A 57,535-nucleotide genomic window follows, 5' to 3' on the forward strand; every position below is an offset into this window, starting at 1 on the left:
GGGGCCCCGGGCGTGGTGGGGGGGGGGGGGGCCGGGGCCGCCGGGGGGGCCGGGGGCGGGGGGGCCCCGCGGGCCGGGGGGGGGGGGGCCCCCCCCGGGGGGGGGGGGGCCCCCCCCCCCCGCCGGCCGCCGCTTTTCAGCCGTACGAGCCGCGGTGTCAGTGCTTGAACATGTCCTTGGTCTTCTCCTTGGCCTGGCGTGCGTCGCCCTTGACCTGTTCGGCGCGGCCCTTCGCCGTCAGGCTCTCGTTGCCGACCACCCGGCCGGCCGCCTCCTTGGCCTTGCCCCTGACCTGCTCGGCCTTGGCCTTGGTCTTCTCCTTGCCCGACACGGTCACCACTCCTCAGCTTCCGGAGAACCTCGTGCACCGTGCGTCTGGCCACTTCGCCCCGGCGTAAACCTCCGGCCCATGCCCGGTCGGCACCACCTCCGGCGGCGCGACCGGGCCCGGCGGTGTGCCGCCGCCGCACGGCCGGCCGCCCAGCGCCGCCCGGCCGTGCGGCGCGAGCCAGTCCGAGAGGTCCGGGCCGAGGGGCACGATCCCGGTCGGATCGATGTCGTCGTGCACCGTGAAGTAGTGCCGCTCGATGTGGTCGACCCTCGCGGCCGTCCGCCGTGATCCGGGTGGTCAGGCAGCGCTCGTCACGGGTGCAGGACGCGCCCTTGTGCACGTAGCTCACGTGGCGCGCCTACCCGGCGCACGCGCCGCCGAACGCGCGCGTCAGGCCGAGTGGCGGCCGTGGGCCGGCGCTCCGCCGTTGGTGGGCGGGTACGCGGGGCGGGCCGGGGTCATCGGCTCGGGCGGGCGGACCGGCGGCGCGGGCAGCGGCGGCAGGGCCGGCTCGTACAGCCAGGCCGAGAACAGCTCCTCCACCGGCTCCGTCGCGTAGCGCGCCACATGGCTGAGGAAGGCCATCGTGGTCACCACCCCGTGCCGGTGCACCGTCGTCCAGTCGCGCAGCATGCGGAAGAACGCCGGGTCCCCCAGCGCGCAGCGGATCGCGTGCACGGCGAGGCCGCCGCGCTGGTAGAGCCGGTCGTCGAACATCAGCTTGCGGCCCGGGTCGACCAGGGTCAGGTCCTGCGGCAGCGACGCCAGCAGCCGGTGCGCGGCCGCCGCCAGCGCGTGCGCGGTGCGGCCCCCCGAACGCTCCGACCAGAGCCATTCCGCGTACTTCGCGAAGCCCTCGTTGAGCCAGATGTGCCGCCAGTCGGCGATGGTCACGCTGTTGCCGAACCACTGGTGCGCCAGCTCGTGGGCGACCAGGCGCTCGGAGCCGCGCGCGCCGTCGACGTGGTTGGTGCCGAACAGCGACAGGCCCTGGGCCTCCACCGGCACGTCCAGCTCCTCGTCGGCGACGACCACCGCGTACTCCCCGAAGGGGTAGGGCCCGAACAGGTCCTCGAACAGCTGCATCATGGCGGGCTGCCGGGCGAAGTCGCGGGAGAACTGCGGCAGCAGGTGCGCCGGCACGTGGGCGCTCATGGGTACGCCGCCCAGCCCGGGATCGCCGAGCAGCACCGTCTGGTGCACGCCGATCGACAGGCCCACCAGATAGCTGGACGTCGGCGCCGGCTGCTCGTACACCCACGTGGTGGTGCTGGCCTTCGTCGTCCGGGTCAGCAGCCGGCCGCCGGCGACCACCGTGTACGCGGACGGGGTGTTGACCGAGATCTGGTACGAGGCCTTGTCGGCCGGCCGGTCGTTGCACGGGTACCAGGAGGGCGCACCGACCGGCTGGCTGGCCACCAGCGCGCCGTCGGTCAGCTCCTCCCAGCCGAGGCCGCCCCAGGGACTGCGCACCGGCTTCGGATTGCCCGCCCAGTGCACCTCCACCGTGAAGGCGGCGCCCGCGGGCAGCGGCTTGACCGGCTGGACGCGCAGCTTGCCGCCCCGGTGGGTGTACCGCGGGGCCCGGCCGTTCACCAGTACCCGGCCTATCTTGAACTCCGCCAGGTTCAGGTGGAACTCGGTGAGCGGCGCCCGCCCGGCGATCGCGCTGAGCCGGGCCGTCCCGGCCAGCCGGTTGGGGCCGGGACGGTAGTCCAGGGCGAGCTCGTACCGGTGCACGCGGTAACGGGGATCGCCGTTGGCCGGAAAGTACGGGTCCGACACCGCTGTCCTCTGGCCGCTCATTGCCGCTTCCGCTCCCTGCACAGTGCTCTGCCCGGACCCTCTCAGGTCCGCCACGCCTCGATCGGGTTGCCCAGCCAACGGGTGTCGGCGGGGACGGATTCCCCGGCCATCACCAGCGAGGCGGGACCCAGCGTGCTGTGGGCACCGACCGTACTCCCGGGCAGGACGATTCCGCCCGGGCCCAAGGTGGCGCCCTCACGGAGGACCACAGTATCCGTCCTCAAGATCCGGTCGTGGAAGAGGTGCGTCTGCAACACGCAGCCGCGGTTCACGCTGACCGCGTCGCCCAGCACCACCAGGTCCGTCTCGGGCAGCCAGTAGCTCTCGCACCACACGCCCCGGCCGATCCGGGCGCCGAGCCCGCGCAGCCACAGGTTCAGCAGCGGCGTACCGGGTACGGATCCGGCCAGCCACGGCACGGCCAGCACCTCCACGAACGTGTCGGCGAGCTCGTTGCGCCACACGAAGCCGCTCCACAGCGGGTGCTCGCCCGTGCGGTGCCGGCCCACCAGCAGCCACTTCGCGGTCACGGACACCGCGCACGCGGCCAGCCCGGCGGCCAGCAGCACCGCTCCGGACAGCAGCGCCGCACCCCAGGCCCCCACACCGGTCGCGGCGAGCGCGCACAGCGCCGCCACGGTCAGCACGGCCAGCGCGGCCGAACAGAACACCGGCACCAGCCGGCACAGCTCCACCAGGCCGCGCGCCCACAGCAGCCGCGCGGGCGGGTCGTACGTACGGCTGCTGTCGGCGGCCGCGGCCGACCGCGGCAGCTTCACCGGCGGCAGACCCAGGTACGAGCTGCCCTTCTTGGCCTTCTTCGGGGTCGCCGACAGCACGCCCACCAGCCCGTCGTCCGGCACGCTGCGGCCCGGGGCGGTCATGCCGGAGTTGCCGAGGAACGCCCGGCGGCCGATCTCGGAGTGCCCGATCCGTATCCAGCCGCCGCCCAGCTCGTACGGCGCGGTCAAGGTGTCGTCGGCGAGGAACGCGCCCTCGCCCACCGTGGTCAGGCTCGGCAGCGCGAGCACGGTGGACACCTCCGCCCCCCGGCCGATCTTCATGCCGAGCATGCGCAGCCACACCGGGGTGATCAGCCCGGCGTACAGCGGGAAGAGGGTCGCCCGGGACAGGTCCATCAGCTGGGTGACCGTCCAGGCCTGCCAGCCGGTCCTGCTGTGCGTGGGATGGATGCCCGTGCGCAGGCCGAGGCTGAGCAGCCGTACGGACACCAGCAGCAGCGCCGCGTACGCGAACCCGAAGGCGAGCGCCCCGGGCACCACGGCGAGCAGGGCTCCGCGCAGCGCCTCGCCGAGTCCGGCGCCGGCGGGCACGAAGGCGCTCAGCACCAGCAGGGCGGGCGCGGTGGCGAGCACGGGCAGGGCCGTGAGGCCGAAGCCGGCCGCCCCGTAGGCGGCCCGCCAGAACAGCCCGCGCGGCGGGCGTTCCTTGGGCCAGTTGTGCTTGGCCCGGCCCAGCTTGACCGCGGGCGCGCCGCCCCAGCGCTGGCCGGTGGGGATCTGGCCGACCACGGCGGAGCCGGGGGCCACCTCGGCCCGCTTGCCGACCCGGGCACCGGGGAAGAGCATGCTGCGGGTGCCGACGACCGCGCCCGCACCGACCTTGACCGCGCCGATCTCCAGCCGGTCCCCGTCGAGCCAGTACCCGGACAGGTCCACCTCGGACTCCACGGCGCAGCCGCGGCCGAGCTTGAGCAGGCCCGTCACCGGCGGCATCGCGTGCAGGTCCACCTCGGGGCCGACCTTGGCGCCCAGCGCCCGCGCGTACCGCTCCAGCCAGGAACCGGTCAGGGAGGTCGCGCCGGCGTACTCGGCCAGCCGCTCGGCCGTCCACAGCCTCAGGTGGACGCCGCCGCCGCGCGGGTACCGCCCGGCCTTCACCCCGCGCAGCAGCAGACGGGCGCCGCCCGCCGCGATCGCGAGCCGGCCCGGCGGGCTGTAGAGCAGCGCCGCGGCGGGGGCCACCACCCACCAGGAGGCGGTCGGCGCCCACGGGTACGCCCCGAACCAGCGCAGCGCGTTGCCCAGGGCCAGCAGCGCCACGGCCCAGCGCACGCCCACCAGGGTGAACAGGGGCAGCAGCAGGAGCGACTGCACCACCTTGGCGCGCGTGGGGACCGGCGCGACGACACGGGACGCGTCGTCGTCCTGGACGGACTTCTCCAGGCGGCGGGCCAGCTTGCGCAGGACCGGCTGCTGGTAGATGTCGAGGACGGCCGCGCTCGGGTAGCGGGTGCGCAGGCGGGTGGTCAGCCGGGCGGCGGCCAGGCTGTTGCCGCCGATGGCGAAGAAGTCGTCGGCAGCGCCGGTGACGGCGACACCGAGCGTCTCGCTCCACTGCTCGGCGAGCCAGGCCTCGGTGCCGTAGAGCTGTTCGGCGGGCCCGGTGCTCTCCAGTTCGGGCAGCGGCCAGGGCAGCGCGTCCCGGTCCACCTTGCCGGAGGTGCGGGTCGGCAGCTCCTCGACCGGCGCGAGCAGCGGGACGAGGGCCGCGGGCAGCTCGGCGCGCAGCCGCCGGGTGGCCGCCGCGTGGTCCCAGCCGTCCTGGGTGACCAGGTAGCCGACGAGCAGCTGGTTGCCGCTGCGGGCGGTGCGGACGGCCGCTGCCGCGCCGGCGACGGCCGGCAGGGCCTGGAGGGCGGCGTCGACCTCGCCCAGCTCGATGCGCCGGCCGCCGAGCTTGATCTGCTCGTCGCCGCGGCCGAGGAAGACCAGGCCCTCCGGCTCCGCGCGGACGAGGTCGCCGCTGCGGTAGGCGCGCTCCCAGCCGAGGGACTCCAGCGGGGCGTACTTCTCGGCGTCCTTCGCCGGATCGAGGTAGCGGGCCAGGCCGACGCCGCCGATCACCAGCTGGCCGCTGCCGCCCATCGGGACCGGCTCGCCGGACTCGTCGACCACGACCAGCTCCCAGCCGTTCAGCGGGAGGCCGATCCGGATCGGCTCCTCGCCGGTCAGCAGGGAGGCGCAGGCGACCACGGTGGCCTCGGTGGGGCCGTACGTGTTCCAGACCTCGCGGCCCTCGGTGACCAGGCGCTGGGTCAGCTCGGGCGGGCAGGCCTCGCCGCCGAAGATCAGCAGCCGGACCTCGTCGAGGGTCTCGGGCTCCCACAGCGCGGCCAGGGTCGGGACCGTGGAGACCACGGTGATCTCCTGCTCCACCAGCCAGGGGCCGAGGTCGGCGCCGCTGCGCACCTGGGAGCGGGGGACGGGCACCAGGCAGGCGCCGTAGCGCCAGGCCAGCCACATCTCCTCGCAGGAGGCGTCGAAGGCGACGGACAGGCCCGCCATCACCCGGTCGCCGGGGCCGATGGGCTCCTCGGTGAGGAAGAGCGCGGCCTCGGCGTCCACGAACGCGGCGGCGCTGCGGTGGCTGACGGCGACGCCCTTGGGCTTGCCGGTGGAGCCGGAGGTGAAGATGATCCACGCGTCGTGTTCGGGGCCGGGCCGGGCGGCGGCCACCGTCGCGTCCGCGCGGCCGGCGGCGTCGATGCGCCCGCCGGCGCCGACGACCGCCCGTACCCCGGCCTCCCCGAAGACCAGCTCGGCCCGCTCGTCGGGGTCCTCGGCGTCGACGGGCACATAGGCCGCGCCGGCGGCCAGGACGGCGAGGACGGCGACGTACAGCTCGTTGGTGCCCGACGCCACGCGGACGCCGACCCGGTCGCCGAGACCCACCCCGGCGGCCGCCAGGGCGCGCCGGCGGCGCTCGACCTCGGCGGCCAGCGCCCGGTAGGTCAGCTGCGCGGCGCCGTCGTCGAGGGCGAGCTCGTCGGGGTACGCCCGTACGGAGGCGTCGAGGATGTCGACCAGGGTGCGGGCCGGAGCGGCGGGGCCGGCGGAGAACCGGGCGAACTTCCCGGACTCTTCCGGCTTTTCGGACGCAGAGGACCTTTCGGGCTCCGTGTGCGTGTCCCCGTCGTCGAGCAGGGTCAGATCACCGCGCTCAGGTGTGGCTGCCATCGGCCCTCGCGTCTCGTTCCCGGAAAGTTCCGGGTCGCCGGAGGGAGCCCAGGTTTGCCCGGGTTGTTCCGATTCCAGCGCCGAACAACCTGTCAGTCTAGTACGTCATCAAGAATTTTCTGATTGAAGCCTGGTGGGTGTGGCGTGGAACGTACGGTGTGCGGGAGGGCGATTGCGGTGGTTTGTTCAAGATTGTTCCAAGGGTGGGTCATGCCGGTCCGGCACGCGCCGCCCCGACGCCGGGAGGCTTAGCGTGGTGCCGCATGACGCTCGATGCGCAGGGTCGTGACGGCGGACGGGACGGCGGACGGTACGGGGGACGGGGCGGACCGGGCCCGGGCCGGCGCCGGCTGGTCCGGGGCGCTCTGACGGGCACGGTGGCCCTCGGCGCCGCCCTGGCCTTCGGCGCCTCCGGGGCCGCGCCGCCCGCCCGCCTCGCCGGCCCGCGGGTCCGCCCGGCCACGCCCGGGGCGGCGCTGCGGGAGCTGGAGCGGGGCAACCGGCGCTGGCGCACCCTGCACGAGAAGCATCCCGACGAGACGCTGACCGTCCGCCGGGAGCTGCTCACCGGTCAGCACCCCTTCGCCGTGGTCCTGGGCTGCATCGATTCCCGGGTCCCGCCCGAGCTGGTCTTCGACCAGGGACTCGGCGACCTCATGACGGTGCGCTCGGCGGGCCAGGTGCTGGACCAGGCGGTGCTGGGGAGCGTCGCGTACGGGGTGCTGGAGGTGGGGATCCCGCTGGTCGTGGTGCTGGGCCACCAGTCCTGCGGCGCCGTCGCCGCGGCGGTCCGCGCCGAGGTGGCCGGGGATCCGCTGCCCGGCCCGCTGCGCTACCTCACCGACCAGATCCGCCCCGCGATCGACCACCGGCTGCGGGGGGACGCGCGCAACGACGCGACGGTCACCGCGCACGTACGCCGGGTGCGCTCCCGGCTGGCGGGGGAGCCGGCCTTCGCCGCCCGGATCACGGCGGGCACGCTCGCGGTCGTCGGCGCCCGGTACGAGCTGACCGATCAGCGGGCCCACTGGATCCACTGACCGGCCCGGCCCGCCGGCTCAAGCCAGGAGGGGGTCGGTGACACCGCCGGGGGAGGCGAGGCGCTCGGCGTCCCAGCCCATGAGGCCGGCCGCCGACCGGTACACCGACGCGTAGAAGCCGAGGACGGCCGCGCGGGGGTCCGGGCCCTCCCGGACGTCGTCGTAGTCCAGCACGGCCAGGCGGGCCGGGCCCCGGGAGATCCAGCGCGCCGCCTCGTGGTCCAGCGGCAGCCCGGCCAGGCCCTCGGGCTCCGGCGCGGCGTAGGAGTAGAAGGCGGGCCGGGGGAAGGCGTCGTCGCCGAACCAGAAGCCGCAAGCGACGACCTCGCGCGAGTACGCCTCCCGGGTCACCGGGTCGACCTCCGCCCCGAGCTCGACCCGGCGGTCGGAGAACCGGGTGACGGCGATGTCGTAGGAGTGCCAGAACAGGTGCACCGGGCTGATCTTCCCGCAGAACCCGGCGGAGAACTCCTCCAGCACCAGGGCGACCCGGGTCAGCACCTGCCAGTGGCGGTTGACCCAGAACGGGTCGTACGCGGCGTGCTCGGTGTCCTGCTCGAACGGCCGGTCCGTGTCGGGCAGGCCGTACGGGCGCGGAATCGCGAGGGTCACGGTCACGCCGACCCTGGCCAGCGCGTCGAGGGCCGCCCGGTGGAACGACGCCACGCTGTGCCCGGCGAGCGGGAAGGACGTGGTCCGGCCGTCGAGCACGGACACCACCAGCCGGTGCTCGACGAAATCGAAGTCCACCGTGAAGACCGGCAGGCCGCCGGTGCCGCCCATCGGGCGGCTCGTGATCCCCCGCCCCGTGACATGGAACGCCACGTTCCACCAGTGGTTGCGCCGCGGGCTGTTCGCCAGCCGGATCTTGCCGACGACCTGCGTGAACCGGTGCAGCGTCTCCTTGGTGTCGTGCCACTGCGTCAGTGGAATCGCGGGGAACAGGTCCACGGGGCATCCCTCGGCTCGTCGCGCTGCGCCGCCTCGCGGCCCGGCCCCGCCATCTTCACCCCCGCCCGGCCCGCAACCCCGGTCCGACGTGCCGTCAGATGCCTCCGGGGCCGCGGGCGCGGTCGCGGTCGTGGCGCAGCCGGTGCCACATGGGCATGCCGAACCACAGCCACACGATGCCGCTGAAGACGCACGAGGCGATCAGCGCCGAACTGCCGGGACCCAGCACCATGGTGACGACGAGCAGCAGCGCGCTGCTCATCGCCAGCATCAGCAGGACCAGCCCGATCAGGGCGAGCCGGTTGGAGACGACGATCAGGCGGCCGCGCATTCCGCGCCGGAAGACCACCCGGTGGAAGGGGGCCGGTGCGGTGAGGAAGGCGGCGGCGCCGAACGCGACGACCAGCGTCAGCACGTACTGGTTGCTCTGCAGCGAGGTGAGCGAGGCGAACCGGGGGCTGAAGGCGAAGGTCATCAGGAACCCGAGCAGGATCTGCACGCCCGTCTGGGCGACACGCACCTCCTGGAGCAGCTCGGCGTAGGCCTTGTCCGGATCCTGCGGGGGCTGGGGGTCGGGAACGGCCATCGCGCGCTCCTCCTTCCGGGGTGGGGGCTGGGGCGGGGGTGTCAGCACCGCTTCACCCGCCGGACCCAGAACACCAGCAGCAGGAACGAGGTGAGCGAGACGATCGCCAGCGAGGCGCCGGCGACGGCCGCGCCGTTCGTGCCCCTGCCCGGGGTGCGGGCGGCGGACGCCAGGGAGATCGGAGCGCCCGCACCGGCGCCGGCCTCGGCGGCGGCCTGCGCCGCCCGCGCCGGCTGGGCCCCCTCGCCCGCCGGCGGGGCGGGTGCGGTGCCCGGGTCCGCGGGGAAGTGCACGTCGGCGCAGGAGTAGTAGGTGTCCGGCAGCCGGGTGTTGCGCCAGACGGTCAGGATCAGGTGCCGTCCGGTCCGGCCGGTGGGGAGCTGCCCGGTGAAGGTGTACGTGTTCTCCACCAGGGGCGGGTCGGTGACCGTCAGGAACGGCTGCGGTTCGAGGTCGGACCATTTCAGCGGCTGCCCGGGGTCGTAGCCGCTCCTGGTCACGTACAGCTCGAAGCGGCCCGCGTGCGGGATGGAGGAGCGGTACCGGAAGGTGAACGGGGCGCCGGCGGTCAGCTGGGTGACCGGCCAGTCGTCCCGGGGCAGGTCCAGCCCCCGGAACCGGGCGAGGCCCGCGCTGCACACCTTGCCGTCGGGAACCCGGTCCCGGTCCCGCCCGTCGACGTCCTTGAGCCGGACGTTGTCCCAGTCGGCCAGTGCCCCGCCGGGGCTCGCGGCCAGCGCCGCGTCACAGGCCGGCGAGCCGAGGTAGCGGCCGCTGTCGGGCGTGCAGGCGACGCTGCGGCTGACCGGGGTCCACGCCGCGCCGTGCGCCGCGGCCGGTCCGGCCGTGAGGCCGAGCACGATCAGCGCCGCCGGGCCCACTACCGCCCGGGCCGTTCCGTTCCTCATCGCGCCCCTCCTCCATCACCGGATGTTCACCAGATGTGCACCGGATGTGTAGGGAGGGCACGGAAGTGATCTTTGGTGTGGTTCACGGGCTCCGGGCGCGAGGAGCGGCTTTCGGTCGCGCGCCGCACCGCGCTCGGCGCGCCCCGGCGGGCGTTCCCCCGGTACGGCCGTGACGGAGGTGGACGCCGCTCCTCCCGTCCGCCCGGAGCGGGGCCGGCGCCCGGCCCGCCTGCCGGGAAGCGCGCGGTCGGGTCCCGGTGCAGCTCACGGCGGCTCCGGCGGTCGCCGTGGCCCGCCGCGGGGGCGGCGCGGGGGCCGGGGGAGGGGCCGCGCCGGACGGCCCGCGGCCACCGCCCCGGCGTCCGGCGCGGGCGGCTCCGGGGCGCCGGGGCGCCCGCGATCCTCGGCCGAAACGTATGAGGTGACATGACGAAGCTCGAGCATCCCGCGAGCGGCCGGGCCGCTTCCCGGCCCCGTTCGTGCCCTCCGCGGCTGCGTCCGCGGCCCTGTGTGCGGCCCGGACGCACCGCAGCCCGCCTCGTGGAGGCGGGCTGCGGTACCTGCGAGCGGTGCGATCAGACGAGGTCGAAGCGGTCCAGGTCCATCACCTTGGCCCACGCGGCGACGAAGTCCGTCACGAACTTCTCCTTCGCGTCGTCGCTCGCGTAGACCTCCGCGAGCGCGCGCAGCTCGGAGTTCGAGCCGAAGACCAGGTCGGCACGGGTGCCGGTCCACTTCACGGCGCCCGTGGCGTCGTCGCGGGCCTCGAACTCGTCCTGCGCCGAGGACGTGGACTTCCAGGTCGTGCCCAGGTCGAGCAGGTTGACGAAGAAGTCGTTGGTCAGCGTGCCCGGACGGTCCGTGAGGACACCGTGCTTGGACTGGCCGTGGTTGGCGCCCAGGACGCGCAGGCCGCCGACGAGCACGGTCAGCTCGGGGGCGCTCAGGGTGAGCAGGTTCGCCTTGTCGAGCAGCAGGTACTCGGCCGGCAGGCGGTTGCCCTTGCCGACGTAGTTGCGGAAGCCGTCCGCGGCCGGCTCCAGCGCGGCGAAGGACTCGACGTCCGTCTGGTCCTGCGCGGCGTCCACGCGGCCCGGGGTGAACGGCACCTCGACCTCGAAGCCGCCGTCCTTCGCGGCCTGCTCGACGGCCGCGCCGCCCGCCAGCACGATCAGGTCGGCCAGCGAGACCTGCTTGCCGCCCTGGGCGTTGAACGCCTCCTGGACGCCCTCCAGCGTACGGAGCACCTGCGCCAGCTGGTCGGGGTTGTTGACCTCCCAGCCGCGCTGCGGCTCCAGGCGGACCCGGGCGCCGTTGGCGCCGCCGCGCTTGTCGCTGCCGCGGAAGGACGAGGCCGAGGCCCAGGCCGCCGAGACCAGCTGGGCGACGGTGAGGTCGGTGGCCAGCACCCGCTCCTTGAGCGCGGCGACGTCCGCGGCGTCGAGGAGCTCGCCCTCGCGCGCCGGCAGCGGGTCCTGCCACAGCAGCACCTCGGAGGGGACCTCGGCGCCGAGGTAGCGCACCACCGGGCCCATGTCGCGGTGGGTCAGCTTGTACCAGGCGCGGGCGAAGGCGTCCGCGAACTGGTCGGGGTTCTCGTAGAAGCGGCGCGAGATCTGCTCGTAGACCGGGTCGAAGCGCAGCGACAGGTCGGTGGTGAGCATCATCGGAAGGTGCTTCTTCGACGCGTCGTGCGCGTCGGGGATGGTCGCCTCGGCGTTCTTCGCGACCCACTGGTGGGCGCCGGCCGGGCTCCGCGTGAGCTCGTACTCGTACTCGAAGAGGTTCTTGAAGAACTCGTTGCCCCAGGCTGTCGGGGTGCTGGTCCAGGTGACCTCGAGGCCGCTGGTGATCGCGTCCCCGCCCTTGCCGGTGCCGTACGTGCTGGCCCAGCCCAGGCCCTGCGCCTCGATCGGGGCGGCCTCGGGGTCGGCGCCCACGTGGTCGGCCGGGCCCGCGCCGTGGGTCTTGCCGAAGGTGTGGCCGCCGGCGATCAGGGCGACGGTCTCCTCGTCGTTCATCGCCATCCGGCGGAACGTCTCGCGGATGTCGCGGGCCGCGGCGACCGGGTCCGGGTTGCCGTTCGGGCCCTCCGGGTTGACGTAGATCAGACCCATCTGGACCGCGCCGAGCGGGCTCTCCAGCTCGCGGTCACCGGTGTAGCGCTCGTCGCCGAGCCAGGTGGTCTCCGGGCCCCAGTAGACGTCCTCCTCCGACTCCCAGACGTCCGGGCGGCCGCCGGCGAAGCCGAAGGTCTTGAAGCCCATCGTCTCCAGGGCGACGTTGCCGGTGAGGATCATGAGGTCGGCCCAGGAGATCGCCTGGCCGTACTTCTTCTTGACCGGCCACAGCAGACGGCGGGCCTTGTCCAGGTTGCCGTTGTCCGGCCAGCTGTTCAGCGGGGCGAAGCGCTGCTGACCGGCGCCCGCGCCACCGCGGCCGTCGCTGATGCGGTACGTGCCGGCGCTGTGCCAGGCCATGCGGACCATCAGCGGGCCGTAGTTGCCGAAGTCGGCCGGCCACCAGTCCTGCGAGGTGGTCAGCACCTCGGCTATGTCCCGCTTCACCGCCGCGAGGTCGAGGCCCTTGAAGGCCTCGGCGTAGTCGAACTCCTCGCCGAGGGGATTGGCCACGGCGGGATTCTTGGCGAGGATCTTGAGGTTGAGCCGCTCCGGCCACCACTGGCGGTTTCCGCCGCCCTGCGTCGGGTGTGCGGCGCGCCCGTGCGCGACGGGGCAGCCGCCCCCACCCTCCGCCTTCGCGTCTACGACGTTTGCGTCATGGTTCTCAGACATGGGGAGTCCTGTCCGTCACGTCTTCAGCCTCCTGCGCCACCGCTTGGGCGGTACCGCGCTCGCTGAAGTCTTCCTTGGTCCTTGGCTACCAGCAGAACCGATCCTACGATGGACAGAGTCCAAGTCAAGAAGAACGCCAGACTAGGTGGACCGATATGAGTGACCTGCTGGAGCGGCTGAGGGCGCGTGGCTGGAGGATGACCTCCCAGCGGCGCGTCGTGGCGGAGGTGCTCGACGGCGACCACGTGCACCTCACGGCCGACGAGGTGCACGCCCGGGCCGCGGAGCGGCTGCCGGAGATCTCCCGGGCGACCGTCTACAACGCCCTGGGCGAGCTCGTGCTGCTCGGCGAGGTCGTGGAGCTGTCCACCGACGGCCGCGCCAAGCGCTACGACCCCAACGGGCACCGGCCGCACCATCACCTGGTCTGCTCCGGCTGCGGCACCATCCGGGACGTCCGCACCGCCGGCGACCTGCTCGCCGACCTCCCGGCGGCGGAGCGCTTCGGTTTCACGGTGGCGAAGGCCGAGGTCACCTACCGGGGGCTGTGCCCGGCCTGCCGGTAGCGCGCCGTTCCCGGGTGCCCGCCCCGGCGCCCGCCCCGCGGCGGGTCAGCCGGGGCGGCGGTCCAGTTCCTCGTCGAGGGCCAGGGCGGCGTCGATGAGGGCCAGGTGCGTGAGCGCCTGCGGGAAATTGCCCAGCTGCTCGCCCGAGGGGCCGGTCTCCTCGGCGAAGAGGCCGACGTGGTTGGCGTACGTCAGCATCTTGTCGAACGCGTAGCGCGCCTGCTCCAGCCGCCCGGCGCGGGCCAGCGCCTCGACGTACAGGAAGCTGCACAGGTTGAAGGTGCCCTCGCGGCCGAGCAGGCCGTCCGGCGAGGCCGCGGGGTCGTAGCGGTGGACGAGGCTGTCGCTGACCAGTTCCCGGTCCATCGCGTCGAGCGTGGACAGCCACGCCGGGTCGGTCGGCGCCAGGAACCCCACCTTCGGCATGAGCAGCAGCGAGGCGTCCAGCACGTCGGACCCGTAGTGCTGGACGAAGGCCTGGCGCCGCGGGCTCCAGCCGCGCTCCACGATCTGTGTGAAGACCGCGTCGCGGGCCGCCGTCCAGCGCGCGAGGTCGGCGGGGCGGGAGTGGGTCCGCGCCATCCGGATGCCCCGGTCGAAGGCGACCCACGACATCAGACGGCTGAAGGTGAAGTCCTGGCGGCCGCCGCGGGTCTCCCAGATCCCCTCGTCCGGCTCGTCCCAGTGCTCGGTGAACCAGTCCAGGACGGAGGCGAACGCCTGCCAGCCGTGCAGGGCGCCTCCGCCGCCGCCCGCGGCGAAGGCGTAGACCGCCTCGCCGTAGATGTCCAGCTGGAGCTGGTCGGCCGCCGCGTTGCCGATCCGGACGGGCGCCGACCCCCGGTAGCCCTCCCAGTGGCCGAGGACCTCCTCGGGCAGGTGGGGATCGCCGTCCACCCGGTACATGATCTGCAGCGGCCGGCCGGAGGCGAAGTCGCCCTCTTCGAAGCGGCCGCGGACCCAGTGGCGGAACGCCAGTGCCTCGGGCACGAAGCCGAGGGTGAGCAGTGCGCGCACCGAGAGGGAGGCGTCCCTGATCCAGGTGTAGCGGTAGTCCCAGTTGCGCTCCCCGCCGACGAGCTCGGGCAGCCCGGCCGTCGCCGCGGCGACCGGCGCCCCGGTGGGGGCGTACGTCAGCAGCTTCAGCGTGATCGCGGAGCGGTTGACCATCTGCTGCCACCGGCCCCGGTAGGTGCAGGGGCGCAGCCAGCGGGCCCAGAAGGACCGGCAGTCGTCGAAGGCGGCACGGGCGCTCTCCCGGCTCGGCGGACCGGGGGCCGGGCCGCCGCTCGCGTCGCAGGTCAGGACGACGGTGGCGATCTCGCCCGCCGAGAGCGTGAAGCGCGCCACGGCATCGGCCCCGTCCGCGACGAGGGTGAGGGGCGCGCTCGCCCGTACGAAGAGGTCCGTCCCGCCGCCGCGCAGCAGGGCGGACCGGTCGTCGAGCAGCGTGAGCGTGTGCGGGGCCCGGCCGTAGTCGAAGCGGGGCCGGCACTCCAGGACGAAGGGCAGGCGGCCGCGCACCACCCGTACCGTCCGGTGCAGCCGGTGCCGGTCCGAGGGCTCGCCGGACTCCTCGGGGATCATGAAGTCCCCGACCTCGCCGACCCCGTCCGGAGCCATGAAACGGGTCACCAGCAGGGCGGTGTCCGCCAGGTAGAGCTGCTTGACCGTCACGTCGGTGACCCGGTCGCGGTCGACCGTCAGGCGGCAGTGGCCGCCCCGGGCGTGGTCCAGCAGCGAGCCGAAGACACTGGGCGAGTCGAACCGCGGCGTGCACCACCAGTCCACGGTCCCGTCGCCGGAGACCAGTGCCGCCGTCTGGAGATCGCCCACCAGGCCGTGGTCCGCGATCGGGGGATAGGCGCCGCCTGCGCTCATGGGGCCTCCGTGACCGGCCCGGTGGGGAGCGGAGTGCTCCCGGCTCATTGTCCCATCGGGTGAGCCGCGTCTCACCCGGACGCCGGCGCTTGTCTATGCAACGAGTTGCATAGAAGGATTCCCGGTATGGCGCTCGAACACGCGATCCTCGTCTCGCTGCTGGAGAAGCCGGGCTCCGGCTATGAGCTGGCCCGGCGCTTCGAGCGGTCCATCGGCTACTTCTGGACCGCCACCCACCAGCAGATCTACCGCGTCCTGAAGCGCATGGAGGGCGACGGCCTGCTCGCCGTCCGCGAGGTGGCGCAGCAGGGCCGGCCGGACAAGAAGGAGTACTCCGTCGCCGCCCCCGGCCGCGCCGCCCTCGCGCGGTGGCTGCACGAGCCGATCGAACCCGAGAGCCTGCGGCACGACCTCGCCGTGAAGATCCGCGGAGCGGCCTTCGACGACCCGGCCGCCCTGGTCCGCGAGGTCGAACGGCACCGCCGGGCGCACGGCGACCGCCTCGCCCACTACCTGGCCGGGGAGGACCGCGACTTCACCGGGCCCGGGGCCCCCGCCCCGCTCGACGCCGGCCAGGAACTGCAGCACGTGGTCCTGCGCGGCGGCATCGCCTACGAGCGCATGACCATCGCCTGGCTCGACGACGTCCTCGCCACGCTCCACCGCATCGGCGGATCCTCCGGCTCCGCGCCCCTCAGCTGACCCGCCCCATCCCTCGACCCCTCGGAAGGCACACCTCCATGGCCGACTCCCTGCTCTTCAACCCGCGCACCTACGACCCCGCGCACTTCGACCCCGAGACGCGCCGCCTGCTGCGCGCCACCGTCGACTGGTTCGAGGAGCGCGGCAAGCGCAAGCTGATCGAGGACTACCGCTCCCGTGCCTGGCTGGGCGACTTCCTCGCCTTCTCCGCCAAGGAAGGCCTGTTCGCCACCTTCCTGACCCCCTCGGCCGCCGCCGACGGGCACCCGGACAAGCGCTGGGACACCGCCCGGATCGCCGCCCTGAACGAGATCTTCGGGTTCTACGGCCTCGACTACTGGTACGCCTGGCAGGTGACCATCCTCGGCCTCGGCCCGGTCTGGCAGAGCGACAACGCCGCCGCCCGCGCCCGTGCCGCCGAACTCCTCGCCCAGGGCGAGGTGTTCGCCTTCGGCCTGTCCGAGAAGACGCACGGCGCGGACATCTACTCCACCGACATGCTGCTGGAGCCGGACGGCAACGGCGGCTTCCGGGCCACCGGTTCCAAGTACTACATCGGCAACGGCAACGCCGCCGGCCTCGTCTCCGTCTTCGGCCGCCGTACCGACATCGAGGGCCCGGACGCGTACGTCTTCTTCGCCGCCGACAGCCGCCACCCGGACTACCACCTGGTGAAGAACGTCGTCGACTCCTCCAAGTACGTCAGCGAGTTCCGCCTGGAGGACTACCCCGTCGCCCCCGAGGACGTCCTGCACACCGGCCGCGCCGCCTTCGACGCCGCCCTCAACACGGTCAACGTCGGCAAGTTCAACCTCTGCACCGCCTCCATCGGCATCTGCGAGCACGCGATGTACGAGGCCGTCACCCACGCGAGCAACCGCATCCTCTACGGCCGCCCCGTCACCGCCTTCCCGCACGTCCGCCGCGAGCTGACCGACGCCTACGTCCGCCTCGTCGGCATGAAGCTCTTCAGCGACCGCGCCGTCGACTACTTCCGCACCGCCGGCCCCGACGACCGCCGCTACCTGCTCTTCAACCCGATGACGAAGATGAAGGTGACCACGGAGGGCGAGAAGGTCATCGACCTCATGTGGGACGTCATCGCCGCCAAGGGCTTCGAGAAGGACAACTACTTCGCCCAGGCGGCCGTCGAGATCCGCGGCCTGCCCAAGCTCGAGGGCACGGTCCACGTCAACCTCGCGCTGATCCTCAAGTTCATGCGCAACCACCTGCTGGACCCGGCCGGTTACGAGGCCGTCCCGACCCGCCTCGACGCGGCCGACGACGCGTTCCTCTTCCGGCAGGGCCCGGCCCGCGGCCTGGGCGCCGTCCGCTTCCACGACTGGCGCCCCGCCTTCGACGCGTACGCAGAGGTGGCCAACGTCGCCCGCTTCCGCGAACAGGCCGACGCGCTCTGCGCGTTCGTCACGACCGCCGCGCCCGACGAGGAGCAGAGCCGCGACCTCGACCTCCTCCTCGCCGTCGGCCAGCTCTTCGCGCTCGTCGTCCACGGCCAGCTGATCCTGGAGCAGGCCCGCCTGACCGGCCTCGACCAGGACGTGCTCGACGAGCTGTTCGCCGTCCTCGTCCGCGACTTCTCCGCGCACGCCGTGGAGCTGTACGGCAAGGACTCGGCCACCGCGCAGCAGCAGGACTGGGCGCTGGGCGCGGTCCGCCGCCCGGTCGTGGACGAGGCCCGCTCGGCGCGCGTCTGGCAGCGCGTCGAGGCCCTGTCCGGCGCGTACGAGATGGCCCCGTAACCGAGCGCCCCGGCCGACCCGGCCACCCCGCCCGGCCGACCCGGCCACCCCGCCCGGCCCACCGTGCGCACACCGCACGGTGGGCCGGCCGCGTCCGTAGCGTCCGCCGTCAGCCCAGCCGGGTCGGGGACGAGGCCCCCGGCGTCAGGACCCTGGGGGTACCCGTGCCGTCCGCCGGGACCGTCCACAGGTCGGTGGTGTCCACCGCCCCCTCGGCGGGCAGGGCGTAGACGAGGGTGCGGTCGTCGAGCCACAGCGCCTGGTCGTCGACGCTGCGCTTCTCCGCCAGCGGCTGCTCCCGCAGGGTCGCCAGGTCCATGACGTGCTCGCGCCACAGCTGCGCGCCGCGCTGGACGCGCTTCTTGTACGCGATCCGGGTCCCGTCCGGCGACAGGGACGGACACTCGACGTTCTTGGCGAGCGTGGTGACGCTGCGCCCCGCGACCGACCCCTTCACGAGGTAGGTCTGGCCGGCGGTGCCCAGCGTGGCGTAGAAGGTGTCGTCGTCCCCGGCGAAGGTGACGCCCCAGAAGTTCACGTCCCCCGCGCTGTAGGGCCGCCCGTCCAGCACGACGGCGAACTTCTCCAGGTCCGGCTCCAGCGCCCAGGTCCGGGTGTCGACGATCGCGGTACGGGTGGAGAAGAACGCGGTGCCGTACGACTCCCCGGCCACGAAGACCGTCCAGGCGGCGAACCGGCCGCTGGGGGAGACCCGGGCCCGCGAGGGGGTGCCCGCGAGCGGGAAGCTGCGCACGGTGCGCAGCTCGGAGTCCACGATCAGGGCCTTGTTGTCCTGGGCGAGCGCGCCCGGCGAGGAGTTCAGGCACACGCCGGTGCCGGCGGCCGCGTGGAACCGCTGGCAGGTCAGCGCCGAGGCGCTGCGGTCGGCCCGGGGGTCGCGGTCCGGGACGGAAACCACGGCGCCGCGGTGCGGGCCCGGGGCGCCGTTGAGGAAGGCCAGCCCGTCCGTGCGGTCGAGTGCGACCGGGCCCCGGGCGACCGTCGGATCGCCCTCCCGGGTCCGTTCGGCGCGGGCGGCGGAGCGCAGGACCAGCGTGGCGCCGATGCCGCCGAGGACCAGCACGGCCAGGGCGAGGACGAGCAGCCGGCGCGAACGCGTCATCGGGGCCCTCCGGGGGCTCGGGGTGCGGGGGTGGCCCGGTCGCCGTGGGGGCCGGGAACGTCGCCGTCCGGGACGGACGGGCGCAGGACGAAGCCGGCGACGGCCGCGCAGCAGCACAGACCGGCCGCGGCGGCCGCGAGCGCCGGGCCGGAACCCCACAGCGTCCACGCGCCGCCGAAGGCGAGCGAGCAGCCGAAGCGGGCCAGCGCCTGGCCGGTGCCGACGACGGCGATGCCGGTGGCCCGCAGCCTCGCGGGGACGGTCGCGGCGACGGCGGCGGGCAGGACCCCGTCGGTGGCGGCGTAGAACAAGCCGTGCAGGGCGAGGACCACGTAGGGCAGCGCGGGGAAGTCGGGGGCCCACAGCAGCAGCCCGTACCCGGTGAGCAGCAGCGCGTGCCCGGTGAGGAAGACGGTGCGGCGCCCGATCCGGTCGGCGAGGGCGCCGGCCGGCACCGCCAGCAGCAGGAACACGGCGGCGGTGCCCAGCGGGAGCAGCGGGAACCACCGCTCGCCGACGCCGGTCCGCTCCTGGAGCAGCAGGTACAGGAACGCGTCGCTGACGGTGGTCAGGCCCAGCAGGGCGGCGCAGGCCGCCAGGGCGCGCAGCCGGGGCAGCCGCAGCAGCGCCAGCCCCTCCCGCACGCTCACCCCGCCGCCCGCCTTCGCGGCGGCCGGCTCCCGCCTCGGCTCCGGCGTCCCGGATACGCCGGGCGCGCAAGCATCGGGGCCGGAGGGGACGAACAGCATCAGCACCACGACGCCGAGCGCGGCCACGCACGCGCTGACGCCGAAGACCGCGTCGTATCCGTCGACCGTCAGGTTCAGGATCAGGAAGGCGGCCAGCGGTCCGAGCAGCGCTCCGGTGGTGTCCATGGCCCGGTGCACGCCGAAGGCCCGCCCCTGTGACGCGAGGGGCGTGGACAGCGAGATCAGCGCGTCGCGCGGGGCGGTGCGCAGGCCCTTGCCGGTGCGGTCCAGGGCGAGGACCACGCCCACGGCGGTGAGGCTGTGCGCCAGCAGCAGCAACGGCTTGCACAGCGCCGACAGGCCGTAGCCGAGGCCCGCGACCAGCTTGTGGCTGCGGACCCGGTCGGCGAGATGACCGCCGGTCAGCTGCACCAGCGCGCCGACGCCGTTGTAGACCCCGTCGAGAGCGCCGAACCCGAGCGGGCTCAGGCCCAGTCCTGCCACCAGGTACAGCGGCAGGACGGCGGTGACCATCTCCGAGGAGACGTCCGTGATCAGGCTGACCGTGCCGAGGGCGACGACGGCCGACGCGACCGCGGGCGCCCGTGCCGACGCCCCGTCCGGTGCGGCCTGCGCGCCCGCGGGCGCGGAGCGGTCCGCGAGGTACATGCTGGTCGAGCCCCCCGTGCCGACGGTCCACTTCACTGGTGATCACTCGTACGTGCGAAGGGAACCCTAAGGGGTGTACGGGCCACTTGGGCGGCGTTCGGCCCGATTCGGCCACCCCGGACGAGGCGGACGCCCCGCGGCTCAGCCCTGTCGGCTGCTCTCGTCGCGCAGCCAGGTGGAGAAGTCCCCCTGGCGGATCGCCCGCTCGGCCCGGCGCCGCGTGGCGAGGGCCGCCACGACGAACACCACGACCCCGGGCAGCAGCCCCGGCCGCTCCCGCAGCACCGCCCGCAGATCGCCCGTACGCGTGCGCGCGGACGGCGCCTCCGGCTCCGGCGACCCCGACCCGGCCCCCGCGGCCCCGGAGGGCCGCGACACCGCCTGGTGGCGCTCCAGTTCGGCCGACGAGGTCGCCGCCCGCACCTTCCGCCGGATCAGATCGCCCCAGGTGCGCGGCGGGTGCACCACGACCCTGGCCTCCGCGACCACCCGCCGCTCCGCCGGCCCGAAGGCCAGGGACGCGGCCAGGTCGTCGGCCATCAGCGGGGGCAGGGCGGCGATCCGCGCGTGCCCCGCCCCGGACAGCGCGATGACCCCGCGCCCGAACAGCCCCTCGCGCACGGCCGGCAGCTGCTGCCAGACCCGGTAGTACGCCCGGACCGGCCACGCGCAGCCGGCCAGCGGGATGTGGCGGCCGGGGGCCGCGGCGAGGAGCCCCGGATCGTCGGCGAGCGCGCCGGCCAGGGCCCGCACACCGGCCGCCCCGAACTCGACGTCGGCGTCCACGTACAGCCGCGGGAAGCCCCGCGCGTGCTCGTCCCCGACCCGCATCGCCGCGTGTTTGGAGGGGGTCGGTATCTCCACCACCCGTACGCGCGGGCCCCGCGCGCCCGCCACGGCGGCGGTGTCGTCGGTGCAGCCGTTGCACACCACGACGATGTCGGGTCCGGACACGGACGCGGACGAGGATGCGGACGCCGGGGTGTCGGCCAGGAGTGCGTCGAGGAGCCGGCCGATGACCCGGCCCTCGTTGTGGGCCGGGATCACGATGCTGGTCACCCGGGAAGTATGCACGCTCGGACAACGACGCAGGCCGTTTCCCCCAACTCCCCCCAGGGGTAGGCCCGGTGGTCTAGATTGAAGCCGCCGGGCGGACTCGGCGTGCTTCGGCGACGCGCAGTCCGACCGGAGCAGGGCAGTTGGGGCGGGTGCGGTGGCTCGGGGGAACGGGCCGCCCGCCCGTGGCCGGACCGGCGCGAGGGGTGCCGGACGGCCGGGGGGCGTACGTACAGCACGCAAGGCATCGGTCGTGGGGGGCCATCACCGTCGGGCGGGTCAGGCACGGGTCGCGCAGGGCGCCCGGCCCGCCGTCGACGGCACCCCCTTCCTTCGCGCGCCTCCCGGCCATGGGTCGTCGATACGCCCACGGGCGTGCGCGGAAGGAAGGGGAACGCTGTGAAGGACACCGCGAAGGACACCGCGAGGGACACGGGGCGGGACGGCGCGGCCACGGACGCGGGACCGGTGCCACCGTTAGGCGTCGCCGTCGTCGGCGCCGGCTACTGGGGCCCCAACCTCGTCCGCAACTTCCAGTCCAGTCCGCAGTTCCGGCTCCGCTGGCTCTGCGACCTGAACGTCGACCGGGCCCGCCAGGTGCTCGGCGGCTACTCCACCGTCCAGGCGACCGCGGACTACGAGGCCGTCCTCGCCGACCCGGACGTCGACGCGGTCGCCGTGGCCACCCCGGCCGGCACCCACCTCGACGTGGCGCTGGCCGCCCTGCGCGCCGGCAAGCACGTCCTGGTCGAGAAGCCGCTCGCCGCCAGCTACGAGGACGGGTTGCGCCTGGTGACCGAGGCCGAGGAACGCGGCCTGACCCTCATGTGCGACCACACCTACTGCTACACCCCGGCGGTGGCCCGCATCCGCGACATGGTCCGCTCCGGCGAACTCGGCGACATCCAGTTCGTCGACTCCGTCAGGATCAACCTGGGGCTCGTCCAGAAGGACATCGACGTCCTGTGGGACCTGGCCCCCCACGACCTCTCGGTCCTCGACTTCATCCTTCCCGAGCACGTCCGGCCCGTCGCCGTCGCCGCGCACGGCGCCGACCCCATCGGCACCGGCCAGTCCTGCGTGTCGTACCTGACGCTCACGCTGAGCACCGGTGCCATCGCCCACGTGCACGTCAACTGGCTCTCCCCGGTGAAGGTCCGCACCACCATGGTCGGCGGCTCCAAGCGCACCCTGGTGTGGGACGACCTCAACCCCACCCAGCGCGTCGCCGTGTACGACCGGGGCGTGGACCTGACGGCCCCGCAGGAGATCGGCGCGGACGAGCGCCGCGACATGCTCGTCTCGTACCGGACCGGCGACATGGTGGCGCCCGCGCTCGGCGAGAAGGAGGCCCTGCGGACCATGGTCGAGGAGTTCGCCGCCGCCGTCCGGACCGGCCGGCCGCCGCTGACCGACGGCCGGGCGGGCCTGAAGGTCCTCGACATCCTCGAAGCGGCCTCCCGGAGCCTGGAGTTCCGCGGCGCGGTCGTCGGACTGCGCACCGGGCGCTGACCGTCGGCCGTACCGCCGCTCGACCATCGCGCCCGGACGCGTGCACACCCGCCGGGCGCAGCAGCAAGCACCAAGACCGACTCAGTAGGGGCAGGGCGTTGAGCACTGTACGAGGCAAGAGGATTCTGGTCACCGGAGGGGCGGGCACCATCGGCTCGCACCTGGTGGACCTGCTGGTGGACAACGGGGCACGCGAGATCGTCGTGCTCGACAACTTCGTGCGGGGGCGCACCGCCAATCTGGCCCGCGCCCTCCCGAGCGGCGTGGTGGACGTCGTCGAGGGCGACATCCGTGACGCGGCCGCCGTGCGCAAGGCGACCGAGGGCGCCGACCTGGTGTTCCACCTGGCCGCCATCCGCATCACCCAGTGCGCGGAGGAACCGCGACTGGCCAACGAGGTGATGGTCGACGGCACCTTCAACGTGCTGGAGGCCGCGGCCGCCGCCGGCGTGGGCAAGGTGATCGCCTCGTCCTCGGCCTCGGTCTACGGCCTGGCGGACACCTTCCCGACCGCCGAGAGCCACCACCCGTACCACAACGACACCTTCTACGGGGCCGCGAAGGCCTTCAACGAGGGCATGCTGCGCAGCTTCCACTCCATGTACGGGCTGGACTACGTCGCGCTGCGCTACTTCAACGTGTACGGCCCGCGGATGGACATCCACGGCCTGTACACCGAGGTGCTGATCCGCTGGATGGAGCGGATCGCCGCCGGACAGCCGCCGCTGATCCTCGGCGACGGCACCCAGACCATGGACTTCGTCCACGTCCGCGACATCGCCCGCGCCAACCTGCTGGCCGCCGAGTCCGCTCTGACGGACGAGGTGTTCAACGTCGCCAGCGGCACCGAGACCAGCCTGCTGGAGCTGGCGCACGGGCTGCTGGAGGCCATGGGCGCCGACACCCTCGTACCCGAACACGGGCCGGCCCGCGCCGTGAACGGCGTGACCCGCCGTCTCGCGGACACCACGCGCGCCGCCGGGCGGCTCGGCTTCACCGCCGGGATCGACCTGCGCACCGGCCTGCGGGACCTGGTGGACTGGTGGCGCGCCGAACGCGCGGCGGCCGCCGGAGCCGGCACCGCCGGAGCCGGCACCGCCGAAGCCGCCGCGACGTCCAGGGAGGCCGCCCGATGAGCGCCCCGGACACGCCCGCCCGCATCCCCGTCATGATCCCCTGGCTCGGCGAGGAGGAGGCCCGGGCGGCCGCCGGCGCCGTCCTCTCCGGCTGGGTCGCCCAGGGTCCCCGGGTCGCCGAGTTCGAGCGCGCCTTCGCCGAGCGCGTGGGCGCCGAGCACGGCATCGCGGTGAGTTCGTGCACCACCGCCCTGCACCTGGCGCTGATCGCGCTGGAGCTCGGCCCCGGCGACGAGGTGATCGTGCCCTCGCTGTCCTTCATCGCCACGGCCAACGCCGTCCGGTACGTGGGCGCGCACCCGGTGTTCGCGGACGTCGAGGAAGCCACCGGCAACGTGACCGCGGCCACCGTCGACGCCGTCCGCACCCCGCGCACCAAGGCGGTGCTCGCCGTCCACCAGGGCGGCGTCCCCGCGGACGTACCCGCCCTGCGCGCGGCCTGCGCGGACTGGGGCCTCGCCCTGGTCGAGGACGCCGCCTGCGGCATCGGCGCGACCGTCGGCGGCAAGTCGGTCGGCCACGGCGCCCTGCTCGCCGCCTGGTCCTTCCACCCCCGCAAGGTGATCACCACCGGCGAGGGCGGCATGGTCACCACCGACGACGCGCGGTGGGCGGAGCGGCTGCGCCGGCTGCGCGAGCACGGCATGAACATCTCCGCCGCACAGCGCCACGCCAGCACCACCCCGATCGCCGAGAGCTATCTGGAGGTCGGCTACAACTACCGGATGACCGACATCCAGGCCGCGGTCGGCCTGGTGCAACTGGGCAAGCTGGACGCCATCGTGGCCCGCCGCCGGGCGCTCGCGGCCCGCTACGCGCAGCTGCTCGCCCCCGTCCCGGGCGTGCGCCCGGTCACGGACCCCGTGCACGGCGAGGGCAACTTCCAGTCGTACTGGATCCTGCTGACCGAGGGGTTCCCCCTCGGCCGGGACGAGCTGCTCGCCGTCCTCGCCGAGGCCGGGATCTCGGCCCGGCGCGGCATCATGGCCTCGCACCTGGAACCGGCCTACGCCGGGCACGGTGCGGCGCCGCTGCCCGTCACCGAGCGGCTCAGCCGCGACTCGCTGATCCTGCCGCTCTTCCACACCATGACCGAGGAGCAGCAGGACCGCGTCGTGGCCGCCCTGCGCGGACGGGCCGGCGGATGAACGCAGCCCACGACACCGAGGACCTGCTGATCGTCGGCGCGGGCGGTTTCGCCCGCGAGACCGCCCAGGCGGTACGGGACCTGGCCGCCGCCGGCCCGGCGAGCGGCCGCGCCCCGCGCTGGCGGCTCCTGGGGCACCTCGACGACGACCCGGCCCTGCACGGCCGGGACGTCGACGGCGTCCCCGTGCTCGGCGGCAGCGAACGCGTCCACGAGCTGGCGCGGGCCCGCGTGGTGGTCTGCGTCGGCAGTCCGCGCGACTACGCCGTCCGGGCCCGCCTGGTACGGCGGCTCGGGCTGCCCGCGCACCGCTACGCCACCGTGGTCCACCCCACGGCCGCCCTCTCGTCGTCCTCCGTGCTCGGCGTCGGCTCGGTGCTGCTCGCGCACTGCGTGCTGACCGCCGCCGTACGGGTGGGCTCCCACGTGGCCGTGATGCCGCAGGTGGTCCTCACCCACGACGACGCGATCGGCGACTTCGCCACGCTCGCCTCGGGCGTCCGCCTCGGCGGCGGGGTGCGGCTGGGGCGGGGCGCGTACGTGGGCGCGGGCTCGCTGGTCCGCGAGTACACCGCGGTCGGCGCCTGGTCACTGACCGGCATGGGCAGCACGGTGCTCGGCGACGTACCGCCCGGCGAGGTCTGGGCCGGCAGCCCGGCCCGCCGGCTGCGCACGGCCGACGCGCCCGCGCTCGACGAGCTGCGGGCCGATGGGGAGATGACCGGCGGCGGCCGGCAGACACGGATGGGGAGCACAGTCGGATGAACCAGATACCGCTCGTCGACCTGAAGGCGGCGCACGCCGAGGTCGCCGAGGACGTACGCGAGGGCTTCGACCGCGTGCTGGCGGACACCGCCTTCATCGGCGGCGAGGAGGTCCGCGCCTTCGAGCGCGAGTACGCCGCCTTCGCCGGCGTCGGACACTGCGTGGGCGTGGCCAACGGCACCGACGCGCTCGAACTGGCCCTGCGCGCCCGCGGGGTGGGCGCCGGGCACGAGGTGGTGCTGCCCGCCAACACCTTCATCGCCACCGCCGGCGCCGTCGCCCGCACCGGCGCCCGGCCGGTGCTGGTGGACTGCCTCCCCGACACCCTGCTGATGGACCCGCAGGCCGCGCTCGACGCGGTCACCGGCGCCACCCGCGCCGTCGTCCCGGTCCACCTGTACGGACAGTGCGCCGACACCGCGGAGCTCGCCCGCCGGCTGCCCGCCCACACGTACCTCGTCGAGGACGCAGCCCAGAGCCAGGGCGCCACCCGCGAGGGCCGCTCCCCGGGCAGCGGCACCATCGCCGCGACCAGCTTCTACCCGGGCAAGAACCTCGGCGCGTACGGTGACGCCGGCGCCGTGCTCACCGACGACGAGGAGGCGGCCGGGCTGGTCCGGGCGCTGGCCAACCACGGCGGCGTCGCCAAGTACCGGCACGACGTCCCCGGGTTCAACAGCCGGCTGGACGGTCTCCAGGCCGTCGTCCTGCGGGCCAAGCTGGCCCGGCTGGCCGACGGCAACGCCGCCCGCCGCGCCGCCGCCGCCCGCTACGACGCCCTGCTGGCCGGCCTCGCGGCCGCCGGACGCCTGACCCTGCCGGTCACGGCCGGCGGAAACGTCCACGTCTGGCACCTGTACGTCGTCCGCGTCGACGGCGCCGACCGGGACGCGGTCGTCGGCAAGCTCAACGCGGAGGGCATCGGCGCGGGCGTGCACTACCCGGCCCCGGTCCACCTCACCCCGGCCTACCGCCACCTCGGCCACGCACGCGGGGACTTCCCGCACGCCGAGCACGCCTCCGACCGGATGCTCTCCCTCCCGCTCTACCCGCAGATCACCGCCGCTCAACAGCAGCGGGTCGTGGACGCGCTCGCCGACGCCCTGCGCTGACGCCCTGTCGCACAAAAAGAGGTACAGATGAACAGACGGACAAGGCTGCTCCGGTACGGCCTCTTCACCGTGGTCGCGACTCTGATGGCCACGGTCCTACCCCCCTCCTCGGTGGCAGGGGCGGCGGACCCCTGCGGTCCCGGCACGAACGCCATCGTGTGCGAGAACTCCAAGCCGGGCACGCCGATGTCCGACTGGTTCGCGCCCAGCGCCTACGGCGACATCAAGGGCTTCCCCGACCGGACGAGCGTCCAGGCGGGCGAGACCGTGCAGTTCAAGGTCCAGTCGCCGACCCCCTACCGGGTCTCGGTCTACCGGCTGGGCCACTACGGCGGCGACGGGGCCCGCCTGCACTCCACCCCGGCGCAGGCGGCCCAGGTCCACCCGGCCAACTTCGCGCCGGGCGGGAACCCGGCCACCTGCACCACCAAGCCCGCCACGGGCCTGGTCGACTGCGGCAACTGGCCCGTCACCGCGAGCTGGACCGTGCCCTCGGACGCCGTGTCCGGCCTGTACATCGTCAACTTCGACCAGGCCGACGGCAACGGCGTCATGCCGTACCCGTTCGTCGTCCGCAACGACGCCAGCCGCTCCGACATCGTCGTCCAGACCAGCGACCAGACCTGGCAGGCGTACAACAACTACGGCGGCCAGGACCTCTACGACGGCGGCGGCCCCGCGCCCGACGGCCGGGCCTACGAGGTCAGCTACAACCGGCCGATGGACATCGGCGGCGAGAACGGGATCTACGGGTCCGAGTTCCAGATGATCTCCTGGCTGGAACGCAACGGCTACGACCTCAGCTACATCTCCGGCATCGACATGTCGACCCGCGGCGCCGCCCAACTGGGCCGCCACAAGGTCTTCATGTCCTCCGGACACGACGAGTACTGGACCCAGGAGCAGTTCACCAACGCCCTGAACGCCCGCCGCGCCGGGCAGCACCAGACGTACTTCAGCGGCAACGAGATCTTCTGGAAGACCCGGCTCGCGCCGAGCATCGACGGCACGAACACCGCCGACCGGACCCTGGTCTGCTACAAGGAGACCAAGCTGTCCTTCCCGCAGCCGAACGGCATCCCCGACCCGAGCGGGATCTGGACGGGCACCTTCATGGACCCGGCCAGCGCCACGGGCGGACGGCCCTTCCAGCCGCAGAACCAGCTGACCGGCTCGATGTTCAGCGTCAACGGCTACCGCGCCGACGCGATCACCGTGCCCGGCACCTTCGCCAAGCAGCGGCTGTGGCGCAACACCTCCGTCGCCGACCTCACCCCCTCGCAGACCGCCACCTTCCCCACGGGGACGCTCGGCTACGAGTGGGACAGCGACGTGGAGAACGCCAGCCGGCCGCCCGGCCAGATCCGGATGTCCTCCACCACGGTGGACATCGACGACGGCAAGCTCCTCAAGGACTACGGCAACACGTACGGCAACGGCACCGCGACCCACAGCCTGGTGGCCTTCCGCGACCAGACCTCGCGCGCGCTGGTGTTCGGCGCGGGCACGGTGCAGTGGTCCTGGGGCCTGACCAACATGCCCACCAGCAACCCCGACGACACCGTGGTCACCGCGGACAAGCGCATGCAGCAGGCCACGGTCAACGTGTTCGCCGACATGGGCGTCCAGCCCAGGTCCCTGCAGAGCGACCTGATCGCTTCGACCGCGTCCACGGACACCACCGGGCCGGCCGTGACCGTGACCAGCCCCGCGGCGGGCGCCACCGTGCCGGCGCTGCGCCCCGTGACCGTCACGGGCACCGCGGCCGACACCGGCGGCGTGGTGGCCCGGGTGGAGGTGTCCACCGACGGCGGGACGACCTGGAAGGCGACCACGGGCCTGGGGACCTGGAGCTACACCTGGACCCCGACCACCCCGGGCCCGGTGCAGGTCGAGGCGCGAGCCGTCGACGACAGCGTCAACATCGGCGCGGTCACCACGGTCCCGCTGACCGTCGGGCCCCAGCAGTGCCCCTGCACCGTGTGGCCCGCCGCGGCCGTGCCGGGCACCGTCAACGCCGGTGACGGCGGTGCCGTCGAACTCGGCGTGAAGATCCGCTCCTCGGTGGCCGGTTCCATCACCGGCGTCCGGTTCTACAAGTCGCCGGCCAACACCGGGACCCACACCGGCAGCCTGTGGAGCAGCACCGGCCAGCGCCTGGCCACCGGCACCTTCACCAACGAGACGGCGTCCGGCTGGCAGCAGCTGAACTTCTCCAGCCCGGTGCCCATCAAGCCGAACACCACCTACATCGCCTCCTACTTCGCCCCGCACGGCGGTTACTCCTTCGACACCACCTTCGCCGGCTCCGACGCCGGCCTGGCCCCGCTCACAGCGCTCAAGAGCGGCACCGACGGCGGCAACGGCGTCTACCGCTACAGCACCACCGGCGGATTCCCCGCCACCGCCTCGTCGGGCAGCAACTACTGGGTGGACGCGGTCCTGGACACCTCCACCGCGAGCACCACGCCGCCCACCGTCACGGCGACCTCGCCGCAGTCCGCGGCGACCGGGACCCAGATCACGGCGGCGGTGTCGGCCACCTTCAGCACGGCCGTCGACGCGGACACGCTCACGTTCACCGTCAAGGACTCCGGCGGCGCCACCGTCCCGGGCACCAAGGTGCTCGGCGCGTCGAACAGCGCGACCTTCACCCCGTCCTCGGAACTGGCCCTGAACACCACCTACACCGCGTCCGTCCAGGCGTCCGACCTGTGGGGCAACGCCATGACGGCGCCGGTCACGTGGACCTTCACCACCAGCGCCAGCCCGCCGACGGTGAACTGCCCGTGCACCCTGTGGAGCGGCACCGCGACACCGAGCACCGCCAACGTGACCGACGACACCAACTCGGTGGAGCTGGGCACCCGTTTCCAGTCCGCGGTGAACGGCTACATCACCGGTGTCACCTTCTACAAGGGCCCCGGCAACACCGGCACCCACACCGGCAGTCTGTGGTCCGCCTCCGGCACCCTGCTGGCCACCGGCACCTTCGGCAGCGAGACCCTCTCCGGCTGGCAACAGCTGACGTTCGCCGCGCCGGTGCCCATCACGGCGGGCACCACGTACGTGGCCTCCTACCACGCACCGAACGGCAACTACTCGGTGGACGGCGCCTACTTCAGCGGCGCCCACCGCTCCTATCCGCTGGTGGCCCCGGCCGACACGCCCGGGAACCCCAACGGCGTCTACAAGTACGGGACGTCCACGGCGTTCCCGTCGAACACCTTCGGCTCGGTGAACTACTGGGTGGGTCCCGTCTTCACCACGACCCTGCCCAGCGGCGTCCCGTCGGACGGGTCCGCGGAGGTGACCGGCCCATGAGCACCGTCAGCGTGGTGATCCCCTGCTACAAGTACGGCCACTTCCTCGCCGACTGCGTCCGCAGCGTCCTGGACGAGCAGCCGGGCGTCGACGTCCGCGTCCTGATCATCGACGACGCCTCGCCCGACGACTCCGCGGCCGTCGCCCGGGCGCTGGCGGCCGCCGACCCGCGGATCGAGGTCACGGTCCACGAGAGCAACCGGGGCCATATCGCCACCTACAACGAGGGCCTGCTGGAGTGGGCCGACGGGGACTACGTCGCCCTGCTCTCCGCCGACGACCGGCTGGTCCCCGGGGCGCTGGCGCGCGCCGCGACCCTGCTCGACGCCCACCCGGAGGCCGGCTTCGCGTACGGCCGGCCGCTGCGGTTCCAGCACGGCGGGCCGCTGCCCGCCGCCCGCACCCGCAGCACCGGGTCGGTCGTCTACCCGGGGCGGTGGTGGCTGGAGAGGCGCTTCAGGGAGGGCACCGGGTGCATCACCTCGCCCGAGGTGGTCGTCCGTACCAGCCTCCAGCGCAAGGTCGGGGGCTACGACCCGAACCTCCCGCACGCCGGTGACATCGAGATGTGGATGCGGCTCGCGGCGCACGCCGACGTCGGCTACGTCCGCGGGGCCGACCAGGCCTTCTACCGCGTCCACGGCAACAACATGTCCACCACGGACTTCGGCGGACAGCTCGACGACCTGCGCCAGCGCCTCGTCGCCTTCGACTCGGTGCTGGACAAGTGCGCGGGGCTGCTCCCCGAGGCCGACCGGCTGTCGGTGGCGGCCCGCACCCGGCTGGCCCGGTACGCCCTGCGGCGCGCCTACCGCGCGTACGACCGGGGGCGTACCGGGGTGGTGCCGGTCGAGGACCTCGAGGCGTTCGCCGCCGAGTGCCTGCCCGGCTACACCTCGCTGGCCGAGTACCGGGCGCTCCTGCGGCGCCGGCGGGTCGGGGCCCGCGTGATGCCGTACCTCCAGCCGCTGGTGCTCTCGGCCGTCGCCGAGCGGGGGCGCGAGTGGCTGTGGTGGGAGTCCTGGAAGCGCCGAGGGATTTGATGAACCAGCAGCACCACTCGTACCACCCGTACCATCCGCGCGCTCCGCACGACCGCCCCGGCCCCGGGGCGTCGTCGGCGCCCGGTCCGGCCCGGTGGCCCGCTTCCTCAGCGGGCCGCCGCGGCCGCCGGCACCCGGGCGGCGGCTCCGTCGCCGGCCTCGTGGCCGGACTCGCCCGTGCTCCGCGGACCGGTGCCGGCGCCTGCGCGCCGGCGCCGGCTGCGGTGCGTGAGGAGCCGGTCGGTCCACAGCGCGGCGGCCACCCCGCAGACGCCCGCGAGCAGTGCCGTACCGGCCAGCCCGCGGCTCTTGGTCCCGGTCCGCGCGACCGCGGTCGGCGGCACGAGGAGCGTCACGCTCATCCGGGCCGACTCCGGGATCCGCTGCTCGGCCTGCATGTCCGCCACGTGCCGGGTGTAGGCCTCGACGATCTTCCGTACGGCCTGGTCGGCCGCCGCGGCGGCCGCGTGCTCGGCCTGTATCTGGAGCGAGGGGATCAGATAGGCCGGGGTGACGCTGGTGCCGCTGTTGCGGGGCATCAGCCGGTACGTCCCCGTCACCCCCGCGGCCCGCAGCTCGGCCGCCCCGGCCGGCGACTGGAGCTGCTGCACGGCCGCGTAGGAGACCGCGGCCAGCGGCGGCTGCAGATTGGTCAGCTGGTTGGGCTGACCGCCGGTCACCGGCGGCTTGAGCACGACGATCGCGGAGCTGACGTACGTCCGGGTGGGCCGGAGCACCTGGAGGGCTCCGGCGGCCGCGACCACCGCCGCCAGGACCAGGACGTACCAGCGGCGGCGCAGCGCGCGGAACAACTCACCAGGCGACACAGCATTCCTTCCGTCGCGTTCGATCTTTTCAGGACGCAGCCCCCACCGCCATCGGTTCCGGGACCTTGCGGGGGGCGCGCGTGAGCATCGCGGAGATCGGCGCGGTGCTCCGGCGCCGCTGGTACGTCATGGTGCCGCTGGCCGTGCTCGGACTGCTGGCCGGCCTGCACCTGTACCGCTCGGTGCCGGTGTCCTACCAGTCGCAGAGCTCGGTCACCCTGCTCGACTCCACGGCGGTGGCCGCACTGGCCCCCGCCTTCGGCAACCCCATCTCCAACGCCGGCGGTTCCCTCGTCGTGACCGCCGACGTGCTGATCCGGACCCTGTCGGGGGCCGACGCGGCCCGGGACCTGTACGGCCTCGGGGTGACCGACCCCTACACCGTCGGCTTCGCCGCCAACACCTCGGGCCCCGTGCTCACCCTGACCGTCACGGGCACCGACCGGGAGAAGGTGCTGGGGGAGACCAGCACGCTCACCGCGTTCGCCGGGGAACAGCTCACCGCCCTCCAGGTGGCCGCCAAGGTGCAGCCCGCGTACTTCGTGCACACCGCCCCGGTGGTGCTGCCGCAGACACCCGTCCCCCAGCTCAAGAGCCGCTACCAGCAGGTGCTCGCCGTCGTCATCGCCTCGCTCGTCGCCGGCTTCACGCTCTCCTTCGTCACGGAGGCCCTGCTCGTGGCCCGCCGCCGGCGGCGGGAGGCCGCGGCCCGGGCAGGTGGTACCGGGACCGCGGCGCGCGTGCGCCGCCGGGGTTTCCGCGGCAGGGGTGCCCGCGGCAGGCCCCGCCCTGGACGCCTCGACGTCGTCGCCGTGCTCAGCGGCTATCTGGGGCTGGCCCTCTTCATCCCCTCGAACCTGACCCTGCCGGGTCTGGGCGGCGTGGGCACCCCGGCCAACGCGTTCGCCCTCCTGGCCCTGTTCTGGTACCTGGCGACCTGGCTGACCGGCCGGGCCCGCCCGGCGCCGGGCACCCGGCTGCCCCGCGTGGCGATGTGGCTGCTGGCCGTCTCGGTCCTGGCCTCCTACCTCGTGAACGCGGCGCGCGGCAGTTCGCAGAAGGAGGTCCTCGCGGCGGACCGGGGCCTGATCGGGCTGCTCGTGTGGGTGTCGCTGGTCGTGCTGGTCTCCGCCGGCATCCAGGACCGCGCCCGCCTCGACGTCCTGATGCGGCGGGCCGTGGTGATGGGGACGGTGGTCGCCGCCATCGGCTTCTACGACTTCTTCACCGCGACCAACATCGCCGACCGGATCAGCATCCCCGGGCTCCAGTCGAGCGTCGCGCAGATCACCACCCTGGACCGCGGTTCCTTCACCCGGCCGCGCTCCACCACCGCGCAGCCCCTGGAGTTCGGCGGCATGCTCGCCATCCTGCTGCCCTTCGCCGTCCAGCAGGCCTTCGACCCCGTACGACGGCACCTGAGCGGCTGGCGCCGCTGGGGGCCGGTGGTGCTGATGGGCGGCGCCCTGCCGCTCACGGTGTCCAGGACCTCCATCATCGGGGCGCTCATCGTGGTGCTGGTGATGGTGCCGCGCTGGAAGCCGCAGCGCCGCTGGACCGCCATCGGTGTGCTGCTGTGCTCGGTGGCCTGCTTCAAGGTGATCGTTCCCGGGCTGATCGGCACCATCACCACACTGTTCGCGTCCTTCTTCGCCAACTCCGACAGCAGCACCCAGGCACGCACCGTCAAGTACAGCGCGATCCTGCCCTACCTCGACGAACACCTGCTGTTCGGGCGGGGCTTCGGCACCTTCCTGCCCGAGCTGTTCTTCTTCACCGACAACCAGTACATGCTGACGCTGGCCGAGACGGGCCTCCTGGGGCTGCTCGCGCTCCTGGTCCTGCTCGTCACCGGCATCCACCAGGGCGGTGCCATCCGCAGGCTGGCCCGTACCGAATCCGACCGTGAGCTCGGGCAGGCCTTCTTCGCCTCGGCCCTCGTCGCCCTGGTCATCAGCGCCACCTTCGACGCCCTCAGCTTCCCGATGTTCGCCGGGATCTTCTTCCTGACGATCGCCGCCGGAGGCAGTCACCTCGGCTTCATCCGGCGCGAGGCGCCGAAGCCCCGAACCGTGGAGTCCCCATGCCCGGCCCCTCCCGTCCCGTCCGCCCCCTAGGCCCCGTCGCCGTCCTCGTCGTCACCTGGAACAGCGCCGGGGTGCTGCCGGAGTTCCTCGCCTCGCTGCCGGCGGGCATGGCCGGGCTGGACTGGCGCCTGGTCGTCGCCGACAACGACTCGGCCGACGGCACCGTGGACCTGGTCCGCTCGCTGGCCCCGGACGCCACCGTCGTCCGGACCGGCCGCAACGCCGGCTACGCGGCCGGGGTGAACGCCGCCCTCGCGGCCGCCGCCGGGTGGGAGGACGGCTTCCGCGCGGCCCTGGTCTGCAACCCGGACGTCCGGATGAGCCGGGGCTGCGCGGCGCTCCTCGTGGACGCCCTCGACGCCCCCCTGGCCGGCGGGCGCCGCGTCGGGATCACCGTCCCGCTGCTGTACGAGGAGGACGGCACCCGCCACCACTCGCTGCGCCGGGAGTCGCGGGTGACGCGCGCCCTGGGCGAGGCGGTGATCGGCAACCGCCGGGCGGGACGCTTCCCGCGCTGGAGCGAACTGGTCACCGATCCGGCCGCGTACGGACGGGCCACCGTGGCCGACTGGGCGACCGGCGCGCTGATGGCGCTCTCCCGCCCCTGCCTGGACGCCTGCGGCGCCTGGGACGAGTCCTTCTTCCTGTACTCGGAGGAGACCGAGTACTGCCTGCGCGCCCGCGACCTCGGCTTCGTCACCCGCCTCGAGCCCGCCGCCTCGGCGGTCCACCTCGGCGGCGACTCGCAGGTCTCGCCCCGCCTGTGGACCCTGCTGACCCTCAACCGGGTCAGGCTCTACGGGCGCCGCCACGGAGCGGCCGCGACCACCGCCTTCCGGGCCGCCGTCCTGCTCCGGGAGACCTCGCGCGCCGCGCTCGGCCGCCCGGCGAGCCGGGCGGCCGCGGCCGCGCTGGCCCGGCCGGGCGCCCTGCGCACCACACCGGGGCCCTGACCGGCGGGCTCAGCCCTCGCCGCGCCGCCGGCAGACCAGGGCGACGAAGTCGTGCCCGACCTCCGGGAGCGCCGCGTCCTCCGCGGCGAAGCACCGCTCCAGCAGCTCCAGCGTCTCCGGCTCCTGGTCACGGAAGTGGTGCGCGATCCCGGAGAGCACGATGTGCAGCACCGTGCCCCCGTACGGCCGCTCCTCGACCACCTCGAAATGGCGCCGCAGACCCGGCAGCAGCGCCGCCGCGTCGACCGCCTCCGAGGGGTCGTCCAGCACCATCGACAGCCTGCTGGGCCGTACGACACGGCGCTTGATCCGGCCGTCGGCCAGCCGCCGCCGCTCCTCGGGCAACCGGGCCAGCAGTGCGTTGGCCGCGTCCAGCTGGCCGTCGGTCCACTGGAAGCGGGTGGGGCCGACGAACTCGTCGACCACGAACAGCCCGCCGGGCACGATCAGCCGGGCCAGCCGGGGCAGGGTCGCGTCGAGGTCGTCGAAATGGTGCAGCGACTGCAGGCCCAGCAGGACGTCGAAGCGCTCCCCGTCGTCGGCCATCCGGTTGACGTCGGTGACCCGGAACCGCAGGACGTCGGCGAGACCGTGCTCGGCGGCGGCGCGGGTGGCGAAGTCGATCCGCTGCTGTGCCACGTCCACCCCCTCCAGCAGGCCGAACGCGCCGGTCTTCGCCCAGAGCAGTTCGTTCCCGCCGGTGCCGCACCCCAGCGACAGGCCGCGCAGATCGGTGCGCGGCGCGAAGTGCCGGGCGGCCACGTACTGGGGGTAGGAGGTGTCCGCGTCGCCGGTCATCAGCAGGTTCCACCGCTTGATGACCCCCGGGATCGCCCACCACTCGGTCAGCGACGGGTCGACCTGCGACCAGTGCTGGACCACCCGCGCGCCGCCGCGTACCCGCAGCTTGGCCAGCACCGGGTCCAGTTCCAGCCGGCGCACCTTGCGCAGCAGCCGGTCCGCGTCGTGCCGGTTGATCAGGTTGTTCAGCATGAGAGCTCCGTTCGTACGGCTGTCAGCGACTTCGTGACACCGAGCACCCGCTCGCCGAGGAGCACCGACCGGGGGAACAGGTAGCGCATCTCGGCACGGGTCAGCAGCTCGATGTTGATCACGGCGTTCATCGCCGACTCGGGGCTGTCGGGACGGCTGTGGACGAGCGGCCAGTGCCGCACCAGCCGGGTCCTGGCGGCCAGCGGCAGGAACTGGAAGCCGGGCGCCACGAAGTGCGGCTCGACCGGGAAATAGCGGTACGGCGTCTGGATCCAGTGCAGCGGCGCCAGCTGCTCGACGGCGGCGACGAACCGCTTGCGCTGGCTGTGGCCGCCCACGTGCTCGATGGTCGAGTTGGAGAACACCAGGTCGTAGCCGCCGGCGCCGCTCAGCTCGGCGGCCACCGCCGGGTCGGTGACGTCGGCGACCTCCGCGGTGATCCAGTCGGGCAGTTCGGCGGGATGCTCCTCCAGGTTGATCAGGTGGACCCGCTTGGCGCGCACCGGCGCGCGCAGCCACATCTCGGCCGTTCCGCCCAGGTCCACGACGCTCATGCCCTCGATGCCGGGGAAGCAGCGCCGGAAACGTTCCCAGCGGGCGATGCGCAGCCGTTCACCCAGCGAGCCGGGTGCGTCGACGAACTTGTTCCTGAGGGCACGGGATCGGGGCAAGGGATCAACCACCTTCTGGTCGGAGCGGATGGAGTGCGGGCGGGAGCGACCCTCAACGGGGCCCTTCCCATCGGGTGTAGAAACTGGACGGGTTCATCAGGTACCGGACGGTGGGGTGCGGCACATGGAGCACCCGGTGCCGGCGGCCGTACCGGCGGATCAGCTCCCAGTCCTCGCGGGGCATCACCTCCGGCGTCCGGCGCAGCCGGCTGAAGTACAGGGAGCGGGTGCGGCGGGCGACGAAGGCGTTGGTGTCCAGGAACGACTCGCGGGCCGCCCGGCGCCGGTCGTAGGGCACCGACAGGACGTCGTTCTCGCGGCCGTCGGGCAGGACCCGGCGCAGCGCCGTGTAGACCGCGTCGGGGCCGCCGGGCGACTCCAGCACCTCCAGTGCGCGGGCGAGATGGTCCGGCTCCCAGAGGTTGTCGTCGTCCAGGAACGCCACGTAGCGGGACCGGGTCAGCCGGATCCCGACGTTGCGGACGACTCCGGCGGTGCCGGTGTTGCGCGCCAGCGAGACGGCGAACAGCCGGGGATCGTCGGGCAGTTCGGGCAGGCCCGCCCCGTCGTCGACGACCATGACGACCTGGTCGCGCACGCTCTGCGCCAGCGCCGAGGCCACCGCCGCCCGCAGCGCGTCGGGGCGGCGGTGGGTGGCGATGACGGTGGCGACGAGCGCCGAGGGCGGCGCGGACAGGGCGGCGGCCAGCCGCCGGGTCTGCTCGCCCTCGAACCGGCGCAGCCGGACGGCGGTGGGCGCGAGCCAGATCTTGTTCCGGGTCTCGAACAGCACCAGCCAGCCGAACACCGCCTTGAGCAGCGTCCAGGGCACGCGGACGAGGCGGCGCACGAGGCGCGCGGGGCCGCTCACCGGGGCGGCTCGGGCTCGATGGGGCGGCCGTCGGACATCCGGTTGCCCCGCCACACGTTCCCGGCGCCGCCGTGGTTCCAGTGGGCGACCACGCCGTACCCGCCGGAATGCGGGTGGTACTGCGTCGAGAAGATGTTGTCGGTGACCTGGATCCCGGTGGCGCCGGTGCTGCCGCCGTACAGGGCGTACGCGCCGCCGGCGATCCAGTTGTCGTCCACGGTGACGTTGCGGACCACCCCGGTGTCCGCGAACAGGCCGATGCTCCCCGAGGCGCCCTGCGTGAGGCTGGTCGGGTTCAGCAGCGTGTTGTGGCGGATGATCAGGGCCCCGGTGTTGCCGCCGCCGCTGATGACCGCGTTGGTGTGCTGCCACTCGCCGCCCAGGTTGATGAAGGGGACGAGGTCGTGCACGTAGTTGTCGTGCAGATTGCCCTGCCCCATGGACAGCGCGTCACCGAACACCGAGATGTCGCACCAGCCGACCTCGATGGAGCTGCCCCCCATGTTCGACACGGCGTAGTCCACGCCGCCGTTGTCCGGCCCCTTGCCGGGGACGGCGGTGATGGTGGAGTGCAGGACCCGCAGGCCGCTGAAGCCGGGGCGCAGGTTGATGCCCCACCAGTTGTCCGAGGTGATCCGGGAGTCGATGACGGTGACGTCGTTGGCGTAGATGTCGAGCGATCCGGTGATGTCCCATCCCCGGATGACGAGTCCGTCGGTACGGACGGCCATGTACCCGGTCTTGTGGGGCGTCAGGGGGATCCGCGGACCGGTGGTGGTGGCGTCGGGGAAGCCGCAGGCGCCGGGAGAGGCGCAGCCGGCCTTGGCCGCGGGGGTGCCCGGCGTGCCGCCGGCGCCCGGTGTCGCGGTGGGCTTCCCCGTGCCCGATGCCGGCTGCGCCTCTCCCGACGGGGACGGCGACGGGGAGGCGGCGGGAGCGCCCGCCGCCGGTCCGGCCGCGGCCGGGGTACCGGCGCCGGTGGGAGCCGAGGACGGGCTCGCGGGGCAGGTCCGCGCGTCGTCCGGGCAGTCCGGTGGCGCGGAGCGGTCGGGTCCCGAGCAGGCCACGCCCAGGACCGCCAGTAAGGCCGCGAGCAGCAGGCCCGCGAGCGGGATGCGGCGCACGCGCCGTGACATCGGGTTCACCTCAGGTCCTTCGGGGCGGGCCGGACCGGTGCGGCGGTGCCGCGCAGGAAGGCGCGGCTGGGCAGGACGCACACCGTGTAGCCGGCCAGGGCGATCGCGGCGATGGCCAGGAGCGCGAGCCGGCCGTCGCCGAACCAGCTCTCCAGGCCCAGGATGGTCACGGCCATCACGGCCCCGCCGAGGAAGGGCCACGCGCAGGCCCGGGCGACGGAGCCGATGCCGATGCCGGCCCGGCCGAGGGCGTACAGGAAGACCGGTACCACCAGGCCGCCGGCGACCAGCACCTGGGCCTGCGAGACGCCGACGATGCCGTTCAGGCCGGCGGCGAGGAACAGCGCCGGGACCAGGGCCACCAGCCACAGACCCTGGATCAGCAGGAGCAGCCGGCGCTGGCCGGTCGCGACCATGCAGTCGTAGGCGAGTTCGCAGGCGATGCGGATCAGGCCGAGGACCATCAGCCAGGGCAGGGCCGCGGCGGCGGGGGTCCACTGGCTTCCGTAGATCGTCCGGATGGCCGGTTCCGCGAGGCCGCCCAGCAGCACGCACAGCGGGACGGTGGCGGTGATCACCACGCCCAGGGCGCGGCTGAAGCCCCGGGCGAGCGCCTGCGGCGACTCGGCGAGGCGGGAGAAGCCGGCGAAGGAGACCCGGCGGGCGGCCTCGGAGATGATCCGCACGGGCCAGCCGGAGACGTTGAAGGCGAGCACGTAGAAGCCCAGGGCCACACTGCCCAGCGTCGCGCCCACCACCATGGTGTTGACGTTGGCCACCGCGAGGGCCAGCAGGCTCGCCCCCGCCAGCGGCAGTCCGAACCTCAGCAGCTCCCGGGCCTGCCCGGGGTCCCAGCCGTACTTCAGCGTGCCCGGCGCTGCCAGGCAGCAGCCGATCAGCGTCACGGTGTTGCCCGCCACGGCCCCCCAGGCGAAGCTCATCGCGCCCCAGCCGTCGAAGGCCAGCAGCAGGGTGACCGAGGTACTGATCACGAAGTTGAGCCCGTCGATGACCATCCGCTTGCCCTGGGCGAACTCACGGGTGAGGAACTGGCCGGGCACCGCCGCCACCCCGCCGATCACCACGCACAGGCACATCACCCGCAGCACCCCGGCGGCGTCCGGCGAGCCGAGCAGGCCCGCCACCGCCGGTGCCGAGGCGAACAGCGCCACGTACAGCAGGCAGCTGGAGAGGGTGCTGAGGGTCAGTACGGTCGGCGCGAACCGCCGCGGATCCCCCTCCCAGCGGACGATGGCCAGGCTCACGCCCAGCTCGTTCGCGGACAGCAGGACCAGCAGGACCGTCTGGGCGACGCCGTACACGCCCCATTCCGCGGGGCCCAGGGCGAAGCGGGCCAGCACGATGCCGGTCGCGAAGTTGCCCAGGCGCAGGACGACGGTGTTGATCAGGCTCCAGCGGGCCGCCGAACGGACCTTCCGGCCCAGGGAGTCGGCGGCGGGGGGCGCGGGCGGGGCGGGAGCGGCGGTGCCGCCGCCCGGCCCGCCGGTGTCACTGTCCGGAGCGCGGGCGGTGTCCATGGACGGACTCCTCGTCGTGCGGCTCGGCGATGGACGCCGCGTCGGGATCGGACCCGGGCGTCCCGGGGCCCGCGCCGGCCGGCTCGTCGCCGGCGGACCGCGACCAGCTGGGCCGCCGGATGGCGAGGGTCCGCTCGACGACCGGTTCCGCGGTCGCGGGGGCGGTCGTGGGGGCGGTGGCGGGGGCGGCGGTCTTCTCCTCTTCCTCCTCTTCGGGGCTCCGGGCCCCCGGCCCGGGTCCCCGCCGGGCCCCCCGCGACCGGGTGCGCGCCTCCACGTAGAAGGAGGCGACCAGGCTGAGCACCAGGCCCAGTACCCCGGCCATGACGAGGTACTGCAGCCTGGTCTTGGTCTCGGCCACCGCCTCCTGCGGCGGCACGAACGTCGCCATGCGGATCATGGCGTCCGGGGCGACCTTCTGCTCCGCCTGGAACTCGGTCAGCCGCTTCTCGGCGTAGGCGGTCAGCTTCCTGTCCGACTCCAGGACGGCCGCCGGGTCGTTCCCGGTGACGGTGAGCCAGATGAACGGCCCCAGGGCGTTGTCGGCGATCTTCGCCTCGGGGGTTCCGGTGACGCCCAGCTTCCTGAGGTCGGCCAGCGAGGCATCGGAGTTGAGGTTGCGGGCGAGCCCGTCGGCCATGCCGGTCAACGAGGCCTGGGTGCTCAGGAAGGGGTTGCCGTCGTAGGCCACCGTGGCCTTCTGCGAGTTGAGCAGGGTCACGGTGCTCTGCGACCGGTACGTCACCGGCACCACCAGGTGGACGCCGACGACGAGCGCCGCGGTGATCAGCAGTCCCGGCAGCAGTACGTACCAGCGTCTGCGCATGACTCGCCAGATCTCGGCGAGGTCCATGGTCCACCCCTTCTTGTCACAACGATTGCTACGGCAGGAGAGCGGTCGGTCTGGCCCGGGTCCGCGCGCTCCCGCCGTCCAGCAGGACCCGGGCTATGCGCTCGCTCGCCCGGCCGTCCCACAGCGGTGGGCAGCGGGGCGCAGGCGGGTCGTCGAGCACCCGGTGCACCGTCGCCGTGATGCGCTCCGGGTCGGTGCCCGCCAGGACGTTGGTGCCCTCCTCGACGGTGATGGGCCGCTCGGTGTTCTCCCGCAGCGTCACGCAGGGCACGCCCAGGGCGGTGGTCTCCTCCTGGACGCCCCCCGAGTCGGTGAGCACCACCCGGGCGGCGTCCTGCAGGGCGATGAAATCGAGGTACCCGGCGGCCGGCACCACCCGGATGCCGGCGGGTACGCCGATCCCGGCCAGCCGCTCGGCCGCCCGCGGGTGCACGGGCAGCAGCAGCGGGCAGCGCTCCGCGATCTCGCCCAGCGCCTTCAGCAGGCCGCGCAGCGCCCCGGGGTCGTCCACGTTGGCCGGCCGGTGCAGCGTGACCAGGCCGTACCCGTGCCGGGCGAGGCCGTAGCGGTCCAGGACGTCCGAGGCCCTGGCCCGCTCCAGGTTGGCCAGCAGCGTGTCGATCATGACGTTGCCGACCACATGGATCTGGTCCTCCCGGTACCCCTCCGACCGCAGGTTCGCGGCGGCGTCGGGCGAGGGGGCCAGCAGATAGTCGCTGACCCGGTCGGTGGCGACCCGGTTGACCTCCTCCGGCATGCTCCAGTCCCGGCTGCGCAGGCCCGCCTCCACATGGGCCAGCAGCGGGCCGGCCTTCGCGGTGACCAGGGCGCAGGCCAGCGTGGAGTTGATGTCGCCGACCACCACGACCGCGTCCGGGGCCAGTTCGTCGACCAGCGGCTCGAACGCCGCCATCACCCGGCCCGTCTGCTGGGCGTGGCTGCCGGACCCGGCGCCGAGGTACCGGTCGGGGGACCGGATGCCGAGATCGCGGAAGAAGACGTCGCTCATGGACGCGTCGTAGTGCTGCCCGGTGTGGACGAGGACCACCTCGGCGCCGTGCCGCTCCAGTGCGTCCATCACCGGTTTGATCTTCATGTAGTTGGGCCGTGCTCCGGCCACGCAGATGATCCTGGACATGCCCTCAGAGCACCTCCACGGCCGGACCGGAGACCCGGTTGCGGCAGTCGAGGACGAAGGAGGCGTGCTCGGTGATCATCCCGTAGTCGAAGGAGTCGTGGTCGGTGAGCAGGACGACCACGTCCGCGGCGGCCAGCTCCTTGCGGGTCGGCTCCACCCGCACGAGTCGGGCGTCGACCGTGATGCCCTCCACCACGTGCGGGTCGGCCGCGCGCACCCTGGCCCCCATGTCGAGCAGCAGCTGGGCGACGCGCACCGACGGCGACTCGCGCGCGTCGCCGGTGTTCTTCTTGTACGCGAGCCCCAGCAGCAGGATCCTGGAGCCGTTGACCGAGCGGCGTCTGGCGTTGAGCGCGTCGATGACGCGGCGCGTGACGTACTCCGGCATGTGGTTGTTGATGTCGTTGGCGAGTTCGACGAAGCGGAAGTTCTGCCCGAGCTCCCGCTGGACCCGCCAGTTGAGGTACGAGGGGTCGATGGGCAGGCAGTGGCCGCCGACCCCGGGCCCCGGCGTGAACTTCATGAAGCCGAAGGGCTTGCTGGAGGCCGCCTCGATCGCCTGCCAGACGTCGATGTCGAGGTGGCGGGCGAACATCGCGATCTCGTTGACCAGGGCGATGTTGACGTGCCGGAAGGTGTTCTCCAGCAGCTTCGCGAGCTCCGCCTCCTTGGGCGAGCGCACCGGCACCGTCCGGTCGACGAGGTCGGCGTAGAAGGACTCCACGGCCTTGAGCGAGGCCGCGTCCACGCCGGAGACGACCTTGGGCGTCTGCTGGAAGCCCCAGACGGTGTTGCCCGGGTCGATGCGTTCGGGGCTGTACCCGAGGTGGAAGTCGGCACCGGCGGTCAGGCCCGAGCCGTCCTCCAGGATCGGGCCGAACAGCTCCTCGGTGGTGCCCGGATAGGTGGTGGACTCCAGGACGACGGTCGCGCCCGGCCGCAGGAATCGGGCCAGCGTGTGCGCCGACTCCTCGATGTAGCGCAGGTCGGGGGCGCCGTCCTGCAAGGGCGTCGGCACCGTGACGACCGCCACGTCGAACCCGCCGCAGTCGCGGGCGAGTTCACTGGGCTGGTAGGTGCCGCGCTCCAGCGCCCGCACCAGCCGCTCGGAGGAGACGTCCTCCACGTACGACTCGCCGGCGGCCAGGCTCTTGACCCGCCGTCCGTCGACGTCGTACCCGACCACCTGATGTCCGACCTCGGCGGCCCTGATGGCCAGCGGAAGGCCCACGTATCCCTGTCCCACGACGACGACGCGCATCAGTGACTCCTGTTCGCGGAACCGGCAGACGGTGTGGCGGGCGGGGTGGCCGACGCGGCGCGGCGGAGCAGCTCCCGGACCGTCATGAGGAGGAAGGCGGTGTTGGTGGTGAGATAGCGCTTGCCGAGCCGGCGGGGTTCCTGCAGGGCGCGGTAGAACCATTCGAGGCCCAGCCGCTGCCAGGCCAGCGGAGCCCGCTTGGTGATGCCGGCCAGGATGTCGAAGGAGCCGCCGACGCCGTGCACCACGTGGGCGCCGGTGCGCGCGCCGTAACCGGCCGTGAAGATCTCCTTCTTGGGCGAGGTCATGCCCAGGAACAGCAGCTGGGCGCCGCTCGCGGCGACCGCGTCGGCGATCTCCCCCTGCTCGGAGTCGTCGAAGTAGCCGTTGCGGCTGCCGGCCACGCGCAGCGCAGGGAACCGCTCGGCGATCCGCCCGAGCATCAGGTCCAGTACGTCCTGCCGCGCGCCGAGCAGGTACACGGACACGCCCGCGGTCTCGGCCGCGGCCAGCAGCCGCATGAACAGGTCGATCCCCGCGACCCGTTCGGGCAGCCGGACGCCCAGGACGCGGCCGGCCCACACCACGGCCTGGCCGTCGGCCAGCACGAGGTCGCAGCCGGCCACGGCCGAGGCCAGACCCGGGTCGCGCCGCATATTGACCAGCTTGGCGGCGTTGACCATGCCGATCTCGATCCGGTCCCCGCGCCGGACCGCCTCCAGGCAGCGCTCGACGGTCTCGTCCATGGTCAGCGCGTCGAGCGCGACCCCGAACAGGTGCTGCCGGGTGGGGAGCCGGGTCATCCCTGCACCTCCCCGAGCCAGGCGTGCAGCATCCAGCCGAACTCGTACGGCCTGCACTCGCGGTCCACCGACAGGGGGCGGAAGAGCCGGTCGAGCGGGGCCAGCCGGGCCTGCGGGGCCACCTTGGTGGTGATCCCGCGGGCGGCCCGGACGGCCTTGACGGGGTCGCCGCGGTAGACCTTGCGCCAGGTGACGCCGTAGTCCTCGCGGATCATCGACTCGCGCGGGGTGCCGTCGGGCCCGCAGATCTCGGGCACCTCCGTCATCCAGCGCAGCCCCCGGCGGATCGCGGGGCCGAAGTCGGTGCCGCCGGCCTCGGCCAGGTCGAAGAGGGCGGTCGGGGCCATGGCGTGCTGGTGCACGCTGTAGACGGGATAGCCCTCCACCACGCCGCCCGTGCGGGCGTCGTAGTGCCACCACCACTGGCCGCCGTCCCCCTGGAGGTCGCAGATCCGGGCGGCGCAGTCGTCGGCGGCCGCCAGGGCCACCGGGTCCGGGCCGCTCGCGTGCAGCCGGGCCAGGGCCTGGAGCGGATACGTCTGGTCGGCGAAGCAGGCCACGTGGGAGCGGTACCCGGGGACCAGCCCCGGCCCCGTGGCGTGCGGGAACAGCGGGCTGTCGGCCACGCGGGCCGACAGCAGGCGGTCGCGGGCGGCCGCCAGGCGGTCCTCCACGTCCACCGCGCCGCGGGCGGCGGCGAGCGCGGAGAGCACCCAGGCCGCCTCGACCGTGTACTGGGGCCGGCCGGGCACGTCCAGCGCGGCCACCCGCGCGAGGGCGTCCACCAGCTTGGGGTGGCCGGTCTCGGCGGCCGCCCACGTGATGAGCGCCGCGTCACCGAGGTTGGTCACCGCGGGCAGCCGCTCCACCAGCAGTGCCGTGAACTCCTCGGCGCCGTGCCCGCCGAACAGCGGGCGCTGCCGGTCCTCGGGCAGGAACCGCGCCCCCAGCGCGGTGATGGCGGCGTACCGGGTGCTGGTCCCGCGCCGTTCCACGCGACGGGCGCCGTCGGAGGTGACGGTGCCCGCCCGGGTGAACACGAAGGTGTCCGCGCCCGGCAGGTACATGCCCGGCAGCCCCGCCTCGGCGAGCGCGAGCAGCCGCTCGGCGAGGGCGTGCAGCGACGGGTCCTCGTGGGCCAATGCTTCTAATCGTGCGGCGGTCACCGGATCCCCACCCCGGCTTCCCCTGTGCTGTGCGCAGCGCGCATGTCAGAGCTGTACGGCTCCCGCACACCTACCCCCTCCATCGCTCCTCGGACAGACCTGGCGGTCGTCGTTCCGGGGCAGGGGACTGCGCATGACGGCGCACGTGCCGGCGGTGTGATCCCCCCGATGGCACGAACCGTCCGGGGCCGCCCACTGGATCCCCCCAGCGATGCCCCGGAGCGGGAGCACACGCGGACGACGGTGTCGGCGGGCGCGCCTGCGCGCCGTCCGTCACCTGGTCCGTGATGCCCTCGTCGTGTACAACCCCCCACTGAACAAAGCCTGTTGGCTGCTCAGATCCCGTGTACAGGGACAAGGTATGCCCAAGGATGTTCGTTGATTGCGGTTTTGAGAAAATGCCGGTGACCCAAATTGCCGACGTTCCGTCAGGTGCGCTCGACGAGCGTTCCGTCCGTCTCCTCGTGCAGCGCTCCGGTGCGCGGGCACTCCCACACGCCCGGCTCGTCGGCACGTTCCACCAGGCGGACCCCGGCCCGTCCCACCCAGCCGATCCGGCGCGCCGGCACCCCCGCCACCAGCGCGAAGTCCGGTACGTCCCGGGACACCACGGCGCCGGCCGCGACCAGCGCCCAGCGGCCCACCCGTACGCCGGCCACGCACACCGACCGGGCGCCCAGCGAGGCCCCTTCGGCCACCACGACCCCGGCGGCATCCCAGTCGTCACCGCGCTTGAGCCGGCCGTCGGGGTCGACGGCCCGCGGGTAGAAGTCGTTGGTGAGCACCGCGGCGGGGCCGATGAACACCCCGTCGCCGAGCTCGGCGGGCTCGTACACCAGCGCGTAGTTCTGGAGCTTGACGTGGTCCCCGATCCGTACGCCGGGGCCCACGTACGCCCCGCGCCCCACGATGCAGCCGCGGCCGAGCCGCGCCTCCTCGCGTATCTGCGCCAGATCCCAGATCGTGGTCCCGTCCCCGAGTTCGGCCGTCTCGTCGACCTGGGAGGAGGGCTGGATGCGGACACTCACGGCGGTCCCCTTAACGCTCGCGCGGCGTTTGACGCACGGAGCATATGCCGCCGGGGGCCCGCTCGCCCCGGAGATCAACCGACTGTTCACGCAGTCGACTTGAGGGCCCGGACCGTGGTGGGGCCCGGGAGTGCGGGGGACAGCGCCCGGTCCCGCCCCCCGGCAGGGGACGGGACCGAAGGTCACCCGTGCGTCAGTCGTTGATGCAGAGGTTGCCGCCCGCCGGGTTCAGCAGCCCGATGATGTTGACGCTGTTGCCGCAGACGTTGATCGGGATGTGGATCGGAACCTGGACCACGTTGCCGGAGAGGAAGCCCGGCGAACCGGCCGCGATGCCGTGGGCCTCGCTGTCCGCCACGGCGGCGCCCGCGCCGCCCATCATCGCGCCGACCACGAGGCAGGCGGCGGCGGCAAGGGTGCGGATCTTCATGTGGATCTCCCGTCGAATGAGGGTGTGCGCTGCCCATCCCACCGCAAACGGGGCTTCCCGCAGGCCGATTGCTCCACCCGTGGGCGCGGTCCCCGCCGCCGCCCGCCCGTTCAGTCCTGCCAGTAGAACAACAGTGTGTGGACGTCCAGCGGACCGCGCTCCCCGAAGTGGTAGACCCCGAGCCCCGTGACCCGTACCGAGCCGGCCGTCGCGTCGATCCAGCGCAGGCCCGCCGCCTCGAGCGCCGCGCGGGCGGCGGGCGCGTCCTCGTAGTCGCCGGCGAAAGGGCCGAGCGTGCTGATGAACACCGTTGCGGGGGCGCCGCGTTCACCGTCACCGGCACCATCGTCCGGGTCGCGGTACGCGATCACGTGGTACGTGCCGCCACCCTGCTGGTGGTGGTCGCCGCAGGACACCGGGGGCCCGGGGGAGAGCCCGGCCGCCGCCAGCGCGGCCACGGCCCGGCGCAGCTGCCCGTCCTCGTCGAACGGCTCCGGCGGCGGCGTGCACAGGGCCTCGATCCGCCAGCGCGGATCGCTGCCCGCCTCGCACCCCGGCCCGTACGTGTGCACGATCGCCCGGCGCACCTCCTCGTCCAGCCCCTCGACCTCGACCCGGGGCCGCCCCAGGGCCTCGTACACCGCCCGGACCGCCGCCGTGTCGCCGGTCAGGCGGTGGAGCGCGTACGCCGCCCACAGCTTCGCGTCGGCCGTCGGCGCCCGGTCCAGGTAGCCCCGCAGGGCGGCCGGGTCGGCCGTCAGCGACTGCGCGAGATGGGCGACCCGCGGGTCGGGGTCGGCGAGGGCGTCCGTGACGTCCTCGTCCGCGCGCCGGCGCAGGCGTACGACGCAGGCCCGGTCCTCGGGCCGGTCCCCGTCGAGCGCGGCCCGGACCGCCGCCGTCCCGTGCCGGTCGACCAGCGCGTCCAGTCCGGCCTCGCCGGCCGTACGGCGGTGCTGCCAGGGGCTGAAGGCGACCGTGGCCAGCTCGCCCGCCGCCGTGAGGTCGCCGAGGGCTCCGCGGGCCCGCAGGACGGCCTCCGTCATGCCGTACGCGCCGTCGTGCCGCCGGTCCTCGTGCCGCAGCCAGGGCAGCAGTTCCTCCCGGTCCGCGAGCAGGCCCAGCAGGGCCCGGCGGACCTCCGCCACGTCACCGGTGTCGCGGACGCACGCGAGCAGGCTCCCGATCCGCCCCGGCGGCACCCGCCCGGCCAGCGCGTCCACGCATGCCGTCCGGCGCCACCACGGCTGCCCGCGGTCGGCGGCGCACCGGGCCAGCCGGTCGGCGTCGTACGTCCGCAGGGCGGCGGTGTCGATCCGGCCGGCCTGCGGGGTGAGGGTCCTGATGGTCGTGATCCCGGGCATCCGGGGATGCTACGGCGCCGGATGCGCGCCCCGCGACCGGGAATCCGCCCGGTCGTTTCAGGAACTTCTCATCCACCACCCAGCTCACGCACAGGTTCGGCCCGCACGCTGGAATCCCGCCACTCGTGAGCATCGGAAGGGCACCCATGAACAACGTCCGCAAACGCGCAGGAATCGCCGCCGGAGCGGCCCTGGCCGGGATCGCCCTGGCCTTCCCCGCCGTGGCCTTCGCCGACGGTCCCGAGGTCCCGGCCCGGCAGCACGCGGGGAAGGGGGCCGAGCAGCGGCAGGAGCGGCAGAAGGAACTGGCCGAGGCCCTCGCCCAGGACCTCGGCGTGCCGGTGGAGAAGGTGACCGGGTCCCTGGAGAAGTTCCGGGCCGCGCAGGCGGAGAAGCACCGCAAGGACGCCGCCGACGGCAAGGGCGCCCCCGACCGCAGGTCAGGACCCGCGGGTGAGCGGCCGGACGCGGCCGCGCTGCAGAAGCGGCTGAGCGAGCGCCTCGACCGGGCCGTCGAGGACGGCAAGCTCACCCGGGCCCAGGCGGACGCGATCCTGGCCGCCGTCAAGTCCGGCGTGCTGCCCGGCCCGCTCGGCGGCCGCCCCCACCTCCAGGGCCGCTGACGCCCCGGCCCCGTCGCCCGGCCGCCCCGCCGCCGCCCCGCCGCCGGGCGGCGGCGGGGCGACCCGGTCGGACCCGCGCGGCGGCGGGCTCGGCGCGGCGCCGATAGCGTCGTCGTCATGGGCACGGACGTGGAGCGGGCGACGGAGCCGGGCCGGCACGGGATGCGGTACTGCCTGCTCGCCGGCGCCGTGTTCGCGGTGTGCATGGCGGGCACCACCCTGCCCACCCCGCTGTACGGGCTGTACCAGGAGGAGCTCGGCTTCTCCGAACTGATCGTGACCGTGGTGTACGCCGTGTACGCCTTCGGGGTGATCGCTGTGCTGCTGCTGGCCGGCGACGCCTCGGACGTCCTCGGCCGCCGCCCGGTCCTCGCGTGGGGCCTCGCCCTCGGCGCGGCGAGCGCGGTGTGCTTCCTGTGCGCCCGGAGCGTCGGGGGACTGCCGCTGCTGTACGCGGGGCGGCTGCTGTCCGGGTTCTCGGCCGGCCTGTTCACGGGCGCCGCCACCGCGTACGTGCTCGAACTGGCCCCGCCCGGCGGCCGGGACCGGGCCACCTTCGTGGCGACCGCGGCGAACATGGGCGGGCTGGGCTGCGGGCCGCTGCTGGCGGGCCTGCTCGCGCGGTACGCGAGCGCGGACGGCCTGCCCCTGATCCTGCCGTTCGCCGTGCACCTCGTCCTGCTGGCGGTGTCGGCCGGCGTCCTGCGGGCCCTGCCGGAGACGGTGGCCGGGCGGCGGCCCGGCCGGCGGGTACGGCCCCGCCGGCCGGCCCTGCCCGCCGAGGTGCGGCCGGTGTTCCTGCCGGCCGCCACCGCCGCCTTCGTGGGCTTCGCCCTGCTGGGCGTGTTCACCTCGGTGGGACCGGCGTTCCTGAACGAGTCGCTGCACGTGCACGACCGGGCCCTGATCGGGCTCGTCGCCTCGCTGGCGTTCTTCGCGTCGCTGGCCGGTCAGCTCGTGGTGGGCCGGCTCGGGGTCGCGCGGTCCCTGGTGCTGGGCTGCCTGGTCCTGATCGCGGGACTGGCCCTGCTGGCCGGCGGGCTGGTCACCGAGGTGCTGGCCCTGGTGGTGCTGAGCGCGCTCGTCGCCGGCGCGGGGCAGGGGCTGGCGTTCCGGGGCGCCCTGGCGGCGGTGGCGCGGGCGGCGCCGGAGCAGCACCGGGCCGCCGTGATCTCGGCGCTGTTCGTGGCGGGGTACGCGGGGATCTCGGTACCCGTGATCGGGGTGGGCCTGCTGTCGGGACCGCTGGGGCTGGAGGACGCGGGGCTGGTGTTCATCGCCTGTATGGCGGCACTCGCGGCGGCCGCGGCGGCGTACCTGCTGCTCCGCCCGGTCGGCGGCCCGGGCACTGCCCGCCGCGGGGAGTGACACGCGGGGGAGTGACACGCGGGGGAGTGACACGCGGGGGAGGGACGGGCGCGGGAGGGACGGGCGCGGGAGGGACGGGCCCCGCTGCTCCCCGCCGCGAGGGCGGGGAACGGCGGGGCGGGCGCCGCGGCTCAGCGCCGCTCGGCCAGGTCCGCCTCAGCCGGGGCGACCGGCGCGAACCCGCGCTCGGACGGCGACCCGGCGACCGCCGGCTTCTTCCCGCAGAAGGCGGCCTCGAGGGTCCCGCCGAGCGCCGTGTTGGCCGCGCCGCGGTTGGAGGTGTTCGCCATCGCGGAGAGCGAGCGCCGCCCGTCGCGGGTCGAGAAGGCGTACGTGTAGAAGCCCTGCACCGTGCCGGTGTGCCCGTACACCTGGGCGCCGCAGGACAGGTCGTAACGGCGCAGGCCGAGCCCGTAGAACCGGGTGTTGGTCGCGTCCGTCGGGGTGACGGTCGTCATGGCCTCCAGCGTCTTCGGCGAGAGCAGCCGGCCGCGCATCAGGGCGGTCGTGAAGGTGTTCAGGTCCTCCGTGCTGGAGATCACCGCCCCGGCCGACTGCGCCCAGGACACGGTCTGCTCCGTCGAGTCGACCAGCGGCAGGCCGGCCTCGTCGGGGTGCAGGTAGCCGCGCGCGTGCAGCCCCTCGATCCGGGTGTCGGGGTGCACGTACGAGGTGTTGCGCAGGCGCAGCGGCTTGAAGATGCGGCGCTCGTACTCCGTGCCGACGGACCGGCCGGTCGCCTTCTCGATCAGCATGCCGACCACCACGAAGTTGGTGTTCGAGTACTTGTACGCCGCACCGGGCTCGGTGGTGCGGGGCGAGGCCAGGGAGAGGTTCAGCAGCTCCTGGTAGCTGAACACCCGGTTGCGCACGGCCTCGAAACCGGGCACGGTCTGCGCGAACATCGCGTCCGTGTAGTCGGCCAGTCCGCTGCGGTGGGTCAGCAGGTGACGCACCGTGATCCGGTCGTCGGGCAGCAGCCCCGGCAGGTACCGGTTCACCGGCGCGTCGAGCTCCAGCCTGCGCTCGTCCACCAGCTGGAGCAGCACCACGCTGGAGAACGTCTTGCTCACGCTGCCGATCCGGAACCGCGCCGCGGTGTCCATCGGCGCGCCCGACACCCGGTCCCGGACGCCCGCCGTGCGCGTCCGCACGCCCTCGGGGCCGGAGAAGCGGGCCATCGCGCCCGGCGCGCCGTTGGCCATGGCGGCCTTCAACGCGGCGTCCACGCCCTCCAGATCGGGGGAGGGGGGCCGCACCTTCGAGGCGGACTCGAAGTTGGCCTCGAAGGCGGCCCGGGCGGCCGCCCGCGCGGCGGCCGCGGCGGCGTCGGGGGCGACGGGGTCCGCGGAGGCGCTGGTGGCCTGGACGAGACCGCCCAGCAGCGTGGCGACCACGGTGGCGCTCACGGCCAGGTGGCGGCTCATGGAACGGGACACGTGTGTGCTCCTCTTGCTCGATCGGTGGGGCGGAGGGCCGCAACAGAGGAAACGGCCCACCCGGGTGGCCCGGTTCACGACGCGTCGCGAGGACCGGGCCCCACCGAACAGGAGTGCCGCCGCCCCGGATCGGTTGCCTGACATCCCCTCCGATCCACGCGGCCCACCGGAGTATCGTGTTCCGGTTCACCGCACCGCGCCGGGGCCCGGCAGGGTGCCGACTGGGCGGAACGCGGCACGCGGGTCACCATGGACCCACCCACGCAGTGGCCCCCCCTCTGAATTCCCCGCAGCAGAAAGAAGGAGCCGACGGATGCCGAACGAGCGCGCAGGGCGCCAGGCACAGCCGGAAGACCTGGTCGACGTGGCCCGTCTCGTGACGGCCTACTACGCCTTGCACCCCGACCCCGCGGACCCGGCCCAGCGGGTCGCCTTCGGAACCTCCGGCCACCGCGGGTCCTCGCTGGCCACGGCCTTCAACGAGGACCACATCACCGCGACGAGCCAGGCGATCTGCGAGTACCGCGAGCGGCAGGGCATCGATGGGCCGCTCTTCCTCGGGGCGGACACCCACGCGCTGTCCGAACCCGCCCGGGTGAGCGCCCTGGAGGTGTTCGCCGCCAACGACGTGACCGTCCTCATCGACTCCGCCGACGGCTACACGCCCACGCCCGCCGTCTCGCACGCGATCCTCACCCACAACCGCGGCCGCCGCACCGGCCTGGCCGACGGAGTGGTCGTCACCCCGTCCCACAACCCGCCCGCGGACGGCGGATTCAAGTACAACCCGCCCCACGGCGGCCCGGCCGGCTCCGAGGCCACCAACTGGATCCAGGACCGCGCCAACGAGATCATCACGGGCGGGCTGGGGGACGTACGGCGGCTGCCGCTGACCCGGGCGCTGGCGGCGCCGGGCACCGGCCGCCACGACTTCCTCGGCGCGTACGTGCGCGACCTGCCCGCCGTGCTCGACCTCGACGCCGTCCGGGCCGCGGGCGTCCGCATCGGGGCCGATCCGCTGGGCGGCGCCTCCGTCGCCTACTGGAGCCGCATCGCCGAGGAGCACCGCCTCGACCTCACCGTGGTCAACCCGGAGACCGATCCCACCTGGCGCTTCATGACGCTGGACTGGGACGGCAGGATCCGGATGGACTGCTCCTCCCCGTACGCGATGGCCTCGCTGATCGAGACCCGCGACCGGTTCCAGATCGCCACCGGCAACGACGCGGACGCCGACCGGCACGGCATCGTCACCCCGGACGGCGGGCTGATGAACCCCAACCACTACCTCGCCGCCGCCATCGCCTACCTCTTCCGGCACCGCGAGCAGTGGGCGGCGGGGGCCGGCATCGGCAAGACGCTGGTGTCCTCCTCGATGATCGACAAGGTGGCCGCGGACCTCGGCCGTGACCTGGTGGAGGTGCCCGTCGGCTTCAAGTGGTTCGTGGACGGCCTCTCCGACGGCAGCCTCGGGTTCGGCGGCGAGGAGTCGGCCGGCGCCTCGTTCCTGCGCCGCGACGGCTCGGTGTGGACCACGGACAAGGACGGCATCATCCTGGCCCTGCTGGCCTCGGAGATGCTGGCCGTCACCGGCCAGAGCCCCAGCGAGCAGTACGCCGGCCTCACCGCACGGTTCGGGGAACCGGCGTACGCCCGCATCGACGCCCCGGCGACCCGGGAGGAGAAGGCGGTGCTGGGCCGGCTGTCGCCCGACCAGGTCGGCGCCGACACCCTGGCGGGGGAGGCCGTGACCGGCGTCGTGACCCACGCCCCCGGCAACGGGGCGGCGTTCGGCGGCATCAAGGTGACCACCGAGCACGCCTGGTTCGCCGCGCGTCCGTCGGGCACCGAGGACGTCTACAAAATCTACGCCGAGTCCTTCCTCGGCCCCGACCACCTGGCCCGCGTCCAGGAGGAGGCCACGTCGGTGGTCTCACGGGCCCTGACGGCCTGACCGCGCACGGATCGTCCCGCGGCCGGGCTCCCGGCCGGAAAAGTGTTCCGGACCGGTGGCCGCGCGGGACACACTTGATCCATGAGTGGTGGCGACTTCGGTGAGGTGACGGGCCCCGGCGAGCGGGGACAGGGCGGGCAGCCGCCCGGTGGACCGGCCGGGCACCCGGCCGGTCCACCGGGCGAGGCGGCGCCTCCTGGCCCGTACGCGCCGCCGCTGCCCGCCGGTTACGGCATGCCGGGGCAGCCGCGGCAGTTCGGACCGCCGCTGCCGCCCCTCACCCCGGCGCCGGTGCGCGAACCGCGGTCGCGGCGCCGGACCGCCGCGCTGGTCGCGGCGGTGGTCGCGGCCCTGCTGGTCGCCGCCGGGGGCGTGTACGTCGTGGCCGTCGACCGCGGCGACCGCGGTGACACGGCGTCCGCGGACGCGGCGCCCGCGCCCGCCGGCACGGCCGCCGTCGACCAGGGCGACGGCAAGGGCCCGGGCGGCCCGCCGCACGTCTACGACCCCAACGCCGGGATCAAGCCGGGCGAGGCCCGGGTCTGGTTCAGCGACAACCGGACCGAGCTCACCCGCTCGGGGGCCCAGCAGTACGGCCCGTGGCGGGTGGGCGAGGTCGTGGTCAGGGCCATGTTCAAGGAGATCGTCGGCCACGGGGTGAGCGACGGTCAGGAGAAGTGGAAGGTCTCGCTGGAGACCCCGCTGTGCGGGGTCCCGCAGGGCCCGGCGGCGAGCGGGAAGCTCGTCGTCGGCGTACGCACCGGCGACAGCCCGACGTCGCGCTGCACGCACCTCCAGCAGATCGACCTCACCACCGGCACGGCGGGCTGGAAGGTGGAGGTGCCGCAGGAGAACTCGGCCGACTTCGGCCTGGAGTACGCGATGGCGATCTCGGGGGACACCGTCGCGGTCGCCCGGTCGGCCGTCATGAGCGGCTTCTCGGTGACCGACGGCCGCAAGCTCTTCGGCACGTCGAAGACGGGGAACTGCACCCCGGCGGCCTTCGGCGGCGGAGCCAGGCTGATCGGCGTCCGCAACTGCTTCGCCCCTGGCAGTGCCGACAACCAGGTCATGATCCAGGACGTCGACCCGGCGACCGGGCAGCCCAGGTGGAGCTACCAGTACCCCCAGGGCTGGAGCCTCGGCCGGATCCTCTCCCTGGACCCGCTGGTCGTCGCCGGCTACCACTCCGGCCAGAAGGCCTGGAACATCACCGTGTTCCACGCCGACGGCACGATCCGTTCGCAGACCGACATGAAGTTCGCCGTCAACGGCCGGTGCAACGGGTGGGGCAACGGCCTCACCGGCCTGCAGGCCTGCGACGCCGCCGTCGCCGACGCCGACACGCTCTACATCGCCGGGGGCAAGCCCGGCAAGCACCTCGGCATCGACGAGGTCGACGAGGTCGTCGCGGTCGACCTCAACACCGGCCAGGAGAAATGGCACGCGGCCGCCCCCAAGGGCCGCACCATGTGGCCGCTGGCCATCGAGAACGGCGCGCTCCTGCTCTACGTCGAGGCCGGCGCCGGGGAACCGGGCGAGATCGCCACGCTCCCGCCGGGCGGGGGCACCCCTCAAGTGGTCCTGCGCAGCCCGGCCATGGCCCGGGGGGCCCAGTCCGTCTTCTTCTCCCACAGCGTGCGCCTGGCCTGGTCCGGCGGCCGGCTCTTCCTGCTCAAAGGCACGGTGCGCAGCCCGGAGCCCACCATGGTGGACCACGCGATCCTGTCCTTCGGCCGGTAGCCGGGCGGCACCCGCGGGCGGTGGCCGTGGCGGGCGGGCCGGGGCCCTTCTATCGTTGGTCGTCATGTGGCCAGGACAGCAGCCGCCCGGGGGCGGGCAGGACGGGCGGAACGGGAGTCAGAACCCGTACCGGCAGCCGGACTACGGGCAGGGGACGCAGCCGTACGGGCAGCAGGCCTCCCCGTACGCACAGCCGGGCCCGTACCAGCCACCGGGCCCCTACCAGCCACCGGGTCCCGCACCGTACCCGCCGTCGCCGGGACCGCCGCAGCTGCTGCCCCCGTCGTCCGCCCCGCTCCCTCCGCCGCCCGGGCCCCCGCGGTCCGGGGCGCGGCGGCGGACCACCGTGCTGGTGGCGTGCGTGGCGACCGTCGTGCTCGCCGCCGCAGCGGTCACGGGGGTCGTCGTCCTCCGGGACGACGACGGCACGCCCGAGGCGGCCGCACCGCCCTCCGGCCCCGTCAACCCGGGCCAGGTGAAGCCGACGATCGCGGGCTGGAAGGTCGTGGTCAACCCCACGTACGGGACGGCGTTCGACGTCCCCGCCGACTGGGAGGTCCTCTCGCCCGACGTGTTCAGCGGTTACGCCGACCACGCGGATCCGGACAAGCCGGTCATCGGGCACACGGCGCCGGCGCACTTCAAGTCCAAGTGGTGCAGCGCCGACGCGAACGGCGACGGCAGGACCGAGGACGTCCGGCTCGCCGCCACCGGCACCAAGGGGGCCGAGGGCGCCAAGGACACCGACGAGGTCGCGCAGAAGACCGCGACGGCCTGGGTCTACGGCGCGTACACCCAGCCGGACAAGAGCGCCGTCACGTGGGACAAACCGAAGCGGTACACCACCCGGTCCGGCATCAAGGGCAGTTACGTCACGGCGCGTTCCGAGGGCGCCAGGAAGATCACCAAGTGCGACGGGGAGGGCCGGTCGATCGCCTTCGGCTTCCGGAACTCCAAGGGCGACTTCGTCGCCTGGGACTTCCACGGCAGGACGGGTGTGCCCGGCGCCGTGAGCGACGAGCTCATGATGCGGATCATGAGCACCGTCCGGATCGCGGGCGACCCCGCCCCCACGTCACCGCCCCCGTAGGCCGGGGCGTGCCGGGCGCGCCGGGCCCGCGACGGCCGGTCCGGCGCGCCCCGCACCGTGCGTCACGGGCTCGTGAGGACGACGAGCCGCTGGGTCGCCCGCGTCATGGCGACGTAGGTGTCGACCGCGCCTTCGACGCCCTCGCCGAAGCTGTCCGGGTCGACCAGGACGACCAGGTCGAATTCGAGGCCCTTCGCCAGCGACGGGGTCAGCGACCGGACGCGGGAGGTGCCCCGGAAGGAGGGATCGCCGATGACGCAGGCGGTCCCCTCGGCGTGCGCGGCCAGCCACTCGGCGAGGACCGCGTCCAGGTCCGCGGCCGACCCGTGGCCGACGGGCACCCCGCCGGCGCGGACGGACGTGGGCACGTTGGCGTCCGGCAGCGCGGCCCGGATGACCGGCTCGGCCTGCGCCATCACCTCCGCCGGTGTCCGGTAGTTGATGCTCAGGGAGGCCATCTCGATCCGGTCGAGCCCGATCCGCTCCAGCCGTTCCCGCCACGACTCCGTGAACCCGTGCCGGGCCTGGGCGCGGTCCCCGACGATGGTGAAGCTCCGTGAGGGACAGCGCAGCAGCAGCATCTGCCACTCCGCGTCGGTCAGTTCCTGGGCCTCGTCCACGACGATGTGCGCGAACGGACCGGCGAGCCGGTCCAGGTCCGCTGCGGGCAGGGCGCCCTCGTCGACCAGGCTGTCCTGGAGGTCCTTCCCGCGCAGCATCCGCACCGCGCCCTCGCTGTCGTCACCGGCCGAGGCGAAGTCGGCGGCGGACAGGATCTCGTCGATGACCAGGGCCATCCGCTCGCGTTCCGCGGCCACGGCGGCCTCGCGCGCCCGCCGGCGCCGGGCGGCCCCGGGGTCGCCGAGCCGCTGCCGCGCCGCGTCCAGCAGGGGCAGGTCCGACACCGTCCACGCGTGCGGGGCGTCCGCGCGCTGGAGCGCGCGCACCTCGTCCGGGGCCAGCCAGGGAGCGCACAGGCGCAGGTAGGCGGGCACCGTCCACAGGTCGCCGACCAGGTCGGCCGCCTCCAGCAGCGGCCACGCCCGGTCGAGCGCCCCGACCAGCTCCTCGTCGTGCCGCAGCGACCTGCGGAACATGTCGGGCGGCACGTCCTCCTCGTCGCACTTGTCCAGCAGGATCGTGGCCAGTTCCTCCCGGATCAGTTCGCGGGCCTCGTTGTGCGGGGTCCCGGCCGCCGCCTCGAACGCCTCGGCCCAGTCGTCGGCGCTCAGCCGTACGTCGGCCCATGGCGTCGAGACGGTCATCGCCTCCGTGGGCGGCTCCTCGTAGATCCGGACGGCCTTCTCGACGGCCTTC

45 protein-coding genes and 1 pseudogene (1 of these 46 cut by a window edge) are annotated in these 57,535 nt (G+C 73.8%); 18 read left to right on the plus strand and 28 right to left on the minus strand.

Translation table 11 applies throughout. The annotated features are described in order from the left end of the window. Window positions 1-157 precede the first annotated feature (157 nt). The 4 genes and pseudogenes from ACIPXB_RS09820 to ACIPXB_RS09835 all read right to left on the minus strand — a co-directional run bounded on the left by ACIPXB_RS09820 (window position 158) and on the right by ACIPXB_RS09835 (window position 6,117). Entirely contained in the window at window positions 158-331 is a 174-nt protein-coding gene (locus ACIPXB_RS09820) for a CsbD family protein (RefSeq protein ID WP_401446889.1), read from the minus strand. Between the two features lie 12 nt (window positions 332-343). Further along, window positions 344-595, minus strand: a pseudogene (locus tag ACIPXB_RS09825) (hypothetical protein); the annotation flags it as partial. A gap of 126 nt (window positions 596-721) precedes the next feature. Then, window positions 722-2,137 (minus strand): M1 family metallopeptidase, encoded by a 1,416-nt coding sequence (locus ACIPXB_RS09830; RefSeq protein WP_401446891.1) that lies wholly within the window; start codon window positions 2,135-2,137, stop codon window positions 722-724. Window positions 2,138-2,178: 41 nt separating this feature from the next. Beyond that, window positions 2,179-6,117 (minus strand): Pls/PosA family non-ribosomal peptide synthetase, encoded by a 3,939-nt coding sequence (locus ACIPXB_RS09835; RefSeq protein WP_401446894.1) that lies wholly within the window; start codon window positions 6,115-6,117, stop codon window positions 2,179-2,181. 263 nt (window positions 6,118-6,380) lie between these two features. Between ACIPXB_RS09835 and ACIPXB_RS09840 the strand changes: the two genes are divergently transcribed. Continuing rightward, the gene (locus ACIPXB_RS09840) at window positions 6,381-7,157 is read left to right on the plus strand and encodes a carbonic anhydrase (protein ID WP_401446896.1); all 777 of its coding nucleotides are present in this window, start codon (window positions 6,381-6,383) and stop codon (window positions 7,155-7,157) included. Between the two features lie 18 nt (window positions 7,158-7,175). Here the strand turns inward: ACIPXB_RS09840 and ACIPXB_RS09845 are convergent, their stop codons facing one another. The 4 genes from ACIPXB_RS09845 to katG form a co-directional block, all read right to left on the minus strand. Then, window positions 7,176-8,108: a DUF5996 family protein gene (locus ACIPXB_RS09845; protein WP_401446898.1), complete on the minus strand. Its 933-nt coding sequence runs from the start codon at window positions 8,106-8,108 to the stop codon at window positions 7,176-7,178. Window positions 8,109-8,202: 94 nt separating this feature from the next. Next, a complete protein-coding gene (locus ACIPXB_RS09850; RefSeq protein ID WP_401446900.1) occupies window positions 8,203-8,694 on the minus strand; it encodes a DUF6328 family protein in 492 nt (163 codons plus the stop codon). A gap of 41 nt (window positions 8,695-8,735) precedes the next feature. Further along, on the minus strand, window positions 8,736-9,602 hold the full coding sequence (locus ACIPXB_RS09855) for a lytic polysaccharide monooxygenase (RefSeq protein ID WP_401446903.1): 867 nt from the start codon (window positions 9,600-9,602) through the stop codon (window positions 8,736-8,738). 575 nt (window positions 9,603-10,177) lie between these two features. Then, window positions 10,178-12,397 (minus strand): catalase/peroxidase HPI, encoded by a 2,220-nt coding sequence (gene katG / locus ACIPXB_RS09860; RefSeq protein WP_401446905.1) that lies wholly within the window; start codon window positions 12,395-12,397, stop codon window positions 10,178-10,180. A gap of 155 nt (window positions 12,398-12,552) precedes the next feature. Between katG and ACIPXB_RS09865 the strand changes: the two genes are divergently transcribed. Next, complete coding sequence (locus ACIPXB_RS09865; RefSeq protein WP_401446908.1) at window positions 12,553-12,963, plus strand: Fur family transcriptional regulator; 411 nt, start codon at window positions 12,553-12,555, stop codon at window positions 12,961-12,963. 45 nt (window positions 12,964-13,008) lie between these two features. Here the strand turns inward: ACIPXB_RS09865 and ACIPXB_RS09870 are convergent, their stop codons facing one another. Further along, window positions 13,009-14,844, minus strand: coding sequence for a glycoside hydrolase family 15 protein (locus ACIPXB_RS09870; RefSeq protein WP_401446910.1), 1,836 nt, complete (start codon window positions 14,842-14,844; stop codon window positions 13,009-13,011). Between the two features lie 126 nt (window positions 14,845-14,970). Here ACIPXB_RS09870 and ACIPXB_RS09875 point away from each other — a divergent pair, with 126 nt between their 5' ends. Then, window positions 14,971-15,546 (plus strand): PadR family transcriptional regulator, encoded by a 576-nt coding sequence (locus ACIPXB_RS09875; protein ID WP_401446912.1) that lies wholly within the window; start codon window positions 14,971-14,973, stop codon window positions 15,544-15,546. Between the two features lie 38 nt (window positions 15,547-15,584). Continuing rightward, a complete protein-coding gene (locus tag ACIPXB_RS09880) occupies window positions 15,585-17,306 on the plus strand; it encodes an acyl-CoA dehydrogenase family protein (RefSeq protein ID WP_401446914.1) in 1,722 nt (573 codons plus the stop codon). 109 nt (window positions 17,307-17,415) lie between these two features. On the opposite strand, the gene ACIPXB_RS09885 is transcribed toward ACIPXB_RS09880, so the two are convergent. The 3 genes from ACIPXB_RS09885 to ACIPXB_RS09895 all read right to left on the minus strand — a co-directional run bounded on the left by ACIPXB_RS09885 (window position 17,416) and on the right by ACIPXB_RS09895 (window position 20,846). Beyond that, window positions 17,416-18,429, minus strand: coding sequence for a TolB family protein (locus ACIPXB_RS09885; RefSeq protein WP_401446917.1), 1,014 nt, complete (start codon window positions 18,427-18,429; stop codon window positions 17,416-17,418). Further along, window positions 18,426-19,787: an MFS transporter gene (locus ACIPXB_RS09890; RefSeq protein ID WP_401447177.1), complete on the minus strand. Its 1,362-nt coding sequence runs from the start codon at window positions 19,785-19,787 to the stop codon at window positions 18,426-18,428. The genes ACIPXB_RS09885 and ACIPXB_RS09890 overlap by 4 nt, the downstream gene beginning before the upstream one ends. Before the next feature lie 141 nt (window positions 19,788-19,928). Beyond that, a complete protein-coding gene (locus tag ACIPXB_RS09895; RefSeq protein ID WP_401446920.1) occupies window positions 19,929-20,846 on the minus strand; it encodes a glycosyltransferase family 2 protein in 918 nt (305 codons plus the stop codon). 396 nt (window positions 20,847-21,242) lie between these two features. On the opposite strand from ACIPXB_RS09895, the gene ACIPXB_RS09900 reads away from it, so the two are divergent. The 7 genes from ACIPXB_RS09900 (at window position 21,243) to ACIPXB_RS09930 (ending at window position 30,882) form a co-directional block, all read left to right on the plus strand. Then, a complete protein-coding gene (locus ACIPXB_RS09900; RefSeq protein WP_401446922.1) occupies window positions 21,243-22,355 on the plus strand; it encodes a Gfo/Idh/MocA family protein in 1,113 nt (370 codons plus the stop codon). A gap of 98 nt (window positions 22,356-22,453) precedes the next feature. Continuing rightward, a complete protein-coding gene (locus ACIPXB_RS09905) occupies window positions 22,454-23,491 on the plus strand; it encodes an SDR family NAD(P)-dependent oxidoreductase (protein ID WP_401446925.1) in 1,038 nt (345 codons plus the stop codon). Continuing rightward, complete coding sequence (locus tag ACIPXB_RS09910) at window positions 23,488-24,639, plus strand: DegT/DnrJ/EryC1/StrS family aminotransferase (RefSeq protein ID WP_401446927.1); 1,152 nt, start codon at window positions 23,488-23,490, stop codon at window positions 24,637-24,639. The genes ACIPXB_RS09905 and ACIPXB_RS09910 overlap by 4 nt, the downstream gene beginning before the upstream one ends. Then, a complete protein-coding gene (locus ACIPXB_RS09915; RefSeq protein WP_401446929.1) occupies window positions 24,636-25,403 on the plus strand; it encodes a NeuD/PglB/VioB family sugar acetyltransferase in 768 nt (255 codons plus the stop codon). Before ACIPXB_RS09910 ends, ACIPXB_RS09915 begins: the two co-directional genes overlap by 4 nt. Beyond that, on the plus strand, window positions 25,400-26,515 hold the full coding sequence (locus ACIPXB_RS09920) for a DegT/DnrJ/EryC1/StrS family aminotransferase (RefSeq protein ID WP_401446932.1): 1,116 nt from the start codon (window positions 25,400-25,402) through the stop codon (window positions 26,513-26,515). Before ACIPXB_RS09915 ends, ACIPXB_RS09920 begins: the two co-directional genes overlap by 4 nt. Window positions 26,516-26,542: 27 nt before the next feature. Further along, window positions 26,543-29,839 carry a DUF4082 domain-containing protein gene (locus tag ACIPXB_RS09925; protein WP_401446935.1) on the plus strand — a complete coding sequence of 1,099 codons (3,297 nt, stop codon included), beginning with the start codon at window positions 26,543-26,545 and terminating at the stop codon, window positions 29,837-29,839. Further along, window positions 29,836-30,882 (plus strand): glycosyltransferase family 2 protein, encoded by a 1,047-nt coding sequence (locus ACIPXB_RS09930; RefSeq protein WP_401446938.1) that lies wholly within the window; start codon window positions 29,836-29,838, stop codon window positions 30,880-30,882. The genes ACIPXB_RS09925 and ACIPXB_RS09930 overlap by 4 nt, the downstream gene beginning before the upstream one ends. Window positions 30,883-30,989: 107 nt before the next feature. Here the strand turns inward: ACIPXB_RS09930 and ACIPXB_RS09935 are convergent, their stop codons facing one another. Further along, complete coding sequence (locus ACIPXB_RS09935; RefSeq protein ID WP_401446941.1) at window positions 30,990-31,709, minus strand: hypothetical protein; 720 nt, start codon at window positions 31,707-31,709, stop codon at window positions 30,990-30,992. 80 nt (window positions 31,710-31,789) lie between these two features. Here ACIPXB_RS09935 and ACIPXB_RS09940 point away from each other — a divergent pair, with 80 nt between their 5' ends. Both ACIPXB_RS09940 and ACIPXB_RS09945 read left to right on the plus strand, forming a co-directional pair. Beyond that, a complete protein-coding gene (locus ACIPXB_RS09940; RefSeq protein ID WP_401446943.1) occupies window positions 31,790-33,826 on the plus strand; it encodes an O-antigen ligase family protein in 2,037 nt (678 codons plus the stop codon). Beyond that, complete coding sequence (locus ACIPXB_RS09945) at window positions 33,793-34,749, plus strand: glycosyltransferase (RefSeq protein ID WP_401446945.1); 957 nt, start codon at window positions 33,793-33,795, stop codon at window positions 34,747-34,749. The genes ACIPXB_RS09940 and ACIPXB_RS09945 overlap by 34 nt, the downstream gene beginning before the upstream one ends. 9 nt (window positions 34,750-34,758) lie before the next feature. Here ACIPXB_RS09945 and ACIPXB_RS09950 read toward each other — a convergent pair whose 3' ends face one another. The 13 genes from ACIPXB_RS09950 to ACIPXB_RS10010 all read right to left on the minus strand — a co-directional run bounded on the left by ACIPXB_RS09950 (window position 34,759) and on the right by ACIPXB_RS10010 (window position 48,001). Next, on the minus strand, window positions 34,759-35,742 hold the full coding sequence (locus ACIPXB_RS09950; protein WP_401446948.1) for a class I SAM-dependent methyltransferase: 984 nt from the start codon (window positions 35,740-35,742) through the stop codon (window positions 34,759-34,761). Continuing rightward, on the minus strand, window positions 35,736-36,413 hold the full coding sequence (locus ACIPXB_RS09955) for a class I SAM-dependent methyltransferase (RefSeq protein ID WP_401446950.1): 678 nt from the start codon (window positions 36,411-36,413) through the stop codon (window positions 35,736-35,738). The genes ACIPXB_RS09950 and ACIPXB_RS09955 overlap by 7 nt, the downstream gene beginning before the upstream one ends. A 52-nt stretch (window positions 36,414-36,465) precedes the next feature. Further along, the gene (locus ACIPXB_RS09960; protein ID WP_401446952.1) at window positions 36,466-37,284 is read right to left on the minus strand and encodes a glycosyltransferase family 2 protein; all 819 of its coding nucleotides are present in this window, start codon (window positions 37,282-37,284) and stop codon (window positions 36,466-36,468) included. Continuing rightward, window positions 37,281-38,420 (minus strand): hypothetical protein, encoded by a 1,140-nt coding sequence (locus tag ACIPXB_RS09965; protein WP_401446954.1) that lies wholly within the window; start codon window positions 38,418-38,420, stop codon window positions 37,281-37,283. Before ACIPXB_RS09965 ends, ACIPXB_RS09960 begins: the two co-directional genes overlap by 4 nt. Before the next feature lie 5 nt (window positions 38,421-38,425). Further along, complete coding sequence (locus ACIPXB_RS09970) at window positions 38,426-39,958, minus strand: oligosaccharide flippase family protein (protein WP_401446957.1); 1,533 nt, start codon at window positions 39,956-39,958, stop codon at window positions 38,426-38,428. After that, window positions 39,930-40,811 (minus strand): chain length determinant protein, encoded by an 882-nt coding sequence (locus tag ACIPXB_RS09975; RefSeq protein WP_401446959.1) that lies wholly within the window; start codon window positions 40,809-40,811, stop codon window positions 39,930-39,932. Before ACIPXB_RS09975 ends, ACIPXB_RS09970 begins: the two co-directional genes overlap by 29 nt. Before the next feature lie 28 nt (window positions 40,812-40,839). Continuing rightward, window positions 40,840-41,949: a non-hydrolyzing UDP-N-acetylglucosamine 2-epimerase gene (gene wecB, locus ACIPXB_RS09980; protein ID WP_401446961.1), complete on the minus strand. Its 1,110-nt coding sequence runs from the start codon at window positions 41,947-41,949 to the stop codon at window positions 40,840-40,842. Between the two features lie 4 nt (window positions 41,950-41,953). Next, a complete protein-coding gene (locus tag ACIPXB_RS09985; protein WP_401446964.1) occupies window positions 41,954-43,210 on the minus strand; it encodes a nucleotide sugar dehydrogenase in 1,257 nt (418 codons plus the stop codon). After that, entirely contained in the window at window positions 43,210-44,013 is an 804-nt protein-coding gene (locus ACIPXB_RS09990) for a WecB/TagA/CpsF family glycosyltransferase (RefSeq protein WP_401446967.1), read from the minus strand. Before ACIPXB_RS09990 ends, ACIPXB_RS09985 begins: the two co-directional genes overlap by 1 nt. After that, a complete protein-coding gene (locus tag ACIPXB_RS09995; RefSeq protein WP_401446969.1) occupies window positions 44,010-45,155 on the minus strand; it encodes a hypothetical protein in 1,146 nt (381 codons plus the stop codon). Before ACIPXB_RS09995 ends, ACIPXB_RS09990 begins: the two co-directional genes overlap by 4 nt. Before the next feature lie 452 nt (window positions 45,156-45,607). Next, entirely contained in the window at window positions 45,608-46,207 is a 600-nt protein-coding gene (locus ACIPXB_RS10000; protein ID WP_401446972.1) for an acyltransferase, read from the minus strand. A 193-nt stretch (window positions 46,208-46,400) separates the two neighbouring features. Continuing rightward, the gene (locus ACIPXB_RS10005) at window positions 46,401-46,637 is read right to left on the minus strand and encodes a chaplin (protein ID WP_401446974.1); all 237 of its coding nucleotides are present in this window, start codon (window positions 46,635-46,637) and stop codon (window positions 46,401-46,403) included. 110 nt (window positions 46,638-46,747) lie between these two features. Beyond that, a complete protein-coding gene (locus ACIPXB_RS10010; protein WP_401446976.1) occupies window positions 46,748-48,001 on the minus strand; it encodes a hypothetical protein in 1,254 nt (417 codons plus the stop codon). Window positions 48,002-48,147: 146 nt separating this feature from the next. Here ACIPXB_RS10010 and ACIPXB_RS10015 point away from each other — a divergent pair, with 146 nt between their 5' ends. Beyond that, window positions 48,148-48,624: a hypothetical protein gene (locus tag ACIPXB_RS10015; protein ID WP_401446978.1), complete on the plus strand. Its 477-nt coding sequence runs from the start codon at window positions 48,148-48,150 to the stop codon at window positions 48,622-48,624. Window positions 48,625-48,741: 117 nt separating this feature from the next. Continuing rightward, window positions 48,742-49,992: an MFS transporter gene (locus tag ACIPXB_RS10020; protein WP_401446980.1), complete on the plus strand. Its 1,251-nt coding sequence runs from the start codon at window positions 48,742-48,744 to the stop codon at window positions 49,990-49,992. Window positions 49,993-50,123: 131 nt separating this feature from the next. On the opposite strand, the gene ACIPXB_RS10025 is transcribed toward ACIPXB_RS10020, so the two are convergent. Beyond that, a complete protein-coding gene (locus ACIPXB_RS10025) occupies window positions 50,124-51,431 on the minus strand; it encodes a serine hydrolase domain-containing protein (protein WP_401446983.1) in 1,308 nt (435 codons plus the stop codon). Window positions 51,432-51,744: 313 nt separating this feature from the next. Here ACIPXB_RS10025 and pgm point away from each other — a divergent pair, with 313 nt between their 5' ends. The 3 genes from pgm (at window position 51,745) to ACIPXB_RS10040 (ending at window position 56,218) form a co-directional block, all read left to right on the plus strand. Next, window positions 51,745-53,385: a phosphoglucomutase (alpha-D-glucose-1,6-bisphosphate-dependent) gene (pgm, locus tag ACIPXB_RS10030; protein WP_401446984.1), complete on the plus strand. Its 1,641-nt coding sequence runs from the start codon at window positions 51,745-51,747 to the stop codon at window positions 53,383-53,385. Window positions 53,386-53,466: 81 nt separating this feature from the next. Continuing rightward, complete coding sequence (locus ACIPXB_RS10035) at window positions 53,467-55,128, plus strand: PQQ-binding-like beta-propeller repeat protein (protein WP_401446986.1); 1,662 nt, start codon at window positions 53,467-53,469, stop codon at window positions 55,126-55,128. 361 nt (window positions 55,129-55,489) lie between these two features. Then, entirely contained in the window at window positions 55,490-56,218 is a 729-nt protein-coding gene (locus tag ACIPXB_RS10040) for a hypothetical protein (RefSeq protein ID WP_401446989.1), read from the plus strand. 62 nt (window positions 56,219-56,280) lie between these two features. Here ACIPXB_RS10040 and helR read toward each other — a convergent pair whose 3' ends face one another. Beyond that, a protein-coding gene (gene helR / locus ACIPXB_RS10045) for an RNA polymerase recycling motor ATPase HelR (protein WP_401447180.1) crosses the window boundary here: on the minus strand, window positions 56,281-57,535 show its 3' portion. 914 nt of this gene lie beyond the right edge of the window; only the last 1,255 of its 2,169 coding nucleotides appear in the window; the start codon falls outside the window, past its right edge; the stop codon is at window positions 56,281-56,283.

Origin of the sequence: Streptomyces sp. NPDC090022, from assembly GCF_044748145.1 — a bacterium.
Taxonomy (GTDB): Bacteria; Actinomycetota; Actinomycetes; order Streptomycetales; family Streptomycetaceae; genus Streptomyces.

What these genes read in the sequence shown, in the direction of transcription:
- ACIPXB_RS09920 (WP_401446932.1), top strand. Translation starts at nt 25,400, where the DNA reads ATGAACCAGATACCGCTCGTCGACCTGAAGGCGGCGCACGCCGAGGTC.
- ACIPXB_RS10020 (WP_401446980.1), top strand. Translation starts at nt 48,742, where the DNA reads ATGGGCACGGACGTGGAGCGGGCGACGGAGCCGGGCCGGCACGGGATG.
- ACIPXB_RS09945 (WP_401446945.1), top strand. Translation starts at nt 33,793, where the DNA reads ATGCCCGGCCCCTCCCGTCCCGTCCGCCCCCTAGGCCCCGTCGCCGTC.
- ACIPXB_RS09840 (WP_401446896.1), top strand. Translation starts at nt 6,381, where the DNA reads ATGACGCTCGATGCGCAGGGTCGTGACGGCGGACGGGACGGCGGACGG.
- ACIPXB_RS09875 (WP_401446912.1), top strand. Translation starts at nt 14,971, where the DNA reads ATGGCGCTCGAACACGCGATCCTCGTCTCGCTGCTGGAGAAGCCGGGC.
- ACIPXB_RS09990 (WP_401446967.1), bottom strand. Translation starts at nt 44,013, where the DNA reads ATGACCCGGCTCCCCACCCGGCAGCACCTGTTCGGGGTCGCGCTCGAC.
- ACIPXB_RS09985 (WP_401446964.1), bottom strand. Translation starts at nt 43,210, where the DNA reads ATGCGCGTCGTCGTCGTGGGACAGGGATACGTGGGCCTTCCGCTGGCC.
- ACIPXB_RS09910 (WP_401446927.1), top strand. Translation starts at nt 23,488, where the DNA reads ATGAGCGCCCCGGACACGCCCGCCCGCATCCCCGTCATGATCCCCTGG.
- ACIPXB_RS09885 (WP_401446917.1), bottom strand. Translation starts at nt 18,429, where the DNA reads ATGACGCGTTCGCGCCGGCTGCTCGTCCTCGCCCTGGCCGTGCTGGTC.
- ACIPXB_RS09865 (WP_401446908.1), top strand. Translation starts at nt 12,553, where the DNA reads ATGAGTGACCTGCTGGAGCGGCTGAGGGCGCGTGGCTGGAGGATGACC.
- katG (WP_401446905.1), bottom strand. Translation starts at nt 12,397, where the DNA reads ATGTCTGAGAACCATGACGCAAACGTCGTAGACGCGAAGGCGGAGGGT.
- ACIPXB_RS09915 (WP_401446929.1), top strand. Translation starts at nt 24,636, where the DNA reads ATGAACGCAGCCCACGACACCGAGGACCTGCTGATCGTCGGCGCGGGC.
- ACIPXB_RS10035 (WP_401446986.1), top strand. Translation starts at nt 53,467, where the DNA reads ATGAGTGGTGGCGACTTCGGTGAGGTGACGGGCCCCGGCGAGCGGGGA.
- ACIPXB_RS09950 (WP_401446948.1), bottom strand. Translation starts at nt 35,742, where the DNA reads ATGCTGAACAACCTGATCAACCGGCACGACGCGGACCGGCTGCTGCGC.
- ACIPXB_RS10005 (WP_401446974.1), bottom strand. Translation starts at nt 46,637, where the DNA reads ATGAAGATCCGCACCCTTGCCGCCGCCGCCTGCCTCGTGGTCGGCGCG.
- ACIPXB_RS09830 (WP_401446891.1), bottom strand. Translation starts at nt 2,137, where the DNA reads ATGAGCGGCCAGAGGACAGCGGTGTCGGACCCGTACTTTCCGGCCAAC.
- pgm (WP_401446984.1), top strand. Translation starts at nt 51,745, where the DNA reads ATGCCGAACGAGCGCGCAGGGCGCCAGGCACAGCCGGAAGACCTGGTC.
- ACIPXB_RS09835 (WP_401446894.1), bottom strand. Translation starts at nt 6,117, where the DNA reads ATGGCAGCCACACCTGAGCGCGGTGATCTGACCCTGCTCGACGACGGG.
- ACIPXB_RS10010 (WP_401446976.1), bottom strand. Translation starts at nt 48,001, where the DNA reads ATGCCCGGGATCACGACCATCAGGACCCTCACCCCGCAGGCCGGCCGG.
- ACIPXB_RS09925 (WP_401446935.1), top strand. Translation starts at nt 26,543, where the DNA reads ATGAACAGACGGACAAGGCTGCTCCGGTACGGCCTCTTCACCGTGGTC.
- ACIPXB_RS09850 (WP_401446900.1), bottom strand. Translation starts at nt 8,694, where the DNA reads ATGGCCGTTCCCGACCCCCAGCCCCCGCAGGATCCGGACAAGGCCTAC.
- ACIPXB_RS10015 (WP_401446978.1), top strand. Translation starts at nt 48,148, where the DNA reads ATGAACAACGTCCGCAAACGCGCAGGAATCGCCGCCGGAGCGGCCCTG.
- ACIPXB_RS09890 (WP_401447177.1), bottom strand. Translation starts at nt 19,787, where the DNA reads ATGTACCTCGCGGACCGCTCCGCGCCCGCGGGCGCGCAGGCCGCACCG.
- ACIPXB_RS09930 (WP_401446938.1), top strand. Translation starts at nt 29,836, where the DNA reads ATGAGCACCGTCAGCGTGGTGATCCCCTGCTACAAGTACGGCCACTTC.
- ACIPXB_RS09965 (WP_401446954.1), bottom strand. Translation starts at nt 38,420, where the DNA reads ATGTCACGGCGCGTGCGCCGCATCCCGCTCGCGGGCCTGCTGCTCGCG.
- wecB (WP_401446961.1), bottom strand. Translation starts at nt 41,949, where the DNA reads ATGTCCAGGATCATCTGCGTGGCCGGAGCACGGCCCAACTACATGAAG.
- ACIPXB_RS09855 (WP_401446903.1), bottom strand. Translation starts at nt 9,602, where the DNA reads ATGAGGAACGGAACGGCCCGGGCGGTAGTGGGCCCGGCGGCGCTGATC.
- ACIPXB_RS09970 (WP_401446957.1), bottom strand. Translation starts at nt 39,958, where the DNA reads ATGGACACCGCCCGCGCTCCGGACAGTGACACCGGCGGGCCGGGCGGC.
- ACIPXB_RS09975 (WP_401446959.1), bottom strand. Translation starts at nt 40,811, where the DNA reads ATGGACCTCGCCGAGATCTGGCGAGTCATGCGCAGACGCTGGTACGTA.
- ACIPXB_RS09880 (WP_401446914.1), top strand. Translation starts at nt 15,585, where the DNA reads ATGGCCGACTCCCTGCTCTTCAACCCGCGCACCTACGACCCCGCGCAC.
- ACIPXB_RS09870 (WP_401446910.1), bottom strand. Translation starts at nt 14,844, where the DNA reads ATGAGCGCAGGCGGCGCCTATCCCCCGATCGCGGACCACGGCCTGGTG.